This window comes from Leucothrix arctica (assembly GCF_003172895.1).
GTDB classification, from domain to species: domain Bacteria; phylum Pseudomonadota; class Gammaproteobacteria; order Thiotrichales; family Thiotrichaceae; genus Leucothrix; species Leucothrix arctica.
This window is the reverse complement of record NZ_QGKL01000024.1, coordinates 1-57,671: the sequence shown is the minus strand read 5'-3', so window position 1 is coordinate 57,671 and position 57,671 is coordinate 1. Positions and strand designations below refer to the sequence as shown.

The 57,671-nt window shown below is 44.8% G+C and carries 54 protein-coding genes and 1 riboswitch (1 of these 55 running past the window's edge); of the genes, 29 read left to right on the top strand and 25 right to left on the bottom strand.

Annotated features, from left to right (window positions below):
- Positions 1 to 327 carry the 5' portion of an omega-aminotransferase AptA gene (aptA, locus tag DKT75_RS08035; protein WP_109822906.1) on the bottom strand. The gene continues 1,020 nt to the left of window position 1, outside the view, so the window shows 327 of its 1,347 coding nt (coding positions 1-327); the start codon lies at positions 325 to 327; its stop codon lies off the left edge, out of view.
- A gap of 126 nt (positions 328 to 453) precedes the next feature.
- Here aptA and DKT75_RS08030 point away from each other — a divergent pair, with 126 nt between their 5' ends.
- The 11 genes from DKT75_RS08030 (at position 454) to DKT75_RS07980 (ending at position 15,394) form a co-directional block, all read left to right on the top strand.
- Entirely contained in the window at positions 454 to 1,383 is a 930-nt protein-coding gene (locus DKT75_RS08030) for a LysR family transcriptional regulator (RefSeq protein ID WP_109822905.1), read from the top strand.
- A gap of 102 nt (positions 1,384 to 1,485) precedes the next feature.
- A complete protein-coding gene (gene hydA / locus DKT75_RS08025; RefSeq protein ID WP_109822904.1) occupies positions 1,486 to 2,928 on the top strand; it encodes a dihydropyrimidinase in 1,443 nt (480 codons plus the stop codon).
- A gap of 54 nt (positions 2,929 to 2,982) precedes the next feature.
- Positions 2,983 to 4,347: an NAD(P)-dependent oxidoreductase gene (locus DKT75_RS08020; RefSeq protein ID WP_109822903.1), complete on the top strand. Its 1,365-nt coding sequence runs from the start codon at positions 2,983 to 2,985 to the stop codon at positions 4,345 to 4,347.
- A 12-nt stretch (positions 4,348 to 4,359) separates the two neighbouring features.
- Positions 4,360 to 5,667: an NAD-dependent dihydropyrimidine dehydrogenase subunit PreA gene (gene preA / locus DKT75_RS08015; protein ID WP_109822902.1), complete on the top strand. Its 1,308-nt coding sequence runs from the start codon at positions 4,360 to 4,362 to the stop codon at positions 5,665 to 5,667.
- The gene (locus DKT75_RS08010) at positions 5,651 to 6,307 is read left to right on the top strand and encodes a TetR/AcrR family transcriptional regulator (RefSeq protein ID WP_211665272.1); all 657 of its coding nucleotides are present in this window, start codon (positions 5,651 to 5,653) and stop codon (positions 6,305 to 6,307) included. The genes preA and DKT75_RS08010 overlap by 17 nt, the downstream gene beginning before the upstream one ends.
- Before the next feature lie 29 nt (positions 6,308 to 6,336).
- Entirely contained in the window at positions 6,337 to 7,581 is a 1,245-nt protein-coding gene (locus DKT75_RS08005) for a Zn-dependent hydrolase (RefSeq protein ID WP_109822901.1), read from the top strand.
- A gap of 102 nt (positions 7,582 to 7,683) precedes the next feature.
- Positions 7,684 to 9,135, top strand: a complete 1,452-nt coding sequence (locus DKT75_RS08000; RefSeq protein WP_109822900.1) for an NCS1 family nucleobase:cation symporter-1 — start codon at positions 7,684 to 7,686, stop codon at positions 9,133 to 9,135.
- Positions 9,136 to 9,464: 329 nt separating this feature from the next.
- Positions 9,465 to 9,983 carry a DUF2726 domain-containing protein gene (locus DKT75_RS07995; RefSeq protein WP_109822899.1) on the top strand — a complete coding sequence of 173 codons (519 nt, stop codon included), beginning with the start codon at positions 9,465 to 9,467 and terminating at the stop codon, positions 9,981 to 9,983.
- Between the two features lie 113 nt (positions 9,984 to 10,096).
- Complete coding sequence (locus DKT75_RS07990) at positions 10,097 to 12,595, top strand: glycoside hydrolase family 9 protein (RefSeq protein WP_109822898.1); 2,499 nt, start codon at positions 10,097 to 10,099, stop codon at positions 12,593 to 12,595.
- A 169-nt stretch (positions 12,596 to 12,764) separates the two neighbouring features.
- Positions 12,765 to 14,507, top strand: coding sequence for a sugar phosphorylase (locus DKT75_RS07985; protein ID WP_245923129.1), 1,743 nt, complete (start codon positions 12,765 to 12,767; stop codon positions 14,505 to 14,507).
- Positions 14,508 to 14,737: 230 nt separating this feature from the next.
- Positions 14,738 to 15,394, top strand: coding sequence for a hypothetical protein (locus DKT75_RS07980; protein ID WP_146201337.1), 657 nt, complete (start codon positions 14,738 to 14,740; stop codon positions 15,392 to 15,394).
- A gap of 22 nt (positions 15,395 to 15,416) precedes the next feature.
- On the opposite strand, the gene DKT75_RS07975 is transcribed toward DKT75_RS07980, so the two are convergent.
- The 3 genes from DKT75_RS07975 to DKT75_RS07965 all read right to left on the bottom strand — a co-directional run bounded on the left by DKT75_RS07975 (position 15,417) and on the right by DKT75_RS07965 (position 18,231).
- Positions 15,417 to 16,517, bottom strand: coding sequence for an alpha/beta fold hydrolase (locus tag DKT75_RS07975; RefSeq protein WP_158278813.1), 1,101 nt, complete (start codon positions 16,515 to 16,517; stop codon positions 15,417 to 15,419).
- Between the two features lie 359 nt (positions 16,518 to 16,876).
- Positions 16,877 to 17,581, bottom strand: coding sequence for a nucleotidyl transferase AbiEii/AbiGii toxin family protein (locus DKT75_RS07970; RefSeq protein WP_109822895.1), 705 nt, complete (start codon positions 17,579 to 17,581; stop codon positions 16,877 to 16,879).
- Positions 17,578 to 18,231: a hypothetical protein gene (locus tag DKT75_RS07965; RefSeq protein ID WP_109822894.1), complete on the bottom strand. Its 654-nt coding sequence runs from the start codon at positions 18,229 to 18,231 to the stop codon at positions 17,578 to 17,580. The genes DKT75_RS07970 and DKT75_RS07965 overlap by 4 nt, the downstream gene beginning before the upstream one ends.
- A 486-nt stretch (positions 18,232 to 18,717) precedes the next feature.
- On the opposite strand from DKT75_RS07965, the gene DKT75_RS07960 reads away from it, so the two are divergent.
- Positions 18,718 to 19,479, top strand: coding sequence for a helix-turn-helix domain-containing protein (locus tag DKT75_RS07960; RefSeq protein WP_109822893.1), 762 nt, complete (start codon positions 18,718 to 18,720; stop codon positions 19,477 to 19,479).
- Between the two features lie 313 nt (positions 19,480 to 19,792).
- Here DKT75_RS07960 and DKT75_RS07955 read toward each other — a convergent pair whose 3' ends face one another.
- From DKT75_RS07955 to DKT75_RS07940, 4 genes are all read right to left on the bottom strand, one after another.
- Positions 19,793 to 20,194 carry a type II toxin-antitoxin system HicB family antitoxin gene (locus tag DKT75_RS07955; RefSeq protein ID WP_109822892.1) on the bottom strand — a complete coding sequence of 134 codons (402 nt, stop codon included), beginning with the start codon at positions 20,192 to 20,194 and terminating at the stop codon, positions 19,793 to 19,795.
- Positions 20,195 to 20,271: 77 nt separating this feature from the next.
- Positions 20,272 to 20,451 (bottom strand): type II toxin-antitoxin system HicA family toxin, encoded by a 180-nt coding sequence (locus DKT75_RS07950; RefSeq protein ID WP_109822891.1) that lies wholly within the window; start codon positions 20,449 to 20,451, stop codon positions 20,272 to 20,274.
- Positions 20,452 to 20,987: 536 nt separating this feature from the next.
- Positions 20,988 to 22,202 carry a glycosyltransferase family protein gene (locus DKT75_RS07945; RefSeq protein WP_109822890.1) on the bottom strand — a complete coding sequence of 405 codons (1,215 nt, stop codon included), beginning with the start codon at positions 22,200 to 22,202 and terminating at the stop codon, positions 20,988 to 20,990.
- 25 nt (positions 22,203 to 22,227) lie between these two features.
- Positions 22,228 to 23,004, bottom strand: a complete 777-nt coding sequence (locus DKT75_RS07940; RefSeq protein ID WP_109822889.1) for an HAD-IIB family hydrolase — start codon at positions 23,002 to 23,004, stop codon at positions 22,228 to 22,230.
- Positions 23,005 to 23,406: 402 nt separating this feature from the next.
- Between DKT75_RS07940 and DKT75_RS07935 the strand changes: the two genes are divergently transcribed.
- From DKT75_RS07935 to DKT75_RS07895, 9 genes are all read left to right on the top strand, one after another.
- The gene (locus DKT75_RS07935; RefSeq protein ID WP_109822888.1) at positions 23,407 to 24,462 is read left to right on the top strand and encodes a LacI family DNA-binding transcriptional regulator; all 1,056 of its coding nucleotides are present in this window, start codon (positions 23,407 to 23,409) and stop codon (positions 24,460 to 24,462) included.
- 3 nt (positions 24,463 to 24,465) lie between these two features.
- Positions 24,466 to 25,815, top strand: a complete 1,350-nt coding sequence (locus tag DKT75_RS07930; RefSeq protein ID WP_109822887.1) for an ABC transporter substrate-binding protein — start codon at positions 24,466 to 24,468, stop codon at positions 25,813 to 25,815.
- Positions 25,816 to 25,926: 111 nt separating this feature from the next.
- On the top strand, positions 25,927 to 27,195 hold the full coding sequence (locus DKT75_RS07925) for a carbohydrate ABC transporter permease (protein WP_211665268.1): 1,269 nt from the start codon (positions 25,927 to 25,929) through the stop codon (positions 27,193 to 27,195).
- A complete protein-coding gene (locus DKT75_RS07920; protein ID WP_109822885.1) occupies positions 27,192 to 28,421 on the top strand; it encodes a carbohydrate ABC transporter permease in 1,230 nt (409 codons plus the stop codon). The genes DKT75_RS07925 and DKT75_RS07920 overlap by 4 nt, the downstream gene beginning before the upstream one ends.
- 8 nt (positions 28,422 to 28,429) lie before the next feature.
- Positions 28,430 to 29,716, top strand: coding sequence for an MGH1-like glycoside hydrolase domain-containing protein (locus DKT75_RS07915; RefSeq protein ID WP_109822884.1), 1,287 nt, complete (start codon positions 28,430 to 28,432; stop codon positions 29,714 to 29,716).
- The gene (locus DKT75_RS07910) at positions 29,703 to 30,770 is read left to right on the top strand and encodes an ABC transporter ATP-binding protein (protein ID WP_109822883.1); all 1,068 of its coding nucleotides are present in this window, start codon (positions 29,703 to 29,705) and stop codon (positions 30,768 to 30,770) included. The genes DKT75_RS07915 and DKT75_RS07910 overlap by 14 nt, the downstream gene beginning before the upstream one ends.
- A gap of 28 nt (positions 30,771 to 30,798) precedes the next feature.
- Positions 30,799 to 31,986 carry an AGE family epimerase/isomerase gene (locus DKT75_RS07905; RefSeq protein WP_211665265.1) on the top strand — a complete coding sequence of 396 codons (1,188 nt, stop codon included), beginning with the start codon at positions 30,799 to 30,801 and terminating at the stop codon, positions 31,984 to 31,986.
- Positions 31,987 to 32,203: 217 nt separating this feature from the next.
- Entirely contained in the window at positions 32,204 to 33,388 is a 1,185-nt protein-coding gene (locus tag DKT75_RS07900; protein ID WP_109822881.1) for an AGE family epimerase/isomerase, read from the top strand.
- 198 nt (positions 33,389 to 33,586) lie between these two features.
- Positions 33,587 to 34,459 (top strand): hypothetical protein, encoded by an 873-nt coding sequence (locus DKT75_RS07895; RefSeq protein WP_109822880.1) that lies wholly within the window; start codon positions 33,587 to 33,589, stop codon positions 34,457 to 34,459.
- Between the two features lie 10 nt (positions 34,460 to 34,469).
- Here DKT75_RS07895 and DKT75_RS07890 read toward each other — a convergent pair whose 3' ends face one another.
- On the bottom strand, positions 34,470 to 34,823 hold the full coding sequence (locus DKT75_RS07890) for a YkgJ family cysteine cluster protein (RefSeq protein ID WP_109822934.1): 354 nt from the start codon (positions 34,821 to 34,823) through the stop codon (positions 34,470 to 34,472).
- 144 nt (positions 34,824 to 34,967) lie between these two features.
- Here DKT75_RS07890 and DKT75_RS07885 point away from each other — a divergent pair, with 144 nt between their 5' ends.
- Both DKT75_RS07885 and DKT75_RS07880 read left to right on the top strand, forming a co-directional pair.
- Positions 34,968 to 35,345 carry a ribosomal maturation YjgA family protein gene (locus tag DKT75_RS07885; protein WP_109822879.1) on the top strand — a complete coding sequence of 126 codons (378 nt, stop codon included), beginning with the start codon at positions 34,968 to 34,970 and terminating at the stop codon, positions 35,343 to 35,345.
- A gap of 62 nt (positions 35,346 to 35,407) precedes the next feature.
- Positions 35,408 to 36,076, top strand: a complete 669-nt coding sequence (locus tag DKT75_RS07880; protein ID WP_109822878.1) for an META domain-containing protein — start codon at positions 35,408 to 35,410, stop codon at positions 36,074 to 36,076.
- 129 nt (positions 36,077 to 36,205) lie between these two features.
- Here the strand turns inward: DKT75_RS07880 and DKT75_RS07875 are convergent, their stop codons facing one another.
- Complete coding sequence (locus DKT75_RS07875) at positions 36,206 to 37,141, bottom strand: aminoglycoside phosphotransferase family protein (RefSeq protein ID WP_109822877.1); 936 nt, start codon at positions 37,139 to 37,141, stop codon at positions 36,206 to 36,208.
- Positions 37,142 to 37,298: 157 nt separating this feature from the next.
- Between DKT75_RS07875 and DKT75_RS07870 the strand changes: the two genes are divergently transcribed.
- Positions 37,299 to 38,621 carry a mannan-binding protein gene (locus DKT75_RS07870; RefSeq protein ID WP_109822876.1) on the top strand — a complete coding sequence of 441 codons (1,323 nt, stop codon included), beginning with the start codon at positions 37,299 to 37,301 and terminating at the stop codon, positions 38,619 to 38,621.
- A gap of 86 nt (positions 38,622 to 38,707) precedes the next feature.
- Here the strand turns inward: DKT75_RS07870 and DKT75_RS07865 are convergent, their stop codons facing one another.
- From DKT75_RS07865 to thiE, 9 genes are all read right to left on the bottom strand, one after another.
- A complete protein-coding gene (locus tag DKT75_RS07865; protein WP_109822875.1) occupies positions 38,708 to 39,118 on the bottom strand; it encodes a thioredoxin family protein in 411 nt (136 codons plus the stop codon).
- A gap of 13 nt (positions 39,119 to 39,131) precedes the next feature.
- Complete coding sequence (locus DKT75_RS07860) at positions 39,132 to 39,845, bottom strand: cytochrome c biogenesis CcdA family protein (RefSeq protein WP_109822874.1); 714 nt, start codon at positions 39,843 to 39,845, stop codon at positions 39,132 to 39,134.
- 171 nt (positions 39,846 to 40,016) lie between these two features.
- A complete protein-coding gene (gene gloB, locus DKT75_RS07855; protein ID WP_109822873.1) occupies positions 40,017 to 40,790 on the bottom strand; it encodes a hydroxyacylglutathione hydrolase in 774 nt (257 codons plus the stop codon).
- A gap of 10 nt (positions 40,791 to 40,800) precedes the next feature.
- Positions 40,801 to 41,241: a VOC family protein gene (locus DKT75_RS07850; RefSeq protein WP_109822872.1), complete on the bottom strand. Its 441-nt coding sequence runs from the start codon at positions 41,239 to 41,241 to the stop codon at positions 40,801 to 40,803.
- Positions 41,242 to 41,600: 359 nt separating this feature from the next.
- Positions 41,601 to 42,539, bottom strand: coding sequence for a glutaminase (locus tag DKT75_RS07845; RefSeq protein ID WP_211665263.1), 939 nt, complete (start codon positions 42,537 to 42,539; stop codon positions 41,601 to 41,603).
- 78 nt (positions 42,540 to 42,617) lie between these two features.
- Positions 42,618 to 43,142 (bottom strand): DUF8082 domain-containing protein, encoded by a 525-nt coding sequence (locus DKT75_RS07840; protein ID WP_109822871.1) that lies wholly within the window; start codon positions 43,140 to 43,142, stop codon positions 42,618 to 42,620.
- A 17-nt stretch (positions 43,143 to 43,159) separates the two neighbouring features.
- Positions 43,160 to 44,251: a cache domain-containing protein gene (locus tag DKT75_RS07835; protein ID WP_109822870.1), complete on the bottom strand. Its 1,092-nt coding sequence runs from the start codon at positions 44,249 to 44,251 to the stop codon at positions 43,160 to 43,162.
- Positions 44,252 to 44,521: 270 nt separating this feature from the next.
- On the bottom strand, positions 44,522 to 45,067 hold the full coding sequence (locus DKT75_RS07830; protein WP_109822869.1) for a hypothetical protein: 546 nt from the start codon (positions 45,065 to 45,067) through the stop codon (positions 44,522 to 44,524).
- A gap of 96 nt (positions 45,068 to 45,163) precedes the next feature.
- Positions 45,164 to 46,723 (bottom strand): thiamine phosphate synthase, encoded by a 1,560-nt coding sequence (gene thiE, locus DKT75_RS07825; protein WP_109822868.1) that lies wholly within the window; start codon positions 46,721 to 46,723, stop codon positions 45,164 to 45,166.
- Between the two features lie 137 nt (positions 46,724 to 46,860).
- On the opposite strand from thiE, the gene DKT75_RS07820 reads away from it, so the two are divergent.
- The 3 genes from DKT75_RS07820 (at position 46,861) to DKT75_RS07810 (ending at position 49,437) form a co-directional block, all read left to right on the top strand.
- A complete protein-coding gene (locus tag DKT75_RS07820; protein WP_109822867.1) occupies positions 46,861 to 47,283 on the top strand; it encodes a MarR family winged helix-turn-helix transcriptional regulator in 423 nt (140 codons plus the stop codon).
- 130 nt (positions 47,284 to 47,413) lie between these two features.
- On the top strand, positions 47,414 to 48,283 hold the full coding sequence (locus tag DKT75_RS07815) for an SDR family NAD(P)-dependent oxidoreductase (protein ID WP_109822866.1): 870 nt from the start codon (positions 47,414 to 47,416) through the stop codon (positions 48,281 to 48,283).
- Positions 48,280 to 49,437, top strand: coding sequence for an FAD-dependent monooxygenase (locus tag DKT75_RS07810; RefSeq protein ID WP_109822865.1), 1,158 nt, complete (start codon positions 48,280 to 48,282; stop codon positions 49,435 to 49,437). The genes DKT75_RS07815 and DKT75_RS07810 overlap by 4 nt, the downstream gene beginning before the upstream one ends.
- Positions 49,438 to 49,462: 25 nt before the next feature.
- Here the strand turns inward: DKT75_RS07810 and DKT75_RS07805 are convergent, their stop codons facing one another.
- The 5 genes from DKT75_RS07805 to thiC form a co-directional block, all read right to left on the bottom strand.
- Positions 49,463 to 50,827, bottom strand: coding sequence for a Fic family protein (locus tag DKT75_RS07805; protein ID WP_109822864.1), 1,365 nt, complete (start codon positions 50,825 to 50,827; stop codon positions 49,463 to 49,465).
- A 127-nt stretch (positions 50,828 to 50,954) separates the two neighbouring features.
- Positions 50,955 to 51,758, bottom strand: a complete 804-nt coding sequence (locus tag DKT75_RS07800; protein ID WP_109822863.1) for a thiazole synthase — start codon at positions 51,756 to 51,758, stop codon at positions 50,955 to 50,957.
- Position 51,759: 1 nt separating this feature from the next.
- Positions 51,760 to 51,966 carry a sulfur carrier protein ThiS gene (gene thiS, locus DKT75_RS07795; protein WP_109822862.1) on the bottom strand — a complete coding sequence of 69 codons (207 nt, stop codon included), beginning with the start codon at positions 51,964 to 51,966 and terminating at the stop codon, positions 51,760 to 51,762.
- Positions 51,960 to 53,021, bottom strand: coding sequence for an FAD-dependent oxidoreductase (locus DKT75_RS07790; protein ID WP_109822861.1), 1,062 nt, complete (start codon positions 53,019 to 53,021; stop codon positions 51,960 to 51,962). The genes thiS and DKT75_RS07790 overlap by 7 nt, the downstream gene beginning before the upstream one ends.
- Entirely contained in the window at positions 53,018 to 54,910 is a 1,893-nt protein-coding gene (thiC, locus tag DKT75_RS07785) for a phosphomethylpyrimidine synthase ThiC (protein WP_109822860.1), read from the bottom strand. Before thiC ends, DKT75_RS07790 begins: the two co-directional genes overlap by 4 nt.
- A 109-nt stretch (positions 54,911 to 55,019) precedes the next feature.
- Positions 55,020 to 55,118: riboswitch (TPP riboswitch) on the bottom strand.
- 187 nt (positions 55,119 to 55,305) lie between these two features.
- Here thiC and DKT75_RS07780 point away from each other — a divergent pair.
- Both DKT75_RS07780 and DKT75_RS07775 read left to right on the top strand, forming a co-directional pair.
- Positions 55,306 to 56,328 (top strand): AAA family ATPase, encoded by a 1,023-nt coding sequence (locus tag DKT75_RS07780; protein WP_109822859.1) that lies wholly within the window; start codon positions 55,306 to 55,308, stop codon positions 56,326 to 56,328.
- A complete protein-coding gene (locus DKT75_RS07775) occupies positions 56,282 to 57,223 on the top strand; it encodes a hypothetical protein (RefSeq protein WP_109822858.1) in 942 nt (313 codons plus the stop codon). The genes DKT75_RS07780 and DKT75_RS07775 overlap by 47 nt, the downstream gene beginning before the upstream one ends.
- On the opposite strand, the gene DKT75_RS07770 is transcribed toward DKT75_RS07775, so the two are convergent.
- Positions 57,130 to 57,671, bottom strand: a 542-nt coding sequence (locus DKT75_RS07770) for an IS3 family transposase (RefSeq protein ID WP_109822857.1), incomplete at its 5' end; no start/stop codon positions are given. The genes DKT75_RS07775 and DKT75_RS07770 overlap by 94 nt on opposite strands.

Here is a 57,671-nt window from a genome sequence, read left to right as displayed (position 1 = left end):
TGGCATAAACTCGGTAATACGATGCGCCAGCTCAAATGCTTGAGGGTGACCAAACTGAAAAGAAGGGGCGTAATCCAAACTTGTTAACTGTTTAGCAACTGCCTCTGCGATTTCAGGACGAGAATGCCCTGCGCCACACGTCCATAACCCTGACAAACCATCAAACACTTTTCTGCCACCAGCGTCGGTGAAATATTTGCCCTCTGCCGACACAATCATACGCGGGTTCTTTTTGAACTCACGATTACTTGTATAAGGCATCCAGTAGCTATCTAACTGCTCCTGCGAAAGATTACAACTCGCTAAAACTTCACTTTTACTTTGCATGTTCACCTCGGATTGATCAGCTGGGGGGCCATAAAGATTGAGTGTCATTATGCGTAATAATTTAGATTGTTAAATACGAACGTATTAAACTTAATGTAAGTATTTAATTAACTATTGGTTTCAGCTATGGCAAACAAACATTCTTCGACGAACCTGTTACCTCAAAAAATTGGGGACGCACATATACGTTTGCTAAGAATTTACAAAGCCGTCATCGAATCAGGCGGGTTTGCATCAGCGGAAGTTGAGTTAAACATTAGCCGACCTGCGATTAGTATTGCGATCAGTGAATTAGAAAGCCTGCTCAATATGCGACTGTGTCATCGTGGACGCTCAGGGTTTTCTGTGACCGACGAAGGAGAGGCGGTTTATCAGTCATCACTACAACTGCTTAATAGCTTAGAAACCTTCAAGTCACAGATCAATGCCATCAACAGAGAGCTCAAAGGTGAATTGAATATTGGTATTACTGATAATTTGGCAACCATGCCTGAAATGCGGATTACTAGAACCTTAGCCGCGCTAAAAGACCGCGGCCCAGACGTCGTTATCAATATCCGTATGATGACACCGAAAGATATCGAATCAGCAGTACTAGATGGCCAATTACATATCGGTGCTGTTCCTGACTTGCGAACCCTTTCTGGTTTGAATTATGTACCGCTCTACAAAGAAACATCGTTATTGTATTGCAGCCATGATCACCCATTAGCCAAGGCTGATCACGCCAAACTTAGCCAAGCCCAATTGGCAGAATTCGATGCTGTTTTACCGGCCTATCCACAAACGAGTGAAATTAAGCAGCAGCAGCGAAAACTAAAGCCCGCCGCCACGTCAACTGACAGAGAAGGCATCGCTTTTTTAATCCTGAGTGGCCGCTATTTGGGCTTCTTACCTACCCACTATGCCGAACAATGGGTGAATCAAGGTGTACTCATCGCAATACAGCCAAAAAAATTAAATTTCATCACTCATTATTCGGCTGTAACCCGCAAAGGCACTCGCACCAACTACATTTTAGACACCTTTTTGGAGGAGCTAAGTCGTAGCCAATAGATAATAATTCCTTGACAAACATTAATATCGGGCGCTATTTTAATTACCAACTGACCAAGTGGTCAGGAAGTTTTTAATAATGTTTCTACATAGGGAGTATGTATGTCACTGCTAATTAAGAATGGTACCGTGATCAATGCTGAAGAGACTCGACAAGCAGATGTGTACTGCGAAAACGGGCTAATTAAAGCCATCGGTCACGACCTTGACGTCCCTGAAAATACTGAAATTATAGATGCCGCTGGCCAATACATTATGCCCGGCGGAATCGACCCTCACACTCACATGCAACTCCCTTTCATGGGCACGGTTGCCACTGACGACTTTTACACTGGTACTGCCGCTGGCCTAGCCGGTGGTACAACCATGATCATCGACTTCGTTATACCCGCTCCGGGTGAAAACTTACTAGACGCTTATAACAAGTGGATGGAGTGGGCCCAGAAAGCCGCTGGCGATTACAGCTTTCACGTTGCAATTACCTGGTGGGATGAAACGGTAAGTGCCGACATGGAAACACTCGTAAGAGACCATGGCGTGAACAGTTTTAAACACTTCATGGCCTACAAAAACGCGATCATGGCGGATGACGAAATACTGATTAACAGCTTCTCTCGCTCACTTGAGCTAGGTGCAATCCCAACGGTACATGCAGAGAACGGCGAGTTAGTATTTAACCTGCAACAAGAAATGATGGATCGTGGTATCACTGGCCCAGAAGGACATGCGCTATCCCGTCCACCACAGGTTGAAGGTGAAGCGGTCAATCGCGCACTACGTATTGCCGAAGTGTTAAAAGTCCCTATCTACGTCGTTCACAACTCATGCAAAGAAGCACTCGACGAAATCACTCGTGCTCGTAGCCAAGGACAGCGCGTTTTTGGTGAAGTACTTGCAAGTCACTTACTAGTTGATGAAACGGTTTATCAGAACGAAGACTGGGAGACAGCTGCCGCTCACGTGATGAGCCCACCGTTCCGTTCTTCAGAGCACCAAGATGCACTTTGGAAAGGCCTACAGTCAGGTAACTTACATACTACCGCGACCGACCATTGCTGTTTCTGTGCAGAACAAAAAGCAGCGGGTAAAGATGACTTCCGCTTGATTCCAAATGGTACAGCAGGTGTTGAGAACCGTATGGAAGCACTATGGACTCACGGTGTTAACAAAGGTCGTTTGACCATGAATGAGTTTGTAAAGGTAACGTCTACTAACGCTGCTCAAATCTTCAATATCTACCCTCGCAAGGGCAGTGTTTCTAAAGGTGCTGATGCTGATATCGTGATCTGGGATCCTAAAGCGAAGAAAACAATTTCTGCTAAAACACACCACCAAAATGTCGACTTCAATGTCCTTGAAGGCATGGAAGTCACAGGCATTCCATCACACACCATTAGTGCCGGAAAAGTCGTGTATGCAAACGGCGAACTAAAAGCCGTCAAAGGTGCAGGAAAGTACGTCAACCGCCCTCCTTTTGCAGACTATTTTGAAGCACAACGATTACAAACCGAAAGCACCAAGCCGGTGGCCGTTAAACGAAAATAACTTAATCGATATCGACGAAACGTTTTTCAAATTAAGTTATTCATGAGGTAAACAATGACACAGTCTTCAGCCAACGCGTTTTTAAATTTAGCCGAGACAACCACTGGAAAGTTAGACGCTAAAAAAATTCGCGACAACTTTACAGAGATGGCAGAACCACTCAACCAAAACCAAGCAATTATAGAAGCTGACCGCTGCTATTTTTGTTACGACGCACCTTGTATGACAGCCTGTCCAACCGGCATCAACATCCCAGAATTTATTAGACGTATCGGCTCAGGCAACACGAACGGTGCTGCTGAGAAAATATTAGAAGAAAACATCATGGGCGCAATGTGTTCACGCGTTTGTCCGACTGAAGAATTATGCGAACAAGTCTGCGTGCGAAATGACCACGAAGAGATGCCAGTAAAGATTGGTTTGTTACAGCGCTTCGCCACCGAAAAAACGATTAATGAAAACATTCAATACTTCGTTCCTGAGAAAAACTCAGGCAAACAAGTCGCTATTGTCGGCGCAGGCCCTGCCGGATTATCTTGTGCACATGGCTTGGCTAGACAAGGTCATCGCGTCACTATTTTTGAAAAACGCGCAAAAGCGGGTGGTTTGAATGAGTACGGTATCGCGACTTATAAAGCACTGGGCGACATCGCTCAAAAAGAAGTCGACTACATTTTAGAGATTGGAAACATAGAGATTAAGTACGGTCAGTCGATGGGGGATGACTTTACGTTAGCGTCTTTAGAGTCTGATTATGACGCAGTATTTATGGGTGTTGGTTTGGGTGATGTAAACCCACTACGACTTGAAAACGAGTCAGTAAAAGGCGTGAGTGACGCGGTACGTTATATCGAAACACTACGACAGCTTGACGATGCGTCTGAAATGCCCGTTGCAGATAGTGTCATCGTTATTGGTGGTGGTATGACTGCGGTAGATATCGCGGTGCAATCGAAGAAACTTGGCGCTGCTGATGTGACGATTGTTTACCGTCGTGACCAATCTCAAATGGGCGCCAGTCTACATGAGCAAGAATATGCACAAATTAATGGCGTGAAAATCCTTTACTCGCTAAGCCCAGAGTCTTTACTTGTTGAAGACGGCAATGTGAGCGGAATGCGCTTCAGAGAAACACAAACGAATAGTGATGGTGTACTGACACAGCTGGATACTTACAAAGAATTACCCGCAAGTATCGTGTTCAAAGCGATTGGTCAGAAGCTACTGATTAATGATTTAGATGGAAGTGAAATCGCCATGAAAAAGGGGCGAATTTTGGTTGATGAAAAAGGCAAAACCTCTGCTGCAACAATCTGGGCAGGTGGTGACTGTGTTGCAGGTGGAAACGACTTGACCGTCTCCGCAGTGCAAGACGGCAAGGTCGCTGCGCAATCAATCAACGCTTACTTTCAATCTTAACAGGACATCGCTATGGCTAATCTACAATCAAACTTTCTAGGTATCTCTTCACCAAACCCATTTTGGCTGGCTTCTGCGCCACCAACGGACAAACTCTACAACGTAAACCGCGCCTTTGAAGCAGGCTGGGGTGGCGTTGTTTGGAAAACAGTTGGCGAAGATCCAAACGTAATCAACGTCAACGGCCCACGTTATGCCGGTATGCGAAGCAACGACGGTCGTGTGGTTGGTTTTAATAATATCGAGCTAATCAGTGACCGCCCGTTACAAGTTAACTTAGATGAAATGCGTCAATGCAAACTCGATTGGCCAGATCGCGCCATCATCGCATCGGTTATGTTTCCGCTTAACGAAGAAACTTGGGCAAAGCACATCCCCATGATTGAAGCGACCGGCATTGACGGTTTCGAGATCAACTTTGGTTGCCCTCACGGCATGTCAGAACGTGGCATGGGCGCAGCAATGGGCCAAGTCCCAGAGTACGTTCAACAAGCTACTGAGTGGTGCAAAAAGTACGCAACCAAACCGGTCATTGTAAAGCTTACACCCAACATCACAAACGTACTTCACCCTGCTCAAGCAGCGGTTGACGGTGGCGCTGATGCTGTGTCTTTGATCAATACTATCAACTCTATTATGCGAGTTGATTACGACAACCTAACAATGTTTCCAACGACAGGCGCACAAGGTAGTCACGGCGGATATTGTGGTGAAGCGGTTAAGCCGGTTGCGCTAAACATGGTTGCAGAAATAGCACGTACACCAGGCACAAGCCAAATGCCTATCTCCGGTATTGGTGGCGTCACTGACTGGAAAGATGCGGTTGATTTCTTAGCATTGGGTGCGTCAAACGTTCAAGTCTGTACCGCAGCCATGCTGTACGGTTTCCACATCGTAGATGACTTAATTGATGGCCTTAGCCGCTTCCTCGATGAGAAAGGCATGACGTCGGTTGATGAGTTAGTCGGCGTTGCCGTTCCGTCAGTCACTGATTGGCAAAACCTAAACTTAAACCACGTGGATAAAGCCGTCATCGATCAAGATGCGTGTATTCAATGTGGTCGGTGTCACATCGCTTGCGAAGACACCTCGCACCAAGCCATCACAAACATGGTGGATGGTTTCCGTAAATTTGAAGTGATAGAGGAAGAGTGTGTCGGTTGTAATTTGTGTGTAACGTTATGCCCCGTTGAAAATTGTATTACGATGGTGTCTCAAGCACCTGGCGAGGTCGACTTACGAACTAATAAAGTTATTAGTAGTGAACATGCTGATTGGACAACGCACCCTAATAATCCAATGAGTGTTGCCAAAGGATAGAACTATTACCACTAAAAAAACCAATGCTGAAATCCGTACGGAAAATGAAGCGAAGATTTTAGATGCCGCTGAGCGGATGTTTTCTGAATACGGTTATGGGGGCGCCAGCATGCAGCTAATTGCTGATATTGCTGAGTTGCCTAAATCAAACATCATGTACTACTTCAAATCGAAGAAGAACCTGTACCAATTGATACTCGAAAATATGTTGAATGCGTGGCTAAAAGCCGCTGACGAGTTTGAAAGTAGTGATGACCCTAAGCAGGCTATTAGCGCTTATGTTCGTGCAAAGATGCAGTTCGCACGAGATAGACCTTATGGCTCGACTGTCTGGGCAAAAGAAATCATGAGTGGTGCGCCCTTGTTGGAGCCATCACTCTCTGAAAGCTTTAACCAGTGGACGTTTGAACGTGTTGCCGTTTTAGAAAAGTGGAAAAGAGACGGAAAAATAACCATCAGCGACCCCAATGCATTTTTGTATTTGATCTGGGCGAGCACGCAGCATTATGCGGATTTTAAGTCTCAGCTGATGATTTTGAATAATAACAAAGAATTTACAGACGCTGAGTTTGAAGCAAAAACACAAGCGTTAAACCAGATGATTTTGAGTAGTGCGGGGTTGACGAGTACACCGCCTTAGCAAATAACATAATGACAGGGAGCAGTTTTATGACCGACCTAACCGCAGTAACTATCAATGGTGACAGGCTCTGGAATAGCCTAATGGAAGTAGCCAAAATCGGAGCTACTGAAAAAGGAGGTTGTTGCAGACTCGCACTCACTGACTTGGACAAAGAAGCTCGCGACCTATTTGTTAGTTGGTGCAAAGAAGCTGGCTGTACTATTAAGATAGATAAAATGGGTAATGTTTTTGCTCGACGTGCAGGTAAAAATAACGACTTGCCACCTGTTATGACAGGAAGCCACATCGACACCCAACCAACGGGTGGACGCTTCGATGGTGTTTACGGCGTACTGTCTGGTTTAGAAGTTATCCGCTCCCTCAATGATCAAAATATTGAAACAGAACACCCGATTGAAGCAGCTATTTGGACCAACGAAGAAGGCTCACGGTTTGCCCCTGCGATGGTTGCCTCTGGCGTGTTTGCCGGTGTGTTTGATTTAGAGTATGGCCTCAGCCGCGCTGATGAAGACGGCAAAACAATGGGCGAAGAGCTTGAACGTATTGGCTATGCAGGTGACGAGCCAGTCGGTGGTCGAGACATTCATGCATTCTTTGAAGTTCATATCGAACAAGGCCCTATTCTTGAAGAAGAAGAGTTACCCATTGGTGTCGTTACACACGGACAAGGTCAGCGTTGGTACGAACTAACGCTCAAAGGTGTCGAGTCTCATGCTGGCCCAACCCCAATGGATCGTCGTAAAGATGCCTTGTTAGGTGCTGCCCGTATTATTAATGCGGTAAACAAAGTCGGGATAAATAACGCGCCACTGGCTTGCTCTACCGTTGGCATGATCAACTCATACCCAAATTCACGCAACGTGATTCCTGGTGAAGTATTTCTGACTATCGATATGCGCCACCCTGAAGATGACATGCTAAGTAAAATGGACGCTGAGCTACGCGCCAGTATCGACGCCATTACCGAAGAAATCGGCTTAACACAGTCACTTGAACAGATTTTTTATTATGCGCCCGTTCCTTTTGACGAGGGCTGTATTAACGCTGTGCGTAGCGCCGCTAATTTATGTGGTTACCCTAATCGCGACATCGTTGCTGGCGCAGGTCATGACGCATGCTACATGTCACAAGTCGCGCCTGCATCAATGGTTTTTGTGCCGTGCATTGACGGTATCAGCCATAACGAAGTTGAAGATGCTAAACCTGAGTGGATTACTGCAGGTTGTAATGTACTCATCAATGCAATGTTAGAAAAAGCCAACCAAACGTAATACATGCAACAACGCTCGTGCAGGAATGGAGAAGAAGTCAGTACTTATAAACGATAAAAATACGTCCAACTTGAGACCACCTAAACACTGGAGAAGTAGCAAATGGAAAGCAAAACTGTCATGCAGGGAGAGTTCGTTGAACTCGAAGCTGGCGCAGACGTCACTGCAAGCAAATGGTATAACGAGGATATTGCTCCAACTAAGATCGCCCAACGCACATGGGGAAAATGGAACATCGCCGCACTTTGGGTGGGTATGTCTATTTGCGTGCCAACATATACCTTAGGTGGCGTACTGACCGCCTATTTTGGTCTATCTGTTTCAGAAGCGTTATGGACTATTTTTCTTGCCAACGTCATTGTTTTAATCCCGCTAATTTTAAACGCTTTTGTGGGTACTAAGTACGGCATCCCTTTCCCTGTTGTCCTACGCTCATCGTTTGGTATCGTTGGTTCCAACGTGCCCTGTTTGATTCGAGCCGTGGTCGCCTGTGGTTGGTTTGGTATTCAGACACTGTTTGGTGGTCTCGCGATTCACCTATTACTCTCCGCTATTTTCCCCGCTTGGGCGAGTCTCGGTGGCACCGGTGAAGTACTCGGTTTCTTTATCTTTTGGTCGATGAATATTCTTGTGGTACTGCGTGGTGCTGAGTCTATTAAATGGTTAGAAACACTGTCTGCACCACTACTTCTAGCTGTTACGGTTGGTTTGGTTGTTTGGGCTTACCCTCAAGCATCACTGACTGAGCTTTTAGCTGAACCTGCTAACCGCCCTGCTGACGCACCATTTATGGGTTTCTTCCTTAGTGGTTTGACGGCAATGGTTGGCTTCTGGGCAACGTTATCGTTGAATATCCCTGACTTTAGTCGTTATGCTAAATCACAAAAAAGTCAGATTTGGGGTCAGATTGTTGGCTTACCATTGACCATGTTTTTGTTTGCTGCGCTAGGTGTCATTTTGACCGCTGCTTCACAGCAACTAGTCGGCGAGACGATCTCTGATCCGATTTCACTGATCGGTAAAATTGAGAGTCCGTTTTGGGTTATCACAGCAATGGTATTAATTATCATCGCTACGCTATCCACTAATACGGCAGCGAATATTGTTTCACCAACGAATGACTTTCAAAATATTGCACCTAAGAAAATCAACCATACGAAGGCTGTGTTACTGACAGGTTTAGTCGGTATTGTGATGATGTCTTGGGAGTTGCTACGAAAGCTGGGCGTTATCGCATCAGACGTGAGTGTTGAGAGCATGTACTCAAACTGGCTACTAGGTTACTCAAGTCTGTTGGGGCCTATCGCTGGTATCATGATTGTTGATTACTTTATTATTCGTAAGCAGACCTTAGACCTACCTGCGCTATACCACGGCAAAGGCGTTTACACGGCTTGGAACTGGGCTGGCTTTGCCGCATTTTTGATTCCTGTTGCACTGACTATCTTTGCGCAAGTGAGCGGCCAGTTAAGCTGGTTCTATAGTTATGGTTGGTTCACAGGCTCAATATTGGGCGGCATCATTTACTTCATCGCGGGTAAAATAAAGTCATAAGACCAGCGTCGCTAGTTAGATGATTAGATAGATAAAAGAACCATGCTTGGGGTAGTACCTAAGCATGGTTCTTTAGCATTAAAGACCTACTTATCGCATTCTCGGCAGGTATTGATTACAGCGACTAGAACTGTACAGCTATCATTTAAGCCAACAACACTGATAATCCTATACTCAAAATATCACTGACGAGCTGCTTACTCAGAGATAAAATCACCAATAATCAGCCCGAAGATAAAGTATCAACAAACGACTGAATATCAGTGATAGTTTTCCTCAGTCAAAACATCAATAATCCCCTCCCCGACGACCACTCAGCCTTTGTGAAAATGATGACTAAATTCCTACCCATTCTAATTATTCTTTTTCTAACTGGCTGCTCTCCATCTCAAAACAGCACCAGCCAAACAAACCTGCTGACGCCTTTGCAACCACCAACACCCGAGCGCTACCAACAAGAACTTGCGGTGGTGAAACGCGGCAGTTTTAAAAAGAAGCGACTGTTAAATAGGTCAGAAGAAGACGTTTATTGGAAGTTAGTCAATTACTGCAAAGAGCGAAATATGAAGGTATTTGCTCAGGTCAGCCTTGGCGAAATACTCAGTGCAGACTCGGAAAACTACCGCTACATAAACTCTAAACGTGTCGATTTTTGCATAACGAATAGCAACCTCATGCCCGTTGCCGTGGTTGAATACCAAGGCTCAGGTCACACCAACAGCACCTCAGAAGAGCGCGATGCCATCAAACGTGAAGCCACTGAAATAGCTAAAATGTTTTATATCGAGATACACGTTGGCTCAGAAAACAATATTAATGACATTTTGAATAGTCACTTCAATAGTTAATGGTTGATTAGAAAACCAAAACCTATTCATCTAGCTTCAACTTTGACCGTGATACCTTGGCTTTAAAAATTAGCAATCTAGTTAAAAATAAAGAACTAAGCGGTCATATATTCATGAGTTACCTTACTACGCAACTTTCCTCACGCGTGCGCTTGTCTGCGCTGTTTGTTACGCTTTCTATGGTAGTGCTACTGCCTTTTAAAGCGCATGCAGAAGGCATAAAACCAGTCATTGTGGTCAACCAAGCGGGCTACCATCCTGACTGGCCAAAGCGTGCAATGATCATGAATAAAGCAGGCAGAGAACCCATCGCATTGATCAATGCAGAAAATGGCGAACTGGTGCAAATGCTATCGGCACAAGACTCAGTGACCGGGCCAGAAGACAGCACCGTGCAAGTCCTAGACCTCTCTGCCGTTAAAGATACCGGCCGCTTTTATTTGGAAGGCGATGACCTTCGCTCTGCAACCTTCAGTATTGACAAAAACACCTATAAAGAAGCCACTCGCCTACTGCTACGGAGTTTTTATTTACAGCGCTGTGGTCATGAGTTGCGAGATGCTGAGACAGGTTTATCCCATCTTGCGTGTCACTTAGATGACGGCGTTTATCCTCGTGACGATGAGGCCAATAAAGACGGCCAACACCGAGATGCAACAGGCGGTTGGCATGATGCGGGCGACTACGGCAAGTACATCGCACCCGCTGCGGTAACGGTCAACCGACTCATGAGCCTTTATTTAATGGCACCTGAGCGATACCCAGATGGTGCTCTGTCCATTCCTGAGTCAGGCAATGGGCAGTCAGATTTGCTGGATGAATTAACGGTTGAACTGGACTGGATGCTCAAGATGCAGCGCTCCGACGGTGCGGTTTATCGCAAAGTTTCAGGGACTAAATGGACGAGTGCAATTGCACCCGAAGATGACTCGCAAACACGTTATGTTTACGGTATTTCATCCCCCGAAACAGGCAAGTTTATTTCAAGCATGGCCATGGCCGCTCGTGTGTTTAAAAGTAGTGACGCAGCACGCGCTAAACGCTACTTAACTGCTGCTGAGAAAAGCTGGAGTTGGTTAAAGTTCCAATCAGAGCAAACGGTGGACTGGAAAAAGGAAGATGACTCGGGTTCAGGCTCGTACCTCAGTTCGGATACCGATCAAGAAGTGCAACTGGACACCGATCACGATGACCGTCTAACCGCTGTAATAGAGTTATTCTTAACCACAAATCAACAAACGTATTTGGAATATATTAAAACGTTTGAGCCGGAACAAACATTCTCATTATATGAGTGGAAGGATGCATCCTCCTTATCGCTGCTGCACTTGATGGAACAGGATACAACGCCTGAGTTAAAAGATATTCGTGAGGACATTCAAAAGAAACTCATCGCTCGTGCCGACATGCTCCTCGAAAAAGTAACCGCCTCCTCGCTCAATTTGGCGAATGATAAATTTATCTGGGGCTCTAACAAAATGACCGCTGAAGAAGGGATTACCCTTGCCCATGCTTGGCGTTTGAGTGGTGATAAAAAGTACCTAAATGCTGCTATCGATCAATTGGATTTCATCATGGGGCGCAACCCGTTCAACTTATCCTTTGTCACGGGAGTTGGTGAGAACGCTGTCAAAAACCCAGTTCACTTGTTTGGCCGTGCCATAAAACGCACCCTGCCGGGACTCATGGTCGGCGGGCCAAATAATGCCGCGCAAGATAACATCGCACCTAAAAACAAAGGCATGATGAGCTACGTCGACAATGAACGTGCTTACTCAGTCAATGAATATGCGATTGATTACAACTCGGCATTGATAGGCTTACTTGAAGTGCTCGCCATCTATCAGCAGCAAATTGATGAGTCTGATGAAATTGGTAACTACTCAACAGTCGATACCGCCAATAATGACGTAGCAAAAAAAGTGTTATTTATTGGCAATAGTTTTACCTACTACAACAATAGCCTGCACTACCACGTCGAACAGCTCCGTCGTAATACCATGAGCACTAAAGCCTTCGCGGACTACAACTTTCGTGCAGCGACCATCGCTGGCGGCTACTGGTTTGAGCAGCAAGCTAGTTTAGACAGCCTGACCCATAAAAAAGGTTGGAGTGTCGTCGTCATGCAGGGACACAGTCGCGAGGCGATTGATGAGAGTAAACAGCTGACGTTTAAGTCGGCCTTGTCTGAGTCGTTGGAGTTACTGCATGAACGCGGGATTAAACCTATGTTATTCATGACTTGGGCTTACAAACACCGCCCTGAAATGATTAAACAACTAGAGCCACGGTATATTGAACTCGCTCATGAACTAGAGACAACACTGGTCCCCGTCGGGAGCGCATTTGCGCGTGCACTTGAACGTCGTCCTGACTTAACGCTACATGCGAAAGACGGTATTCACCCTAGCCGAGCGGGGACTTATTTAGCTGCTAGCGTGTTTTATGCGATGCTTTATAAAGAGTCTCCTGTCGGTCTTAAATACACCATGGGCTTAGACCTAAAAGATGCGACATTCTTACAAGAGGTTGCTCATAGCACTGTTGCAGAAGTCGCCACACTGCAAAGTGACTATGCACGCAGCAAAAGTTTGGCGATGAAGGACCAATAACTTGTCTTCCTCACGCTGAAACACTAGCTATAGAAGAAAAGAATAGAAAACCACAACATCTTGTACAATAAATATCGTACAAAACATTCCGAAATCGTTTTCGTAAGCCTTAAAAGCAGTTAATATCCCCTTATAAATGGTTTTAACATGAAAATGCAGGGGTACTTAAGTGGCAGATCTAACACCGGCACTAAAAAAGAAGATCAATAAACGTCTTAACATGCTTTACACCAAAGAGCAGTCCAAAGAGTTGGTCGAAAAGCTTCAAGAACGCCTCAACCACTACCAAGAAGCACTGGCTAAAACCAACTTCAAGCCAAAGTGGGACGAGCAAGACGTGGTACTCATCAGTTACGGTGACACCATCACGAGTAAAGAGGAAGACGCCTCACTGCGTTGCCTAAAAGACTTCGCTGACTCTTGGCTTAAAGATGCATTTAACATTATTCATCTACTGCCTATTTTCCCTTACACATCAGATGATGGCTTTTCGGTCGCTGACTACCGCACTATTCGCTCAGACTTGGGTGACTGGAAAGATGTCAACGCACTGGGTAATAACTTCGAACTGATGTTCGATTTCGTACTAAACCATTGCTCGCGTGTCAGCCTCTACTTTGCTGACTTCCGTAGTGACCGTGACCCATACCGTGACTTCTTTATTTACGAAGACCCTAAAGCAGACTGGTCTAAAGTTGTTCGTCCTCGAAGTAGTCCACTACTCACTGAAATCCCGACACACGATGGCTTACGTCATGTTTGGACGACGTTTAGTGCTGACCAAGTTGATCTGAACTACCGTAACCCTAACGTATTACTTGAGATGATCGACATCTTGTTCTTCTACCTAACACAAGGCTCACGCATCACACGTTTAGATGCAATTGCCTTCTTATGGAAAGAAGTGGGTACAAATTGCCTGCATTTACCGCAGACACATGAAGTCGTTAAACTGATGCGTGACCTTGTTGAGCATGCTTGTCCGGGCGCGATTTTGCTGACAGAAACCAACGTACCGCACGAAGAAAACATCAGTTACTTTGGTGACGGTGACGAAGCTCAAATGGTTTACCAGTTCAGCTTGCCACCGCTGCTACTTCACGCGATTCATAGCGGCACGACCGAGTACCTATATGACTGGCTAAAGAACTTGTCACCACCACCAGCAGGCTGTACTTACTTCAACTTTACCGCTTCTCATGACGGTATTGGTGTTCGTCCGTTAGAAGGTTTACTGCCTGATGAAGAGCTAAAACAGCTACTAGATGACATGCGTGCAGGTGGGGCTTATGTCTCTACACGTCGTAACACAGATGGGGTCGATGTCCCTTACGAGATTAACGTAACGTACTACGATGCCTTTAGAAACCCTGGTCATCAATCTGCGCCTTGGCAGGTATCTCGCTTCTTACTATCGCAGACTGTTGCATTGTCATTACGTGGTATTCCAGGTGTGTACTTACACTCATTATTAGGAACACCTAACGATCATAAGCGTGTTGAAGTCACTGGGATGACTCGTGCGATTAACCGTCATCAGTGGGATATTGACGAGTTGTCAGCACTGCTAGAAGTGAATGAAAGTAGCACGTCTATTCTGTTAAATGAGTACACTCGACGCATCAAAGTTCGTCGTGAACAACCTGCATTCCACCCTGATGCTGAGCAGATGGTATTGGATTTGGATGATCAGTTACTTGGCATCATGCGTGTCTCTGAGAGCGGCCAAAAGATCGTGGCGCTATACAACTTCACTAAGACTTTCCGCTTAGTAAACAACGTTGTGCTACGTGCGTTGTTAGGTAGTGAAATGAATGACTGGATTGACTTGCTGAGTGATCAGCCGATTGCGCAAGAGAATGGCGTACTGAAGTTGAAACCTTATGCGTGTCATTGGTTGACGGTTAAATAATCCGATACCTATCGATAAAAAAGGCCGAGTGTTTACTTGGCCTTTTTTATGCCTGTTGTTTGTAGTATTAAAAACAATTTAATCAATATGTAATATAAACTGCGACTAAAAAATACTGAAAACTCCGATAATCTGAAAAAAATAGCTGATAGTGAATACTTTTGATATACATCATCCTCGATTAGCAGTGTCTTTAATAAAAACTAATAAATAAATCTAAGGCTTATACATTGAATTTTATCAAAAACACATCTCTTACTCTGATTTTATTATCGATTAGCTCTAGTGCATTATCTGCGGTCTATAAGTGCAATATATCTGGAGTAACATCATACCAATCAGTTGCTTGTGACACTCCAAGTTCCAGCAAGACAATGAGCATTATCTCTAATCTACCCTCTAAAACTCAAGCTGTTAAGAATTGTGAGAATGCATTCAACAAATGTTTAACGGGGGTATCACCCTCTCTCTATAAAGAAGGTAAAGATTACTGTGCAGCTCGTTTAAATTTATGTGTTGCTAAATCAGAGAACAAATCTACTGAAACAATACAACTGCATATCAAAAATGTTAACTTATTAGCTAAAATGTACAATGGAAATGCTTCAAATATCGCAGCTCAAGACAGCGCTGAGAAGCTCCAAAACAAGTTGGATGCTATTGACTCTAACTACAATGCAAGGGTAAGAAGTAAAGCTACGAAATATTATAAAGCATGTTTTGAAAGAAGAAGCTCTTCTATTAAAAATGCCCACAGAGCATCCAATAGCCTTAAAAGAACCTGCTCGAATGATATGCCAGCCAGCTGCAATTTCGGATTAAGAAAGCTTGCTAAAAGTCAGTGCAGCGCCGAAAGAACGTCCTACTTAAATAAATGGTTAAAATAATAAACCAAACATCTATACATACTCACCTTAACAACCCCACTCCCCTCGCCACCTGCCGCACGGTATCATTAAACTTTTCAGGCTCTTCAAACAGAGGGGCATGAGCAGAGTTTTCAAACCAGATGAATTCCTTAGAGGGCGCGTCAAGCATCTCGAAATACGCCAAACCAAGTCTAGGTGAAATCACTCGATCACCTCGTCCAAACATCATCACGATAGGCGCGTCTAGTGTCGTATAACGTGATTCAGCATCGTAGTGCTTTTGCTCTTCCCACAAGGCATTACCTGACAGTCTTACGCCTTTCACAAATGCACCCAAGTCGAGCCATGAAAACTCATCCGTCATTATCATTTGTGACGCAAGCTTAAAGTCACTTGAGCCATCTTTAAATGATCCGCCATAACGCCCAACATGCTGCCGTTGAGTAATAAATTGTTGCAGGGTATATGGTGGACGACCAAGTGCTTCAAGGGTCGCTATCGCCTCTTCATCCCCTGCCTTCTTCGCTTGAGATAATGCCCACTCAAAACCCTCTGCATCACTTTCTTGCTGGTTGGTGGTTTGGCTAATGGATATGTAAGTGGCTACTTTATCAGGATGCTGTGCGGTGTATTCTAATGCGGGAATAGTCCCCCACGAGTGCCCCACTAATAACACTTTTTCCTGATCAAACTCTACGAGCAAGGTATCAACCAACTCCCGAAGATCTTCTGTCATTCGCTCAATCGTGAATGTCGCAGGATCAAGGTCAGGGCTATAACTATGCACTGCACCACGTTGATCCCAATAGACCACTACAAAGTCATTTTCTAAGTCTGCATTGTAACGACGTAAGAACGGCGTTTCTGAGGCACCGGGACCACCGTGGACAAAGACCAGTAACGGCGCAGTTCTATCTCGTCCGCGTAACAATACATACTGCTCAACGCCACCGATAACCATTCGTCGTTCCTCAGCAATTGAGTTTTCAACAGGCTTACCTACTTCATCTACGAATGGTGCTGTGAAGGTATCTACTATCAAATAGGCAAAGACGCCTACCGATGCAACAAGGGTTAGACCACCCATTAGCAACCAGCGAAGCACACGAAAGCGGGACTTTTTTACGGGCGTATTACTCATTTTCATATCCATTATTTTAGCTAGATAAACTCGGGGATTACGACGCTGACTGTAGTACTCTTTTACTAATGTACCGACCTCAGGGTCTCGCTTCTTCAGGAGCTATAATTAACGGAATATGTTGCTGGTTCGACCTTAATCATGATTTAGGTCGTGTTTTTATGCGTTTGGAACAGCTTTCTGTAGGAGTATTGCCAGAGGCTTGTGTGGTTAAAGGGATATCCCTTACGTTACTGAAGCACATAAGGGATAGAATCCTGTATTCCTAAAACGGTCAGGAGCTAGCTATAGCGGCGATGTAGCAAAATACTGTGGTGGGTTACGTACCTTTATGCAGATAGACCCATAAATTTAAAAGCCTAGCAGGAGGATAACGCTTCTAGACGTTCAAATATAAGGTCTGCACGATCACGGTCTCCTCTAGACTGACTATAGACAGCATTTTCAAAATTGCTGTCTTTTAGCAAGGTTTCAAGGTTACTGGCAATATAGGCTCGTACTTCACTTTCTGCCTGTTCTACTTCCTCTAAAAGATCTTCACTACCATCAACTAATGTAAGAATATCTTCAATATCGCGGCTAGACAGCGCATCACCATTTCCTCTACCGTGATACGCTTCTAACTTAGTTGCTAAGAAGTAGACAGGAGTCACTAGCCTGATTTTCATCTCTTTTGTCAGATGATATAGGGTGGCTGTTTGTGTAGCAGCTGTATACCAACGGTTAGTAAAGCCTAGTACATTTTCATCATCTGGCATGAAATCAACACGTAAATCTCCCAACATCATAGCGCAGATCGGTGTTGCCTCAGTAAACCCTGGCTCTGGTATCGTGAATCCCTTTTCCATGAGGTCTTGCTGCAGTTTATGAAATCCAGCATAGCCGATAGTATTAACAATGAGATCAACATCATCGGTGTAGCGTACACCTTCTTTGGTGAAATCATCAGTCAGTAGAAGACCTGTGGTACAACCGCCGACAAAAGTCATCTGCTGACATAGTTCAGGACCCAATGCGCCCGCGACCGCTTCCAGCATTCCTTGCAATTCGGATAAAATAGTCATCGTTGTTCTACACCTAATTCTTTACTGAGTATTTCAATAGCCAAATTAGCTTCCCGAGGATGACCAACACGTATGGCATCAACTAATGCTAGCAGGGCATACATTTTTGGGTCTTGCCGAACAGCAAATGTTGCAGATTTGAATAATGGCTGAATTGCTTGGCCTTTAGTATTTCCCCGTGCATCCGGCCAAACTAGTGAAAACTCACCAGCACTCATGAGTTTCTCCCTTAACACAGGGGCAGCAAATGCAGTTGCAATGCCACGCGTTATTTCCCCGGGTTTTGCTGGAAAAACATATTTTAGGCCATAGACGATAAAATCAAATAACGCCCGTATGTTTACGCGTGGAATGTCAGAATGTCGGTCTCTTCTTAGTAATCCAACGTCATAACACCGATTTATTGACAAGTTAATCTGAGATTTGCTTATGTGAGTTTCCTCCTCCAAAGCTCGAGCAGTGTAACGTGTCGTAATATATCCCCTATCTCTATATAGATTCATTTCGGGCAGGTTCAGCGGGTTATTAGAGTCATCCCAATCGCCCCAATCATGAGGCCAATTTCTTCTTTCTCGGTATTGATCGATACTGTTCTCTTGTTCGTGCAAGGAAACCAGCTTCAGGAGTACCCCGATGTCTTGACATTTCATATTTTCACCTCAACACTTGTCCCGAGTCCCGGGACTTAGGACAAGTATTGAGAAAAATCTGTTTTAATGCAAGCATTTTAAATGCCATTTATCTCTATTATAAAGCGGATAAAGAGAAAAATATTGGAACTTTACTCACATCAGTCTTATTGCGGTTTTTCTACTAAGCCGATTCGTAGATAGCTAGGCGTATATTAATTAATATGTCACGATTTAATGGACTTGAAACACACCACTGTACTCTATGTCATGGAATAGAATACAGTCTATAAATAGCCTCTAAGTGTTTTTAGAATACCCTCTAAAATCCAGCGATACGACCTTAGTTAGACTTGTTTCAGGCAACAACAATTCCTCTAATTAGGCTGTACCCTAAATAGGACTCTATTGGGGGTCGTGCTATCTATCCAATACTCTCAACAGTTGCGTAAAATATCTACTTATTTTATACTTAATTTATTAAGTGATAATTAACTGGTGAGTGACATGTTTGAATTAATCTGCGAAAGAATGGCTTATGCAGTCCTTGTGATCAATAGTCGAACCAAAAAAAGCAAAAAGCAAATAGCTGAAGAACTTGAAATAACACCTTCTGCTCTAACACAGCTCACCAATGGTAGAACTAAAGCCCCTTCAGAAAAGACATTAAAACTACTAAAAGAAAAATTTGGACTTAATCCCAAATGGGTTCTAAATGGTGATCAGAACCATGAAGCCTTCATGAGTGATGAGGATTTCTCCAACTTAAGAGAAGATATACGAGTCGTAAAATTAGATCCCGAAGAAAAAAACATCATCCTTACTCTTGATAGCTTTGCTAGAACTCTAGACTACATTTACAGCACAAAATCTTCATCGATAACACTTCCACTAATTCAAAAATCAAAAAATTGGCTTGGGCAAGGTGGCAAAATAAGACCATTGCTAGCATCTCCAATCTACTTAGATAACTATTCAAAAGAAGGAGTTACTGGGAGAGTATACGATAACGTATTATTCTACTTAGAAGGGACTCCTCCAAAGTCTTATATCATTGCCCAAAAGGCGGATATATACCTAGGCGAAGAAAGCTGGCTTAAAAGAAATAGAGTAACCTTCAAGTGTTTACATGTGTTCGACTCTGGATGGGGAAGCATCAAGCTGGGAGGTAAACACTCCTATTACTACTTAGACTTGTCTCATAAAGAGTACATTTCCATAATGTCGAAAGAACCCCCGAAGGAACACATTAAATCTCTATTTAGCTAAAGCTTCTTATTACATGATCAGAACTTTAGGTTCATAAATATAGAGGCTGATCAAAAGTAACGCTGCGCAGCATTCCTCGGTATCGTTTCTTTGACTACTTAATCTGATCCTAGTAGGTGTTTTTCAGGGCCAATACGTTTTTTGAAACGTCTACAATAACCCTATTGATTGATGCGTTGAATACTGAAACAACAATGTATTTGGAGTCTTTTTTAGACCCCGAATCAAGTCTAAATAGAGTTATTTAAAAACCACACACAGAAAAAACCAGCAATATGCTGGTTTTTTTGTTACTAAAGGAAGAAGTTGTAGTTTAACCGGTTGATATATTGATCACCGCAGATTCAGCTAGATAAGCAGACCTGCTCTTAGCCTTACCGTCACTGACTAAACCATCAATTTGCTTGATTAGCAACGCTGGCAAAGAAACGTTTACTTTTTCAGATTTTCCGAGGTAAGGAGTTACATCAATATCAACATAAGCCCAAATACCATTGTCATAGTCAGGGTCTGATATATGTAGATCAACGGTGGAGGCCGGTGGTGCCAAATTGCCATCTTCAGCTAATAATTCTAAGTGGCAATCAATAGCCTCACGCAAATTATTTATAGCCTCATCTACTGTTGAACCTGCAGAAAAGCAACCAGGTATATCAGGTGCAGCTATACCAAAATCGCTATCTATATCTTTATGTAAAACTACTGGGTATCGCATCTTAATCCTTTATTTTAAACAAGTCCTTGGAGGGGATGCCTCCCCTCCAGCTCATTTCTATAGTATCTACAGGACTATTATAGTCCCGCTTGTCTCATTATGCTTTTAACCGTTCCTCTCGGTAAATCTGTCTTGGGATGAGGAACGGTCACTAATCCTGGTCTATCTGGATGTTTAAATTGATGATGGCTTCCTTTAGTTCTTACCAGCACCCACCCTTCTGTTTCTATACTTTTTATAACGTCTTTGCTTTTCAACTACTTCCCCTCTTTTATTGCTTCGCCAATTACGAACCTCTATATATATTAATAATGGGGTCTATAATAACCCTAGGGTTATATAATGTCAACAAAAATAACCCTGGGGTTATGTTTTATTTTCTCCAAACTCATTAGATTTACTTGTACTGGGTGGTTGAGTGGGGATGTCGTCCCGCTAAATATGGTGATCAGAAGAAACTTGTACCGAGTTTGGATTCTGTAATGAGGTGGTCTGGGTAAGCGTTACATAACACCGATTATGCGAAGTTGTTATATCGAGTTTAGATCCTGCACTTCGGCCCTGACGTTCCGATACTTTCGCGTTCCACAGTCACAGACCGCCAGCGCCTGTTAAACGTCGGCGGTGGAGGTTTGTCGTTCCGCTTTTCACTTACTGCGCTTCTCCCGGTTGGATACTCCAGTGTTGCTCCGCCTTGTGAGACTTAGACGGCTCTTTTAGATAACAAAAGCACCCCAAACACAAAAGAGCCGCTAAAAAGCGGCTCTTCCATTAAACCCAAACGCTTATCTAACTACGCATTATCCAACTCAACCGCAGCCAAAATACGCTCTGGCACATCAGGCTCAGCACTAATCACACGCATCCAGTTAGGTATAAACGGTGTTTCACGTGGGCTTTCCAAGTACTTTTCACCGGCATCCAAAATACTGCCTGAGAAGAATTCAATGATATTTTCTTCCGCATGAATATCCACATTCAAACAGTTCATGTGTGCATCTGCGTCGTAACGCTCCAGCATATCCAACGCTTCACGCAGGTAAACCGCTTTCAGTGCACGGAAAAACGCGCCATCCATAATCGTGCCTTCCGTACCTAACTTACGGAACACCGCTTTAGCGATCTCGTAACTCATTCGAGACAAGCCATCTTGACGGTCAGCTTCACCCATTTCTTGGTGCTTATGGTCGTAGTTATCCGCAATATCTACCTGACAAATGCGGCGTGTCGTGGTGTTACGGTAAGCCTCAGACAAGATACCGACTTCCAGACCCCAGTCACTTGGTATACGAATCATGTTTAACAAGTCAGTGCTAAACGAAAACTCACCTGACAACGGATAACGAAATGCGTCCATATAATCAAGATAGTCAGTATTACCCAACACCTTCTTTAGCGAGGTAATCAAAGGCTGTACGAACAAACGAGTCACTCGACCACTCAACTGGCCTTTATCATTTACACGTGTGTAGTAGCCCTTACAAAACTCAAAGTCCAACGCAGGGTTAACAATGGGGTAGAACAAACGCGCAGGAATATCACGGGTATACGTCAGAATATCGCAGTCATGCAACGCAACCGCTTTACTGTTATTGGCAGCCAAAATATAACCCAAGCAATACCAAACGTTACGGCCCTTTCCTGCTTCTTTTGGCCCTAAACCACGCGCTTCCAAATCATCGGCAATCGCTCGAAGGTTAGGCCCGTCATTCCAAAGGATTTTTGTTTTTTGCGGCAAGCATGAGAAAAATTCTTTCGCATAGTGGAATTGCTCTTCCGTTGCCTGATCCAGTCCAATAACAATCTCATTGATATAGTCGGCATGCTTTAATTCGTCCAAAATACCCTGTAATGCAGGGCCTTCTAGCTCCGAAAACAGTGACGGTAAAATCAGTGTCATCGGGTTACGCTTAGAGTGTTTACGCAGTTGATCTTCGATATTTTCTAAAGAATAGCCGGGTAGTTTATGTAATGTTGTAATTGAACCCGTCTGTTTAAAATCAGACATAAATCTCTTCCTCTTAGTGTAATACTTACGTATTTATAATTTGTTGTATCGCTTCGTTCCAGCCGCTTGGGCCGGCTAACGTTGTGCGGATAACCTGCTGACCTTCTCGATGAGGGAGGTCAATAACAACACCATCTGGGTTGTAAACAATTACGGCGATATCCGCTGCTGCCAACATGTTTTTATCATTGGGCCCATCACCCAGCGCTATAACGATAGGGCGCTGGTTGTCGACCGTGTAGGTTTTCACGAGGTACTCCATGGCTTGCGCTTTATCCGCTTGCCACATGACGTGCCAATAACGACCACCTCGGTTAAGCGTTAAACCTTCCGCTGCTAGGTTTTCACGAAAGCGCTCTAAGCGATCGTCAGTGTCTAGCCATCTAATCGGCTCGCTACCTTCTCGTGCACCGGCACGAATAGCGGCGTCTAATGGTAGACCCGTATCTTTAGCAAGCTGCTCGGGTGTCCAGTCATGAAAGCCTTTAAATTGATACCCGTACTGAGTTCGCAACCCTTCTAGCACCTCACAAATCCGCTCATAGTCGCCACCAAAAGTGTGAACCGTGTCGGTATCGGGGTTTGCTATTAGGCTGCCGTTTTCAGCAATTCGAGGGTAACTCTGATGGAGTCCTGAGGCTATATGCTCAATTTCTTGAAGAGTTTTGCTTGAGTTCAAAATGACGGGTACGTCAAGCGACTCAAGTAAATTAAGGGCGGGTTGTGCAGGTGCATGGCTGTAACTATGATGATCTAATAACGTACCATCTAAATCGGTAAAAACTATATAGTTTTTCCGCATGGGTTAAGTTCTCCAGTTATGATTAATAATTTATTCATTATTAAGCCCTTCTATCATTGCAAATCAGTCGTTTAACTACCGTGAATAAGTAGTCACTAATGACGCAATCATCAATCAAGATAGCACATTAAAACTAAAGTTTACCTTACGAAAAATCAACGACTAGTTTATAAATCGTAGCCCTAAATAGGTTTACGGCTGATGCCCTACATGCATGATACGTTCTTTTATTAGCCACATAAAATAGATAATGCGTAATAAAACCCAATAAAATACTTAAAACCAATAACCAAACAATTGCTTTGGTAAAATGTTTATGATTTACTGAAACCGCTTTCTGAGCGTTTTAAATGAGCCAGAAAAGCGGTTTCGCAAGACTAAAAGGAGGATAAACGACTCATCATGACAGCTATTAACTTAAAACAGTTGGCTTTGCACTTGGGCTTAACACCTAGCACAGTGTCTCGCGCTTTAAACAATTACAGCGACATTAGTGCTGACACTCGCCGTCGTGTACAAGAAGCGGCGAAAGAGCTGAACTACCGACCTTCTCGTATAGCGCAACAACTGGCTCGCGGACAAATTCGTGTCGATACTATTGCCTATGTTGTACCACCTGGCATACATCGTTTTTCTGACCCATTCTTTGCCGCCTTTATTGCGGGCGTTGGCGACACACTAGCAACGGCTGAGCGCGACTTATTGATTACGACCCCTCCTTGTCAAATATCTGAACTCGAAGTGTATCGACGTTTAGTGCGTGAAAACAAAGCAAACGCTTTTATCGTGACACGTACTCGCCCTCAAGATGAACGCATCAAATTCTTAAAAGAAAAAAACATCCCTTTTGTTTGTCACGGTCGCACTACGCGCTCTAAAGATTTCAGCTGGTATGACGTGGATATGTTGAGTGGGGCGAAGTTAGTGGCTAACCGCTTTATTGAGCAAGGCCACAAGCGTCTTGCGTTGATCACACCACCAACCATGTTTAACTTCTCTCGCTTATTGGAACAAGGCTTTCGCCAGACAATAAACAAAGCGGGCGATGAAATTACGATGCAATGTGCAGAAGGCACCATGAGCGAATCGAGCGGATTCGACATCACGTACAACTGGCTAAACGCGGCAGAAGCTAACCCCGACGCTATTTTTTGTGGCAGCGACGCGATGGCTGTTGGCGCAATGCAGGCCATTCAACAACATGGGCTTCTAGTGGGAACAGATATAGCCATTATTGGTTATGGTGATTTCCCTCTCGCGTCTTTCGTCACCCCTGCTATTACGACCTTACGCCAGCCTATTAGCAGTGCGGGAGAACAAGTCACTCGCATGTTACTGCGTAACTTAGCTGACCCCGACAAAGCACCAGAGCACATTTTACAACCGTTACAACTTATCGAACGCGACTCTGATCGTAGAGTCGACCGCAATAATCTCTTGGAACTGAGGAGGAAATAAGAGATGAAGACATTCCCGTTAAAGAAAATTACCTTGGCATTAGCGACATCGCTGTTACTGAGCGGTGCTGCATCTGCAGACACGCTGCGATTCTGGACGACAGAAGAGCAACCGGAACGTTTAGCCAAGCAACAAGCTATGGTTGATGATTTTAAAGCAAAGAGTGGCATCGAAGTAAAAATCATCCCTGTCACTGAGAAAGATCTTGGCACACGTGCAACCGCTGCGTTGGCTGCCAATGACCTTCCGGATATCATTTATCACCCGCTTCAGTACGCACTACCATGGGTTGAAGCCGGTATTTTAGACGCAGAAACAAACAGTGAAGTTATCGAGTCATTAGGTATTGATACCTTTGCGCCGGGCGCATTGAATATGGCTAAATTGCCAGAAGGCTATGCTGCTGTCCCTGTTGATGGTTGGACTCAGTTAGTGCTTTACCGCAAAGACTTATTTAAAGCAAAAGGCCTCGCTGCGCCAACCAGTTATGACGCGATCACTAAAGCGATTGCAGCATTGCACAACCCACCTTCTCTTTACGGTTTTGTTGCACCGACTAAGATTGATGAAGGTTTCATGAGTCAGGTACTGGAGCACGTATTCCTTGCGAATGGTGTTACGCCTGTTAACGATAAAGGCTTCTCACCGTTAGATGTGAAAACAACGACTGAAGTATTAGATTTCTATAAAACACTGGTAAAAGCGTCACCTCCAGGTGACTTGTACTGGAAGCAGTCTCGTGAAATGTACTTCGCGGGTAAAGCGGCAATGATCATCTGGTCTCCGTTCATCCTTGATGAGCTAGCAGGTCTACGTGACTCAGCGCCACCAACGATTAATGATGATCCACAGTCTACAGACCTAGCAAGTAAGACTGGTGTTGTGACGCGTTTCCAAGGTCCAAGTAACCCTGACGGCGCAGCATGGGCTGACATTCGTTACTTCGGTATTACTAACGATGCAGATACTGAAGCCGCTATCAAATTCGTTGAGTTCTCGATGAATGAAGGTTACACAAACACCTTGTCTATCGCGCCTGAAGGTAAGTTCCCAGTGCGTCGTGGAACGACAGAAGCGCCAACTAAGTTCCTAGAAGCTTGGGCAAAACTGCCTGTGGGTGTTGACCGTAAAAAGCCTTTGTCTGAGTTATATGACAAAGAGACTATTGCGTCGATCACGGTCGGTCTAGAAACGGCTGATCGCTGGGGTGTAAAAGAAGGCCAACTCTCGGTTTCTTCTAAGATTGTTAACTCACAAATCATCAATCGTTTGGTACGTGAGTATGTTGATGGTGCGCGTGACGCTGCTGCAACCGTTAAAGCAATGAATGATGAGTTAAGTAAGATCGACTAATCGCGTTTTTCGACGAGTCATCTGACTATTTAATACTTCACAAAGCCTCCCCTTTTTGACTGTGCTTTGTGGAGTATTAATCCCTTTAAACCCTTACTTCGAGCAAAAAGCATGAGTACTACAGCCGGACCAATGGCGCGGCGCGAGGCCAAACTCGCCTACAGTATGCTGTTGCCAACTATATTTGTGGTATTAGCAATTGTATTATTACCACTCGCCGCAACCTTCTGGATTAGTGTTAAACCCGTCACTTTAAACGACTTACGTGCACCAGAAGCAACGGCCAAAGCACGGCTCCGTGGTAGCTTAGAAGCAGCGGGCGATAGTGCTATTTTAGAGTTTCGTTTGCGTAACACCTCGCAACAAAAACCGGTTAGCGACATCACCTTCAAAGCAACCATGCCGACGGGCATCACCATCACAGAAGTTGATCCTCGCTGTCAGTACGCTGCGCCTGATCTAAGTTGTGACTTTGACGACTTTCCCGCTAAGTTTAGTGAGCGATTAAAAATACCGGTCACCGCAGATGCTTCGTATATTAAAAATCCCGTGCCCCTCAAAAGCATTACACCGTTAATGAGTGGCACATCTGATAACGTGTTAACTAACTTTAGTTTCACCACGTCAAACTTCACCAAAATATTTGATTCCGAAAGCTTTTGGCATGTGCTTTGGGTCACGATGGTTTATACCTTTGCAGGGACTATCGGCGCACTCATCATGGGTTTATTTGCCGCACAGCTACTGCAACGGGAGTTTAAAGGCCGAACCGTCGTTCGAGGCTTATTTCTCTTCCCTTACGTTGCGCCTGTTATCGCCATGGCGTTTACATGGTTAGTACTATTTGACCCCTACTCAGGCGTGGTCAACGCACTGCTCAAACAAATGGGCGTGGTCAGTGAGTCGATAAACTTCTTCGGCATACGTGATACACCGATTGACTTGTTTGGTATGGAGTTCCAATTTCCCGTGGCACTGTCGATGGTTATCGCCTTTGAGATTTGGCGTTACTTTCCGCTCGCGTTTATGTTCATTATGGCGAGGATGCAATCCATCCCCACTGATATGTACGAAGCCGCGGAAATGGATGGCGCATCACCGCTGCAACAATTCTGGAGTCTGTCACTGCCGCAGCTTGCAGGCATTTTGGCGGTATTGTTCTTATTGCGTTTCATTTGGACGTTTAACAAGTTCGACGACATCTTTCTCCTCACCGGCGGAAACGCAGGCACACGTACCCTCACCGTAGACGTTTACGAGCAAGCTTTTGCGCTCAGTAACTTAGGTGCAGGCTCAGCCGTTGCTGTGGTTATTTTTGTACTGCTACTCATCATGTCACTGCTTTACTTCCGCAGTATCCCGAAGGAGGAAGGATTATGATTAAGTACCTAACACCCTTTTATGTGATGCTAACAGGCGGCATTTGGGCTGTACTCAGCGGTATTTCCATCACCGTTATCATCGCGCTGTTAAGTGGTTTACCGATTCGCCCGACACTGTCTGTGTTCTTTATCACTGGCATCATTGGTGCGATCTGGATAGCGATTGCCTCACGCACTGGACGTGATACACGACATAAGCAAATCAGTTTTGTGATTCATGCAGTAACACTATTACTGCTGTCGCTATTCCAACCCTTTAATGCACCGTTAAGTGATGGAATATTGTGGCAATTACTCGGTATTGCAGGGTTTTCATGGATACAAAGTACCGTCATGTACAACATTTTAGCGACGTTAGACAAAGACAGTATTAACCGACGAAACCTTGAGCTCTCCTTCATCAGTTCAATGCGTCACTTCGGCTTTCTGTTCTTTGGTGTCATGATCTTGCTACCGCTCTACGTATTGATTATGTCGAGCTTGAAGAGCCAGCAAGAGTTGCTAATGAATCCGCTGAATTTGATGCCTGACTTTGGTCAGTCACTGCCAGACTTGTTCCGCTCTTACATTGAGCTTTTCACCAAGTTTAACTTCGACACTTACCTGTTAAATGCCACTATCGTATCGGTCACAACAGTCATTATTACGCTGCTATTTGCAGTGCCGGGTGCTTATGCCGTGTCGCGTTTAAACTTCCCCGGTCGTGTGCTGTTATCACGCTCCATTCTAATGATCTACCTTGTACCTGCGATCGTTTTAGTTATTCCGCTCTATGCTGTTTTTTCACAGCTTGGTTTGCGCAATAGTTTGACGGGGCTGTTGCTAGTTTATCCTGCAACCACACTGCCTGTCGCACTCTATATGCTACAAGGTTACTTCCGTGGTTTACCCCGTGAGCTAGAAGAAGCAGGCATGATGGATGGCTGTTCCCGTATTCGTGTGATCTTAACCATTACCCTTCCGCTGAGCTTACCCGCTCTCGCCTCGGTCTCCCTCTATGTCTTCATGATTGCTTGGAATGAGTTCCTCTTTGCCTTCATGTTCTTGGACGATCCGGATATGTTTACCTTGTCGCGAGGCGTGGTATCGCTCAACTCTTCAGAAGTACCTAGGCAGCATTTAATGGCTGGTGCAGTGATTGCGACCGCCCCTATTCTAGTGATCTTCTTATGGGCTGAACGCTTCCTTGTGCAGGGTCTTACGGCCGGCAGTGTGAAAGGATAACAACACTTATGACTCATTCACTCTACCAAGACGCCATTGATATTTTAAAGACCAATGACCGTGGGACTTATTCCTTACCAACACAGGGTTTGTACCCGGTGCAATTTAACTGGGACTCAGCCTTTGCGGCACTCGGTTATCGCTTTATAAACCCTGTGCGTGCGTGGCAAGAAGTTCAACAACTGGCTTCTTCGCAGTGGCCTGACGGCATGATTCCTCACATTATGTTTAGAGGCCATCACGATGGTTATTTTCCTGGTCCTAGCATTTGGAAAACCGGTCAATTCACGCCGACTTCGGGCATTACCCAACCGCCTGTTTTAGCATCAGTAATCCGACGTTTAGATGACACTCACCCGCTCGATGACAGCATAGAAATGCATGATATGTTGCGTCGTTTAGTTCGCTGGCACGAGTGGTTTATAGTGGCGCGCCAAGAGCCACAAACGGAAGCGATTGCCATCATTCACCCGTGGGAATCTGGCCGTGACAACATGTCTGACTGGGACAGTGGCATGGCACGTGTCGAGATAGCCGACTTACCACCTTACACACGTCGTGACTTAGACCATGTTGATGCAAGCCAACGCCCAACGAAAGAACAGTACGACCGCTACCTAACTATTATAAAATATGGTCGCGATCATCAATGGCGACAAGACCACCTCGGTCAGCACTCACCGTTTCGGATGGTGGACCCCGGCATGACGGCGTTTTTATTACGCTCCAGCCGTGACCTTTTGGCATTACTTCAAAAGCACCAACCCGATAACCAAGCAGCACTAAGCACCGTGCAACAGCACATAGAAAGCTTAGATCGCGGCTGGAAAAACTTGTGGAATGACAAGGTTAACGCTTACACCTGCTACGACCCCGTCGAGCAAAAACACATTAACAGCGTATCATCAGCAAGCTTCTTATCATGTTTTGCAGGTGTTTATGAAGAAGGCCGACATGAGAAATTGATGGGTGAATTTGATCGCATATCAAACAAGGTCAAGTTCATGGTGCCAAGCTTTGACCCTGACCATGCAGACTTTGATGCAAAGCGATATTGGCGCGGCCCAGTCTGGCACGTGATCAATGACAGCATCGGTAGAGGTTTTGCTGAGCACGGTGAAACTGAGCGAGCGGAGCGCATCCGGGCTGACTCGGAAGCACTCATCACACAGAGTAAATTTTTCGAATATTTCGACCCTATTACTGGCGAAGGCCTCGGCGGTAAAGACTTCACATGGACAGCGTCTGTCTATCTCGATTGGGTAATGCAAGGAGCCGACCATGGCACAGATTGAACTTAAAAATATCCACAAAAGCTTCGGTGACGTCAACGTTATCAAAGGTGTGGACTTCGTAATTAATGACAAAGAATTCGTTGTGTTTGTCGGGCCATCTGGTTGCGGCAAGTCAACCATGCTACGGCTGATTGCAGGTCTTGAAGAAACCAGTGATGGGCAAGTGTTTATCGACGGTGAAGATGTGACTGCACTGTCTGCCTCTGAGCGTGGCTTGTCGATGGTGTTTCAGTCTTATGCACTTTACCCGCACAAAACCGTTGGCGAAAACATGGGCTTCCCACTGAAAGTTGCAGGGAAAAGCCGTGCAGAGATCAAGGAGCGTGTCGCTGAAGCATCTGACGTACTAAAGCTAGATAGTCTGCTAGATCGCAAACCGAAAGACCTATCAGGTGGTCAACGCCAGCGTGTCGCCATCGGTCGCTGCATCGTGCGTAACCCAAAAGCATTTTTATTTGATGAGCCACTGTCAAACCTAGATGCCGCATTACGTGTTGATATGCGTGTGCAAATAGCGCGCCTACAACACAAGCTGCAAGCAACCATGATCTATGTGACGCATGACCAAGTGGAAGCAATGACATTGGCCGATCGCATCGTGGTATTTTCTTCGGGAACCATTGAGCAAGTGGGCAAACCACTCGAACTCTACCGCAACCCATCCAACCTGTTTGTGGCGACATTTATCGGCTCACCACGGATGAATATCGTGAGCTGTAAGCCCTCTTCCGATGATAGTGTTGAGCTAGGTGACAAGTCAGTTATTCGTACAACTCGCGGTTGCAGCAAACCAGAAACAGCAACGCAACTAGGGGTTCGCCCTGAGCATATCGACATTGTTGAAAATGGACACATATCGGGCGTGATCGGTATTGCAGAATTGCTCGGTAGTGATAGCTTTGTACACGTTGATGTTGAAAACGTGGGTACATTAGTCGTTCGTGCAGACCCAGAACGTGAATACAAGACCGGTGAAAACGTGCAGCTCCAGTGCCGTGAGAGCATGGTTTACTGGTTTGATGAAGCGGGCAATACCATTACCGACACCGCTTAAACCCACTTTAACTTGCAAGGTACGCACCATGGCACAGATAGACTTCAAGTCAGCCTATACCTTGGAACAACATATCCAGCGAACATTGGCTTTTTATAAGCCCAATGTATTTGATGCTGCGGGTGGTTTCTTCCAAAATTTTCGTGATGATGGCAGTGTTTATGATGCGGAAACCCGTCATTTAGTCAGTAGCAGTCGCTTTGTATTTAACTATGCAATGGCCGCACGTTACTCTGCTGATGATAGTTACTTGCCTTGGGTCGAACATGGTTTAGATTACCTTGAAACTGCGCATCGCCAACCCAATGGCGAGCGCGGTTACTCATGGGTGTTAGATGAGACTGGCGTGGTCGATGCTACTAACCATTGTTATGGTTTGGCCTTTGTTATGGTTGCTGGCTCAACCGCTTTGCTTGCTGGTGTGGAAGCAGGCCGTCAGTCTTTGGAAGCGGCATGGACGCTCATGGAAAAGCACTTCTGGGATGCAGAAGCAGGCCTTTACTGTGACGAAGCCAATGCTGACTTTAGTGTTATTGACCCTTACCGTGGGCAAAACGCCAATATGCATAGCTGCGAAGCAATGTTATGGGCGTATGAAGCGACTGGTGATGTGCGCTATTTAGACCGTGCCGAGTTATTAGCAAACAACATCACCCAAGTCCAAGCTGCTAAAAGTGGCGGCTTAGTTTGGGAGCACTATGATGAAAATTGGGACATTGATTGGGACTACAACAAGGAAGATCCAAAAAATCTATTCCGCCCTTGGGGTTTCCAACCCGGCCACCAAACAGAGTGGGCAAAGTTATTATTAATATTGCACCGTCACCGCCCCAATGACTGGTCTATTCCGACCGCTAAGAAATTGTTTGATCGTGCGCTAGATATCTCATGGGATATTGAGAATGGCGGTATTTGTTATGGCTTTGACCTAGAGGGTAATGTCTGTGATGGTGACAAGTACTTCTGGGTGCAAGCGGAGAGTTTCGCCGCAGCGGCACTATTAGCACATGCAACGGGAAAGAGTGTTTACAGCGACTGGTATCAGAAAATTTGGCAGTACAGTTGGAACCATATGATTGATCATGAGTACGGTGCTTGGTATCGAATACTGACACGAAGCAACCAAAAAATGGACAATCTCAAGTCACCTGTTGGGAAGACGGATTATCATACAATGGGTGCGTGTTATGAAGTATTAAGATCTAATTTCCTTTAAACCCTTTTAAATTAATCGTGAGTATTTAATACTAAGTAATATATCTGTTAAATAGCAGGTTATTAAATAATCATTATTAGTGATGCGCAAAAGGTACGAGCAATAAATATTAGAAGGCTCTACAGAAATCGTTTGTTTTTGTGCCAAGTAAGCGGTCAATTATCGCTGCTAAACAAACGTGCCAGCACTTAAAACTTTAATCGGTAAGGCAGGTAATATGAAGTTCCCCGACTTCCAATCAGTCAACACTTTAGAGCAACACATACAAAAAACATTGGCGTTTTATAAGCCTAATGTTTTTGATGAAAATGGCGGCTTCTTTCAGAACTTCCGTGATAATGGCTCCATTTATGACCCTCATACGCGTCATTTAGTCGGTAGCGCGCGCTTTGTATTTAACTTCTCAATGGCCGCAAGACACTTCAAAGATAGCAGTTATCAGACTTGGATTAGGCATGGCTTAGCCCACCTAGAAACAGCACATCGACAAACGAGTGAGTCAGGTTACGCCTGGGTGCTAGGCAAAGATGGTGTGGAAGATGACTCTAATCATTGCTATGGCTTAGCCTTCGTTATGACCGCTGGCGCGACTGCATTATTAGCCGGTGTTGCAGAAGGACGAAAAACAATCGATTCTGCATGGGCTATTATGGAAAAGCACTGCTGGGACGAAGAGGCAGGACTCTACCGTGATGAAGCCAATGCTGATTTTAGCGTCATAGACCCCTATCGTGGTCAAAACTCCAATCTGCATAGTTGTGAAGCGATGTTGTGGGCGTACGAAGCCACAGGCGAAGTTCGCTTCTTAGACCGCGCCGAGGTAATAGCCACTAATCTAACCTATACGCTCGCTGATAAATGGGGCAACTTAGTGTGGGAACACTACAACGAAAACTGGGAAATAGACTGGGAATACAATAAAAATGACCCAAAAAATCTATTTCGTCCTTGGGGATTTCAAACAGGCCACCAAGCTGAGTGGGCAAAGTTGTTATTGATTTTGCATCGCCATCGAAAAAATGATTGGTCGGTACTGACCGCTAAAACACTCTTTGATTCTGCTGTGGATATTGCTTGGGATGATGACAATGGCGGCTTATGTTATGGCTTTGATCTCGACGGTAACATCTGTGATGGTGATAAATATTGCTGGGTACAGGCAGAAGGTATTGCCGCAGCGGCACTCCTTGCTAAAACGACTAAAGAAACTATTTACAAAGACTGGTATCAGAAAATCTGGGAGTACAGCTGGGAGCATTTAGTCGACCATAAGTATGGCGCTTGGTATCAATCATTGACGCAAGATAATCAGAAAATTAACGACAAAAAATCGCCTATTGCCAAGACTGACTACCATACAATGGGTGCGTGTTATGAGGTATTACGATCTGGCTGGCTTTGATCGTTTTTTAATCTGGCATTAATCGTTGATGGTTATACTGACTAACTGATTGTTGCGATGAACATTTATGGGGGAGTTGAGCCACTCACACTGAAGCTGCATCCAAAGGTGTCAATAATTGCGTAAAGTAAGTACCTTGAGATATACAAGGCGCAACATCATTACTAAGTCTTTTGTCGCCAAAAACCAGAGAAGCCAATGAAACCAACACAATGGATAAAGCGTAGACTAATCCTGCACGTACCACTTTTAGTCTGTGGTCTACTTGCTTTTATCACGCTACTTTTGCCTGATTCCTTATCCCCTGTTGTATTACTTTTTCTAATTTTTGCTTACTTTTTTTCATGTTTCTTTTGGCGTAAATACTTAAATAAGTATGGCAAACTAAAGAGTGCTGATACTGGGTTATTCAACTTAATTTTATGGGGCATTATTGGCACTATTGGGATTTATATGGCTCTAAACCCTAGCTCGCCTCAGTTAGTGCTTTATGAAACCTCTAAGCCATTAGTTTACGACACCATTGATCACCTTTATGAGGCTAAAACGCCTCGTAAAAGCGAGAGTAATCGAGATGTAACTAGATATGAAACCTATAAACATTCGATTGAAAAAGGTGCGGTAAATGGGGCACTGACGAAGACATTGAATGCGCTTAACGACTCGTTATTTGCCTGTGCTTTCCTTAAACAGCAAGGTCTCAGTGACAGCTGCTCAGGAGCGATTAGCACCACTAAGCGTGTTGAGCTAGATAATAAGCCGTTAACTGTCGAGTTATTTATTGGGGACTTGGAAGCAGAGAGCTGCATGGAGACGACTTGCCGAGTTTGGTTGATTCAAACGAGACAGGCGGAAATTACTCGATATAACGATGCTTACATAGAAAATAAAGCCGCAGATGGCGTTGCAATGAGTACTGAAGCGACCCTTATTGATCACTGGCAAAACATTGTGACACCTATTATTATTTCGAATACGTCTACAAAGGGCTGGCGTCATATCACGTTAACTGACCAATCAGGTGCTGTCAGTACCTGGAAAGAACCTAAGTTGTCAGCACCGACGCCATAAGATCAATAATTTAAACGAGCACTTGTCGAGTATTGGCAATGTAAAAATGGACTTGTTTCTCAATATCAGGATCGATCATGGAGTCTGGGCGACAACCATTTGGGCAAGGCAGTGTTGGCGTTGTCCCAAATAATCGACAGATTAGCGGGCGCTCTCCATAAACTGTACAGCCATTTGGGCCTAAATGTACGCAGTTAAGTTCTTCAAATGCTGCATCATGCTCAGCATCTGTTTTCACTGGTAGACGCGACATTTCTTCCGAAGAAGTCGTCACTGGACCGCAGCAATCGTGACAACCTGGCGTGCATTTGAATGATGGAATGTCTTCGCGCAGTCGTGCGATGGTGTCTCTGTTTTCGTACATTTTAAGCACCTCATCATTCATAAAATTTCAAACGGACCTTTGATGGTCAGTATCTATCAGGCGCAATTCTAACACCGTATTCACTGCAAAATTCAAACATTGAATAACCACAGAATCTGCACATCTGTCCGTCATACTCTTAACATGACTAAATCATTTTATCTTTGGTGCGCATTGGCACTGTTCATTACAGAAGTAATTATCGCCATCTATGTTCCAAGCACCTCGTTTATTCGACATGCTTTTGGAGATTTTTTAGTGGTGCTTCTGATTTACTGTTTTGCAAAAGGTATCGTCGATATTGCACCGACAAAGCTTGTGATCGCAGTGCTGATATTTTCTTTTACCATTGAGTTCGCGCAGTATTTTCATGTAATTGATCTACTAGGCATCGAAAACAAAGTACTGCGAATTGCGATTGGAAACAGCTTTAGTTGGAATGACTTATTGATGTATACCTTGGGTTGCTGGCTTATCTACACACTAGAGCGGCGATATGCAAAAAAGAGTAAACAGTCGTAAACTTATACAAAAAATAACAGTCCATAATCGTTAGACTTAATGACTACACTGGAGTGAAAATAATGATGACTACACATAAGCGACTCCTGCCACTGCTACTCTCTGGTATGTTTGTAACAGCTTGCGCGGGAACAAACATGGACACAAAACCTAATAACAGTGCGACGCCTATCGCTAAACCAATTACCAATACAGCCTCACTAACGGCTATGACTTGGCAGTTAGTTAGCCATCAAACATCTGGTCAAGCCGCATCAAACCTGCTTCAAACGGGTGATGCTGCTAACCGATACCAAGCATCTATCAAAGCTAATCGCATCAGCATTACAGGCGGTTGTAACGCGATGTCAGGCTTGTTGACGGTAGGTGTGCCAAATACATTCTCTATTGGCCCTATGATGGCGACAAAACGTGCTTGCGCGGGTACTTTGATGCAGTCAGATGCGGAAGTTAGTCGCTTGCTAAGTCGCGTCACTCAATACTCACTGAACGGTCAAACCTTGACGCTAAGCACGGCCAGCGGCGACAAGTTAAATTTCAAAGGCATGGAAACCGCTGAAACGAAGCATGGCGGTGAAGGTGTCCGTAAATTTATTGAGTTAAACAGCACAGCAAAAGGCATTGAATGGCGTGAAGCGAAGTATGATTCCAACTGGATTCGCATTAAAGATAACGCACGCGGCAGTCAAACTTTCCGGGTATTGAAGGTTTCACACCAAAGGTGGGTATGAATTACATCGTGCGTTTGTATGAATACAAAGACCCTAAAACACAAAAATCTGTTTGGGTAGAAGATATGGTCACAACGAGCGGCATGCTTTAACTATTTAACAAATGCGAAAAGCGCTGCACAGATAGATTCAGTGCAGCGCTTGAAGATAAGCCACTTCTTTTGCTAACGCCTCGCCATAACCGTCTGACAACTCGGGATTTACATCGTTTAAATGCGCCTGACGATAAAGGTAATAACACGCTAAACGCCAGTGCCAACTTGCTGTATCCCTTTTATAACGCTCGATAACCGCTGCATTGTCATACGACTTAAAGAAATCCTGCCTCTCATCGTCACTCAATGGCTCATCACGACAAAACGACATCATTCCTGGCGATAGAAAGTTGGTAATATCTTCTACCGCATCACCCACACCGGGACACTGCCAATCAATGAGTCGCAAGCCCATTTCACTCTGAATGAAATTCCCACCCCAACAATCACCGTGGACAAAGCTTTTCTCCACGACCTGCTCTCTACTTGGTGAGTTAGGTCGTAACTGTTTCAAACGACTAATCTCAGGAGCATTAACCTGCAGTAGTATCGCGTCGCCATGCAAACAGGCCTCATATGCACTCAATGGCAATGGTCGTAACCAATCCGGTGGTGGCGTGACAGTCGAGTTGTGAAGTCGTGATAACAGCTGGGCAACCGCAATCGTATCGCTCTGCCAAACGCTCCCTGCTAAGTACTCATAAACCAATGTTGCGCTGGTTTCACATCTATTAACCGTTTGCTTTTCCCAACTATCTAGCAACTGCGGCGCTAACTCTGACTGAGACAAGTAATCCAAGGCACGCACTTCTATTGCGGGTAAGTTGGGGTATAACGGGTTTGTCGCTTGTGTCGATGTGTCATACATTTTAACAGTGACACGCACCTCACCCTGCGTGAGCAAATACACCTGATTAGTCATGCCGCCACATAAACGAGTGAACAAAACAGTTTGTTGAGGGTCTAGTAACTGAAGACGCGATAAACGCTCAAGCAGATAAGGGCTTACCTTTTGTAGCTTCGTTTTCACGTCGTTTTGTAGGCTAATATTCAATTTAAAAAGGGATCGAATGTGTTTTGAGAAAGGAGATTGTATCACTCAATCGCCACTTACCTATATTTGCCAACATTAGGCAGTCATAGTGTGATAATTTCTAAATACTTGATTTTAAGGAGGCTATTTCATAATGAAAAAAACAAACACTCGTGCTAGCAGCATGGGAAAATCAGCATTATTTGCATCACTCGTGATTGCAGGTGTATCTACCGCTAGTACGGTTCAAGCAAAAACAATTAACGTTGAAGCTGGACCACTTTTTAGTAAGTTCTTTGCAGACATTCGCTGTAAAAGGGCCGCTCAAAAAGTCAGAGGACAATGGACTGGTCGCTACACACTAAAGCCGGGCTCATTAGATGGTCATTGCCAAATCGTTGTGCCAGACCCAGTTGTAAAAATCATTGCGCCACCAAAGCCAGCACCTAGACAGGGCCAACTGATCAAGGTAAATGCGCAGCAACTATGGAATCAGCAACACGCTAACCAACGTTGCCCACAAATCGCTAAAGAAAAAGGCGGCCGCTGGACGGGTAAGTGGAGCGCTAAAACCGCTCAAGTTCCGTCTTTCTGTCAAATCGAAATTAAACCACGTAAGGCAGTTCAACCTGTCAGACCGACCTATAAAACAATTAAGGTTCAAGCTGGAAAGATCTGGAATCAACCACATGCGAATAAGCGTTGCCTTCAGTTAGCACAACAAAACAAAGGGACTTGGACTAAGCGTTGGTCGTCAGTGGGTGAAAGATCTACCTGTGAGATCAAAGTACTCGTTAAGCCTGTAGTAAAGCCAATACCACCAAGAGTCGTCGCGATTAAACCTGTCGTAAAACCGTCACGTCAAGATCGCAATACTGTTCGTGAAGTGTCAGCAGGTGGTATTTGGGATGCTACTCAAGCAAACCGTAAGTGCCCTTTAATTGCCCAGCAGACTAATGGAACATGGACAGGTAAATGGCGTAAAGTAGGTGCTAACAATGCAGCAGTTTGTGAAGTTAGATACCAACCGCTTCGCAAAGTGCAAGCTGCTCAGGCAGCACCAGCGCCAGTTCATCACGTACCGAGTAAAAGCACGCGTGAAGTTGACTCTGGTTATATCTGGGATGCTAATCAGGCGAACAGTAAGTGCCCGTTATATGCAGCACAAAACAACGGTACTTGGACGGGTAAATGGCGCAAGGTCAGCACCAACAACCGTGCAGTATGTGAAGTTGAGTTTGGTACAGCACAGCAACTTCCCGTTGTGACAGCGGCGCCAACGACTTATGTCAACTTTACAGCTCCTGCTCCAGTACCTACGCGTAACACACGTGAAGTAGACTCTGGTTATATTTGGGATGCTAATCAAGCAAACACTAAGTGCCCATTGTATGCAGCACAAAACAACGGTACTTGGACGGGTAAATGGCGCAAGGTCAGCACCGATAACCGTGCTGTGTGTGAAGTCCGTTTTTAAACAATTAAGTTAGTTTTACGCAATAAAAAAAGCGCGCTGACCAGTCACTGGTAGCGCGCTTTTTTACGTCTGAAATAACGGGCTAACTACGACTCTTTAGCGATGCCTTTATCCATTAACGCTTTTATTTCATTGACACTAGTGCCCGATACAATGCGCCCTAACTCTTTGTCACCACGCAACACGAGTAACGTTGAGCGACGTGGAATATTGCGATCTGTAGTAACCGCGTGCGAATTATAAACATCCCATTCCACACGAATAAATACTAAGTTCTTATCATACTCTGGGTTACTTTCACGCAGCTGATCTCTTACACGCTCTTGACGCTTACAGGTGCTACACCAAGAAGCTGCATAATCAACAAAGACTGTCTTACCTTCTGCCAACTTTTCCTTGATCAAACCCGGCGTGTAAATCAGCTCTGTTCCTGCAAATAATAGGCTTGGCGCTAACGTAAGTCCTGCCACTAAACCAATAAATGTACGACGTTTCATAACTATTCCTCAATTAATACGTAGTCGAAAGATCTTGAAACCAGTCTGGTAGCACGTCGACTAAACATGCTTCAATCAGATGATGAAATTTAAAGAAAATCATAATTCCCACGACTAGGAAGGTGATACCCATAATCGGTTTAGCTCGCTCCGCAAGACCGCGCAACTGTTGCTGACGACGGCGAATCGCTTCTCCTGTGCCGTAGCCCAGTAGCAAAATAATGCTAGAAACACCTAGTGCAAAACTGGTCATGATTGCAAACACCCACAACAAACTTTCACCTTGGCTGGCAAGGGAAATGGCACCGCCTAAGGTTGGGCCAACACATGGAGACCACACCGCGCCTAGTAGTATACCGCCAAAAAACTGGCTTCTCATACTCGACACTTTAAGTTGATTCATTTGCTGATCTGCTGAGCCACTAAAGCTCGCGGTAGCGGTTGCAAATCGTTCGTTGAGTTGTGGAATGAGTAGCACTAGGCCAAACACCATCATCAGCACTGCACCAATTTGCGAGAGTCTATCTTCGGTTAAACCAATGCTGTGACCAACGGTTGCGACGGTCATACCTAAGATAACAAATGAGAGACTCATACCTACGGCAATAGCGAGTGGACCATGACGCCCTGCTTGCATCGCTGATGCTAAAACAATCGGCAATACTGGCAGTACACACGGATTAATCAGTGTTAACACCCCTGCCAAGTAGCCAAAAAAGAGTTCCATAATACGCGCCTATAATTTTCTTATTAGAATCTATACGCTGGGGTAAATAATCTAGATGCAGTCAAATTTTAAACAAAAAAACCGCCATTATTTGACGGTAAAAAAAGCTCTCCTAAAGACACTCATTGGGTATGAAATCTAAGTCGTCTTTTATGGAGAGCTGGGTACTCTTTACACGTCTCGTAATCGGCGCACTTCAACAAACACCTCTTCATCCGTCGCGCTTTCCATCTCAAGATGTTTACGCATTGCTTTGCTGTTTGGACGCAAGAAAGGGTTGGTGGCTAACTCGGTTGCTAAGGTAAATGGCACAGTCGGAATATCGGCTGCACGTAAACGGTCAACCTCAACCATACGCGCTTGCAGTGCTGCATTTGTTGGGTCTACTGTAATGGCAAACTGTGCATTTTCTTGCGTGTACTCATGACTGCAATAAATGACGGTATCTTCTGGCAACGCCATCAACTTTTGCAGGCTCTGCCACACCATTTCAGCAGTGCCTTCAAAGGCTTTTCCGCAACCCATCGCAAACAAGGTATCTCCGACAAAGACAGCGCCTTGTTCTTCAAAGTAATACGACACCAAGTCCATGGTATGACCCGGCACATAGATGACACGTACTTTTTGTCCTGCAAAAGTAAATGTATCACCATCTCTGACACGCTGATCTATCGCAGGAATATGCCCTTTCCCAATATAGTCAGGGCCAATGACAGTGGCGTTGTTATTTTCTTTTAGCTCAACCAAACCAGTGACATGGTCACGGTGGTGATGAGTGACAAGGATATGCGTCAGGTTCCAACCTTTTTCATCCAGTGTCGCTTGGTAGGTCTTCGCTACACCCGCATCAATACAGGCTGTTTCACCGGTCTCAGGGCTGTGAAGTAGTACACCATAGTTGTCGTCCCACTCGTAAGGGAACTGATAGATTTCTAGCTGGCTCATTTCCAATACCTCACCAAGAACCAATATTTTCCATCGAAATCCAAGGCTCAGCAGGTGGCAGTGCATCACCGACTTGCAGTAGCTCTATTGAAATATTATCAGGTGATTTTAGGAAGGCCATGTGACCACCGCGTGGTGGATAGTTGATAGTAACGCCCGCATCGACTAGCTTCTGGCAAGTCTCATAGATGTTATCAACTTCATAAGCAAGGTGACCAAAGTTACGCGCAAAGCCGTAATCTTCTGTATCCCAGTTGTAGGTCAGCTCTAACTCTTTGGATTTGTCTGTTTTTGCCGCTTCAACATCTGCAGGTGCAGCAAGATAGATTAGGCTATAACGGTCTTGTTCATCATCAACTCGACGCGTTTCGATCATACCTAGCTTGTTACAAAAAAAGTCTAATGACGCTTCAAGATCAGAAACGCGGATCATAGTGTGTAGGTAACGCATGGGGATATGTCTCCTCTAAGATTACCTAACAGTGTAGCCTGTTAAGAAATGCGAGAACAACAATCCAACCAATAAAAAAGGGGCTGCACAAATGAATGTACAGACCCCAGATTTTTACAGCAATACAACGACTTTTTTCTTCTTATTATTATTTTACTTCTTATTATTGCCGTTGAAGCCCCTAGTAGGCAGGTCCTATTCTACGGTTATCTACTGAACCATTTCTTAACCAGCCCTTTTATTTATCTTTATTTGGATTAATGGTACGAGACTAGCAAGGTGTGATTCAGTCTCGGCATATTGTCCATGTAAATGTCCGGATTACCGTGAATAATTAACATACATTTGTTAAAACAACACTACTTAGCGAATACTGACCAACCAGTTTTCTCAGCCAACTGTTCTAAGGCGAGTGTGCCTAGATGGCTGTTACCCACCACATCTAAACCGGGAGACCAAACAGCTATGGACGCCTTTCCTGGAGCAACTGCCAAGATTCCACCACCAACACCACTCTTTCCGGGAAGCCCTACACGAAAGGCAAACTCTCCCGAACCGTCGTAGTGCCCGCATAACAACATGAGTGAGTTAATCCGTCGGGCACGCTGTGGGCCAACCACTTTTGAGTTGATTAATTGGCTTGTACCATCGGATACTAAGAATGCACCTGCCTTAGCTAACTGGTGACACGTCATGGCTAGTGAGCAGTGATGAAAATAAACGCCCAGCACCTTATCAACCGGGTTTTTAAAGTGCCCAAATGAGGCCATGAAGTGAGCGAGCGACGCATTCCTATCGCCGGTAAGCTGCTCTGATCGAGCTACTTTTTCATCGATATATACGCTGTCATCATCCGAAAGAAAACGCATGAATTGAAGGATTTCTGCCAAGGTTTCTTTTGGCTCGTGGCCCATCATAATAGCGTCGGCAATCGCAATTGCACCCGCATTTATAAAAGGATTACGGGGGCGGCCATGCTCAACTTCAAGTTGTACGATGGAGTTAAACGGATCGCCGGATGGCTCACGACCAACACGTTTCCAAACCGCATCGCCCATTTTGCCAAGCGCCATAGTGAGCGTAAACATTTTGGAGATACTTTGAATAGAGAACGGCGTTGTTGCGTCACCTGCGTTATAGCTCGTGCCATCTTCCATGACGACCGAGATGCCAAAATGAGCAGGGTCTACACAAGCGAGTTGAGGAATGTAGGTCGCAACTTTGCCACGATCGGGTCGTGACAACATTTCAGCTGCAATATCATCTACAATTTGTTGCATGTCCAAGCCGGTATGCATCGCCCTATTCCTCGTTAATTATTAACGAAGAATATAAACATTTTTTATTTTGATTAGCAAACAATCAAAGGGGCAGACTTATTCTGGCCAGATATCGGCAAGTTCAAGGTTACGGTTAAACTCACTCACATCCGCATCTGTTTCCATCTGACGACGCAGGCTGGTCACAAGGAAAGGTAGATCTTTACTTTCTTTCAGAGAGTCTTCAAACAGTACTTCGCCAATTGGACCAATCACTGCAACATAAGCACCCTTAATTTTATCGAGCAACTCTTGTGGTGCGTCGACTTTAAAGTACGAACGCTTCAAAAACAGATCACCCATTCCTTCTCTCAAGAATGTCATGATGCTGTCGGTGTCGGGTAGCGACTCATCGATAGGCGCATTTTGTCCGTTGTGGTAACCCACTTTTGCCTGTATGACTTGTTTTAACTCTGTCAGCGCTTCAATGCCCGTCTTGCGGTTGTAAGCTAGAGAGCTTATCTCTCCACTTCTGACGTACATACGTGCCAAGCGATTGTTACTAACAATAAACAGAGCACCTGACTGTTTAGTTTTCACGAGTTTGTCTATTTCTGCGACAGTTTCAGAGAAATCAAGCATTCAATACTCCTCAATAATTATTTATCATTTAGTTTACTAATCGCTATGCGGATACTTTTCCCCATACGGTCAATCGCACGAGCCAAGTCCCCCACTTCATCACTACGTGTTAGGCCCAAGTTAACTTTGTCGAAAAGGCCTTTACTGTAGTCATCTGCCAATACTGTTAGCTTTCTAATAGCCGACGATAGCTCTCGGCTAAAAAACATGGCAAGTAGCGCTATAGCAAGAATGGTTAACGCAATGACCAACCACGCGCTGCGCCTGGCATCGGTTACAGATTGGAAAACTTCATCGTAATCCTGCTGAATCACTAGACGCCAACCGAAACCAGCCTCCACAGAATAAGATACAATTTTTTTGCCACTCTGGTCAAAGGTATACAATTGCTTGGGGCTGGATTTAGCAAGTATCGGATAGTCGGACATGTCTTGTAAGCCACTTCTCTGATCAACTGAAAACTCACCAGATGCGATTAGCTTGTCTTCATCTGACGTTAAGAAGGCAAAACCCGTCTTCCCTAACTTAGTATTGGCCACGGTCTGAGAAATATCTTCCAGCTTACTCGCCATACATAATGAGTTTTCTTGCTTGTCGCCAGCACTTTCAATCGGTACGCACAGTACATAAACAGGCAAGTTAATAGTACGACTCATCACCACCGATTGGCCGATTGGGTCACCAGCGGCAAGTGACTTAAAGTAGCCACGATCACCACGAAAGTGAGCTTTGCTACCATCTGGATTTAAAATACTTTTGTCATCACTGCGAGCAGTCATGAAACCGTCACCCGATAAGGCATATATAAGAAATGCCCAATCATAACTTTGCTGCATATTTTGAAGAATTGGTTTTTGACGAGACTCTTGCATCGATTGAATATCGACATTCAAACTGTTCTGTGACAGTAGGCGACGATTCATTTCAGCCCAACGAGTAATATCGCCGGCGATGGATGTTGCTTCTAGTCGTAGTTCGTTCTCGACACTCGCTAAACGATCGCTTTGAGCGTTATCTATGAGGAAAAACAAACCCGCTAGTGGCACTAGCGCGATCAACAAATTACCCAGCAATATCTTATGAAATATATTGAGAACGAATCCTTTCATATCAGACAATTAGCCTCCTAACGGCAGTAACCAGAGGATGTTATCTGAATGAACAAGTTAAGGCAATCACCTGCGTTTAGCTTTGATTTTGGTCAACGAAAGCACAACTAAGACCAAGCCTATCAATATGCTTTAACAAGCTTTTTAGCTGACTATTACCCCCCTACCCCCCCCTAGTGTCACTTTATCTTGAAAGGTTTAGTATTAATATTAAACACCTATGTGACGACCAGAGTTGTCAGTTTAATCCCCAACTTATCTAAGGCAGAATCAGTAGCCACGAAACAGAGAAAAGAAGCTGCTCAATTGACCTGAGCGGTCTTTTGAATAAAAAGCCCAAACGCAAAAAATCGAAGCTGGGACCATTGCAATACCGAGCAGGATACTGGCGGTTAACGAAGACAGTGCGGAGTCTAGGTCATGGTCTAGTAGTATAAGAATAACCACGAGCGGGATCATTAATAGAAAAACGGCCACAAACTGGGCGATTAAAGTACGCCAGAAGTAGCCCCAAATGCCCAGCGCTTTTCCGGCACTTTCGACGGGGGTTCCCAAACCTTGAACCCGTAGTCGCTTGATAAAGGAGACAACAATGATCGCCCCAATCACATTTATAACGGTGCCCACTGCCTCATTCAGAAAAATGAAGTCTTCAGGACTGGTGACATACATTATAACTAACGTCAGCACCGAGAAAGCCGCTAATAAAATGATCGCAATCACCATAGGTTTGTCAAAACCACGAACATAAGGCTCACCCTTATCGCTGGGTTTATGCAAATTGGCTTCGGGTGGCGCGTATAGATTATCAGTCATTGTTAATCCTAAAGTGGTTAATTTTATAACGATTAATATACCACAGACTTAGCACCGCATTTAAATGTAAAAATGGCGAGTACTATGAGGTACGAGTCACTCTTTTTCCCACACCTCGATCAATTTCTTAGTCGCAGCACGGTAGTCCTCAGCCTTAGTAATCGCCGTAATCATAGCCACCGAACCAATACCAGACGACTTCAACGCTTTAGCTCTCTCAAGATTAATCCCGCCAATCGCGACTAACGGATACTCACCTTTCAACAAATCCACCCAGCGCTTAACCGCGGCCACACCCTGCGGCACCCACGGCATATCTTTACTCGTCGTCGCATAAATTGGCCCCAACGCAATGTAACTTGGGTTAATCCAACTCGCGCGCGCAACCTCGGTATAACTGTGCGTAGACACGCCTAAACGACAGCCCGCCTCAGCAATCGCATGAATATCTGCGTCATACAAATCTTCCTGCCCAAGATGAATACCGTACGCGCCATGCTTTATCGCCAATTCCCAGTGGTCATTAATGAATAAACGAATATCTCGACCTCGGCACACCTCAACTGCAGCTTCGATTTGCGTGTCTAACTCTTCAAACGTTGGCGGTGTATCAGTATCTGTTTTTAAGCGTAGTTGAATGGTTTGAATACCTTCATTTATCAACTTCTCGACCCACTCAACGGAGTCCACAACCGGATAAATCCCCAAACGTAACGTATCACAGCGCGCTAATACTGGACGTTTTGCATCCGGTGCTTCAGGTGTCATGAGCGGAAAGTCTTGGTAATCAACGCTCCAGTCATGTGGGCTCATATCCCCTAAACGTGCTTGATACGCGCCACCGATTGATTCAGCTTGGCGAATACCTCGGCTCACAGCTGTTTTCGCCAATACGATAGCGTCTGCGATTGCGTAACCTTGCGCACTTGCACAGGTAATTGCCGTCGCAAACAAGCAGCCCGTACCGCGCACATTTTCACGGTCTGGCCAGCGCTTTCCAATCAACCAAAAGTTAAGTTTTTCACTGCTAAAGTAGTCGCTCGATTGCTCACTTTCAACGTCAAAGTGCCCACCTTTAAGTAAGATTGATCTTGCACCCGACGCTAGCAAGCAATGCGTTGCACGTTCAATATCTCGTGTCGTATCGACTGACATTTGCGTTAGCTGCGCAAGCTCGTCGAGGTTCGGAGTAATGACGTCAGCTAATGGGAAAAGCTTAGACATTAATGCTATTTCACTGTCTGCTGTTAACAGTCGTTCACCAGAGCTAGCAACAATGACAGGGTCAATAATGATGCGAGGTGCATGACCTTCTTTGCGAAGCAGTTCAATACCTTCACGCACAGCATTGATCACGTACTCATCACCCAGCATGCCGATTTTTATTGCCGCAAGTGGCCGTGCATCAACATTGCTTAATGCTTTTTGGACGCTAACTAACTGGGCTTTGACGTGTGCTGCGTTTAGTACACCCAAGTCACTGACGCCCGTATTGTGCTGCGCGGTCACAGCTGACGTCACACTGTAGGCATGAAGCCCCAGCGCATGGACGACACGTAAGTCTGATTGCAGGCCTGCACCGCTTGGGTCAGTGCCACCAATAAGCAAAATAGACTCTGTGGTTTGAATTTTTGACACTGATATAACGTTATTCATAACTATTAGCACGACTGAAAGTAAGACTTACACATTGTAGGGCACTTTAAATTTTGGTTGCAGCACTTTAATCACTGAACAAGACGAATGTAAATAACAGCCTTGACTTTATATGTCATGGAACATAAGTTATATGCATGACACAAAGCCCATCCCCTAAAAGTACGATTATTGATATCTTGCATGTAGCTAACTGGCTGCAAGGCAGGATTGCAGACATTCTTGCGCCTCATAATGTGAGCCTACAGCAAGTCAAAGTCTTAGCTATTATCTTTGAGCAAACAGGCCAGTTCGCAACTGTCGGCACTATCCGCGAAAAAATGCAGGATCCCATGTCTAATGTTTCTCGCTTGCTGAACAAACTGGTGGAAAAAGGCTTAGTGAGCAAAGAACATGGCACTGACGACCAACGCGTTGTCCATATTCATATTTTACCCGCTGGGGTTGAGGTGATGAGTAACAGTCGACAGGCTATCGATGAAGGCCTCGATGTCTTATGCCATCTAAGCAGTGACGAACTCAGTTCACTCAGCTCCTTATTGTCAAAAATCAAAGAATAACAATACGCCCTAAATCTTTCACACCTGACTAACAGGAGGCTTCCAGCTTCATTAAAACGCTGACAGAAATTTCTTATACCTCAATATAAGTCATGACATATAAAGTCACAACACACAAAAGGAAACACTAATGAAAAACACAACCAAAAAACCAAGAACGGCGGCAATAACTGCTTCATATTCAGGCTTAGGGTTCGAGCTTTCACGCCTTCTCCTTGCCAACGGTTATCACCTTATTTGTATAGATAGAAACGAAGTGAAAAGCGCCGAAACACGCCAAAAGCTATTATCCGAATACCCACAGGCAGCTATCAGTTCTGTCATCACAAACATGGCATCTCCCACATCAATAACCCAAGCTTCAGAGAAAATATTGAAGATGATAGATGAACTTCATTTATTATTTCATGTTGCTGGGGCAGCCACCGCCCAAAAGCAACTCTCAGATAGGGGAAATGAGCTGCATTTTGAGGTCAACACTCTCGGCCCTATTGCATTGACCAAAGCGCTCCGTCCGGTACTTTCCGCCAGTAGCAATGCGGTTGTTGTCGCTGTTGGTTCAAGCGCTATGAAAATGACGAAAGTATTGAACGTTGCAAGCTTAGCAAACCCAAGCACATTCAGGAAAATGAGCGGCCCTTATGCACAGTCTAAGTTAGCTATCACAACGGCCTTTGTCGCAATGAGTGAGTCTTATAAAGCAGACAATATTCTATTACGTATCGTTGACCCCGGCCCTAGTAAGACAGCCATGTCTGCAAGTGATGCTATGCCATGGTTTGTACGCCTCATTCGACGTTGGTTTCCCTTACCTCACATAGGCGCACAAAAAATATTTTCAGCAGGCCAGTCAAAGAAGTATGGAACAGAAACAGGTATTTACATCGAACGTGATGCAATAGCCAAGTTACCCTCTGCCGCAATCGACCGAGCTACTCAATCAGCTTTAATGACATTAATTGAAGAGTGTGAGCAAGCTTCCAGCAAGGCAGCACCATGAAGGTAGCTATCATTGGAGGTGGTGTTGCGGGTTTGTGCTGTGGAATAGCACTTCGGCAACGCGGCATCGATGTGGACATTTTTGAACGTGCGGCATCACCAAAAACGATCGGTGCAGGGGTTGTTCTTTGGCCAAATGCAACACTCATATTAAGTCAGCTTGGATTATTACAAAGTATCAAAGGACACGCTGGCTCACCAAAAGAGATGAGGAGAGTCTCGTCTTCTGGCGACGTACTTGGAAGCCTCGATATTGGAATCATTGATAAACAAATAGGGAGCCCTAGCTTATCTATATCACGAAGTGCATTGATTAACGTGTTGCTTGGCGCATTCAAAAAAGCTGGCGGGCACTTTCACTGTAATCACCCCGTTATCGACATTTTGTCTAACCCGGATATGCCTAAAGCAAGTATCAGATTCAAATCAGGGTTACTTATCACACCAGAAGTCATTATCGGTGCTGAAGGCCGTATGAACTCACCTTCACGACACTATGTGTTAGGTAACAACAAACCCGTTTTTCAAAAATTCATCAACTGGGTTGGCATACTTGAGAACCATTCATTCGACATGGATGAAAATGTTGTTTTGGATTACTGGGGTGTCGGCGCTCGCTTTGGTGTCGTACCTTTGTCACCTAGCAGTGCTTATTGGGCTGCGGGTATAACGGTCGAGACCATCAGTAAAAAACAACCAAAGCACTATCACGATGAAATAGAGTCCGTATTCAAGCATTGGCCACACCCAATCTTACCTCTCATAAATGCCACACCACTTCATAAAATCAATAAGATTTACGTGCATGATCATGATCCGATAAAAACCTGGCACAAAGATAATGTGATACTCGTTGGGGATGCTGCACACGCGCCACTTCCAACATCAGGTCAGGGAGCGTGTCAGGCCATTGAGGACGCTTGGCATATCGCAGAAGCACTTAGTGGTGATTCTAGTGACCTGCAAACTACTTTCAAAAGGTTTACTGAGGCCAGACAAGAAAAAACCGCAAACATAACCTTGTCAGGACGTCAGTTTGCACAAACCGTCTTTAATGATGACCCTGAGTTTTGCCGTATTCGTGATGAAACGAGTAAATCCACAGACTTTGATAGCCTTGCAAAGGCAATGGCGACAGGATGGTCAACGGCTTAAATAGCAAACACTCAACCCAGAATTATTACAATTTCAAACGTTCACGTAAATCAGCAGGCGCAAGGTATAACACTCCTTTGCCCTTCTTGCTTTTGGTTGCAATCAGCAGGTCTTCATCAACCAACTTGTTCAAGTGAGACCTTGCGGTATTTCCATTAATATCAAAATCGAGACTGACTTGCTTGGCAGTAAAAATTTTACCAGGGTGTTTCACAGCGTCTTTCAGTATTTCTAACTGTCTTGGCTTTAATATCTTGGAAACTGGGCTGCTTTCGATCCACTCCATAAACTCGTAGTAGTCGCGCTTTTTTGACTCAATGTGATCATGTAACGAATCAACCGCTTTGATCACCACATCCACTTGGTTATAGAGAAAGTACGTCAGATCAAAATCATCCGTTTCTGTATAAACGTAAGCCTTATCGTAGTCACTTCGCTTTTCTTGGATGAGTTTACTAATCGAAACATACTCGAAGAGCCAATAACCTGAGCGCAGCATAAACCAGTAAAACAGCGCTCTAGCTGTTCGACCGTTTCCATCGCCGAATGGATGAATATAACCAATCATAAAATGCAAAATGATGGCTTTTACTAAAGGGTGAATGAATTGATTATCTCTTAGCCCATCAGACTCTTCATTAGCGAAAGCACATGACGCAGTTAGCCTTTCTTGAATCGATGTATGACAAGGGGGTGCATGAGCAACTTCATTGTACAAATCCGTTACCGTTATATTATTGTCCTGCCTTAACTCACCAGAGACGGCATCATTATCAATTGCTTTATACGTGGCTACTTCATGCAACTCTAAAATAAGCTCAATAGATAACGGTTCGTCTTTACGCTCAACCGCCTTTTTCATCAAAAGGTAATTGTTAAAAATCATTTGCTCCGACTTGTCTGAAGGCTGACGCTGTGTTACCAGCATTTCCTTAGCCACTTTTCGAGTCGTTGACGCGCCTTCTAACTGAGAGGACGTAATCGCCTCTTCCATCATCAAGCTTTTGACAAGGTAGCGTCCTTTTTCTCCGGAAGACATAAAGGAGGACTCACTAAGAGAGTGACCACCACCTGTTTTTTTATCAATGTAATGTAATTTAGCGAGTAAAGAGTCAGGAATGCAGTAACTAAAAAAGCTAGCATCATCTTTCGCTTTTAACTCAACAAGGTTTTTTCGAGTAGCCATCCTAGAATACTTAGTCGCAAGCCATGCCTCTTCGGCATTAGCACCTTTAGGAATACGCCAAATAAATTGGTCCCAATGTAGGTATGCACCGTCTGAGTTTGTAGCCCTATAATCAACCATTAGCTTAGGTAGTTTCGTAAGAAACTCAGTACCTAACGCCTCAGTTAAGGCATTCATATTCTTTGGTTTTCTTATTCTAGCCATGAATCGCCACCCAACAAAACGTAAAAAACTGATTTTAAGTTTACATTAAAAATCAGAACTAAAACTTAATTTTTTTAAATTTACGTTTTCTTAACGAGATTACACTTCAAACCACAAGTTTAAGCACTCACTTCTGATGCCAAAACGGCGTCCCAATCGTCGGTGTACTCGCCGAAGCCGCCTCCCTGGCCTCAATCATGCCACTGCGCCACGCACTTCTTCCCGCCTTAATCGCATTCGCAAATGCTTCTGCCATTTCCACAGGATTATGCGCTTGCGCCACTGCTGTATTTAGCAGTACCGCGTCATAGCCTAACTCCATCGCCTGACACGCATCCGACGGCTTACCCAAACCCGCATCAACCAACAACGTCATTTCAGGCAAACGCTCACGAATAGTCGTCAAAGCATGAGGGTTTAACAAGCCTAAACCTGTACCAATCGGAGAACCCCAAGGCATCAACACTTCACAACCGACATCACGTAGCTTCTGGCAAAGCACCAAGTCGTCAGTACAGTATGGGAATACTTTAAACCCATCTTTCACCAACGTTTCAGCTGCTTCTAGTGTCGCAAATGGGTCAGGTTGCAAGTTGTAATCATCACCAATCACTTCCAGCTTTATCCAATCCGTTTGGAACAGCTCGCGTGACATCTGCGATAGCGTCACCGCTTCTTTAGCGGTATGACAGCCTGCGGTGTTAGGTAGCAATTCGCAGCCACTACTTTTGATCAAATCCCAGTACTGGTTTCCACCTTGTTGACCAGGCGACTGGCGACGTAATGACACCGTCACAACGTCCGCAGCGGAGGCTTTTATCGACTGCTGCATGATTTCTGGCGACGGGTAAAGTGCCGTTCCAATGAAGAAACGACTGCTCAATGTTTTACCGTAAACCGTCCAAGTATCAGTGGTGCTTGAGTCACTCATATCAACCTCCTACTATCGGTTGGAGAATATCTATTTCATCATCCGCTTGCACGTCAGTGTCTGCCCAGCGATCACGCGGGACAAAGGTTTGGTTGACTGCAATCACCAATAAGTCGTCAGGACTAAAGCCCCATTCTTGCATCGCTTGCTCTAACACAAGTGGCTGCGGCAAGGTTTTACGCTCGCCATTTACGCTAATATCTAACACAGTGACTGAATCACCTCATCAACCAAGGCCGGCGCAAATAGATAACCGTGTCGGAACAAACCATTGATACGAATCAACTGCTCTTCACGGACTATGCGCGGCAAATTATCATTAAACGCTGGACGTAAGCCAGCTTGTAAAAACTGAATTCGAGCTTCAGAAAAACCCGTATTTAAACTGTATAACGCAGACAGTAACTCCAACGCCGAACGTACCGTCACTGGCGAGTCATCATCACTTTCTAACGTCGTTGCCCCTATAACATAGTGGTGATTGGGGCGAGGTGCAATATATAGCGGGTATCGTGGGTGCGTCAATCGAATAGCCCGCGTCAAATTAACCTCTGGGGCATGAACACGCACGACTTCACCACGCACAGAGCGCAACTCCGACTGGTCTTCACGCGCATCATTCCCTCGGCAATCAAACACATAATCAAACTGTTCGTCGCAAGCTTTTAAATAGCCTCGAGTCGCCTCACCCGTTGACGATAATTCGCCACACTCCATGCCTTCATGCCACGTGACTTCTTGGGTGCTGTCTAACCAAGTGTCTAACGCTTTATAAAATGAGTCGTTATCAATCACGCCTTCTTCAGGGAAATACATCGCTTGGCGAAAGGCATGAGATAACTCCGGCTCTTGCTGCTGTAGCTCTGACTGAGACCAATACTGCATCGCTTCTGGAGGTGTATCGGCTTGGGCTTTTTGTTGGAAACGCTGCCAGTCAGGTAAGTCAGCTGGGTGCGCAACCACGAGCGTACCCTGCTGATTAAACTCAACCTTATGGCCTGTCGCAGCTTCCAATTGTGGCAACCATTTCTGCCATAAACGCCAAGACACCACGCCCAACTCGCGCGTGGTTGACTCGGTCGTCACCGCTTCAGTAAAAGGCGCAACCATTGCCGCAGCAATACGCCCAGTACCCATAAACGAGCGCGACTGCCTATCACACAAAGTGACGGCAATCGGCTGGTCAGTGTCGCGGCAATGCTGCACCAAACGCCAAGCTAGCAAGCGACCTGCTAGCCCAGCACCGACAATCGCTACTTTCACGCGGCGTCTGTTGGAGCGCGATAAATCTCACTCCCCTGCTTTAGAAATTCGATAGACTTTTCTTCCATAGCTTTTTGTACCTGAACACCCTTTTCGACTTGCGCAGCACCTGTTCCAAACTCATCTCTGATCTCTTGAGTGATCTTCATAGAGCAAAACTTAGGGCCACACATTGAACAAAAATGAGCAACTTTAGCAGACTCTTTCGGTAACGTCTCATCATGATAAGCACGCGCCGTATCTGGGTCTAAACCAATGTTGAACTGATCCTCCCAACGGAACTCAAAACGCGCTTTTGACATCGCATTATCACGCATTTGTGAAACAGGGTGCCCCTTCGCCAAATCAGCGGCATGCGCTGAGATTTTGTAGGTAATAATTCCCGTCTTAACATCGTCACGGTTTGGTAAGCCCAAGTGCTCTTTTGGTGTTACATAACAAAGCATCGCAGTGCCGTACCAACCGATTTGAGCCGCACCAATACCTGACGTAATGTGATCATAACCCGGGGCAATATCCGTCACCAATGGCCCTAATGTATAAAAGGGTGCATCGTGGCAATGCTTAATTTGCTCTTCCATGTTCTCTTTGATCTTGTGCATTGGCACGTGACCTGGGCCTTCGATCATGACTTGAACATCGTGCTTCCACGCGATTTTAGTCAGTTCACCCAGCGTTTTTAACTCAGAAAACTGTGCTTCATCATTCGCATCGGCAATACAGCCCGGACGCAAACCATCACCCAGTGAGAACGTCACATCGTACTTTTTCATGATCTCGCAAATTTCTTCAAAATGCGTGTAAAGGAAGTTTTCTTTGTGATGCGCCAAGCACCATTTCGCCATGATCGAACCACCGCGTGACACGATACCCGTCAAACGATCCGCTGTCATCGGCACGTAACGCAGCAACACACCTGCGTGCAATGTGAAGTAACTCACACCCTGCTCTGCTTGCTCGATCAACGTATCGCGGAACAATTCCCACGTTAAGTCTTCAGCAATGCCGTTTACTTTTTCCAACGCTTGGTAGACAGGCACAGTCCCAATCGGCACTGGCGAGTTACGCAAAATCCATTCACGTGTTTCGTGAATATTCTTACCCGTTGATAAATCCATCACCGTGTCACCGCCCCAACGCGTTGACCACACCATCTTCTCAACTTCTTCTTCGATAGACGATGTCAGTACTGAGTTACCAATGTTAGCGTTGATTTTTACCAAGAAGTTACGACCAATAATCATTGGCTCAAGCTCTGGGTGGTTGATGCTTGCAGGAATAACCGCGCGACCTTCTGCCACTTCTACGCGCACAAACTCAGCCGTGATTTCTGCTGGCATTCCCATCGAATTGCGCTCGGCAATTTCTGTTTGAGACAGCTCTGCCACGCCCATGTTTTCACGAATCGCGATGTATTCCATTTCTGGTGTGATGATGCCTTGGCGGGCGTAATGCATTTGTGACACGTTAGCGTCGCCCTTTGCCACTAGTGGTAGGGGTTTGTTTTCAAAGGTAGGAATGTCGTCTACCTCTGCGATGCGCTCACGGGTGAAATGTGAACTAAAGCCGTCTAGCTGGACTGTGTCTGCACGTGCGTCGATCCATGCTTGGCGCTGTGTGCGATCCAAACCTGCGTGTAGGTTAATCTCGGCAGTTGCGTCGGTGTACGGGCCTGAAGTGTCGTAAATACGTAGCGGTTCGTTGATCTCATACTCAGCAGTGTCGCCTTTGCCGCGCAATAGCGTTGGGCTTAGGGTGACTTCCCGCATCGGTACGCGGCATGAGCCAGACGGACTTTCGACGTAAATCTTGCGAGAACCGGTTAAAGGCGTGCGTGTAATTTCGGTGACTACTGCGGACTGCTGTAGTTCCATTGGGTTTACTGACATGTATTTTGCTCCAACAACATGAGTGAAATGGGGGATTTCATTGTCGGAGGTGAGAATATGCGCGTTAGTACGCCACGAATGGATGTGTGGCGAAATAATGCGGAAGGTATATTTCACCAACCTTGTTTCCTACGACGGTACGAACCGTATCAGGTACAACGGGTATGATCTCAGCCACATTTTATATGTGGCACCCCGACAAGTGGTGAAAACAATAGCAAAAATATTATTTTACAGCTAGCATCTTTTATAGTTTAGGCAACATACTAATCCCACATTAAACGTTTTTTTAAAATTAAGTCTTTAAAAAAGAATACAAAAAGCGAATATACACGTCTCAATTCTGGCGATTAGTTCTAAAAAATGTTAAAAATAACATTAAGAGGATAAGAACTATGGCACGCAGCGATTTATTAATTTCACTTGTTAGCGCAGGGGTTTCAGGTAACCAGGCTAAAGTGCGCTCGGCAACCGAAGCTCTGATCGCCGAAGAAAGGGCGAAGAATCACAGCCACGTTGTTAAAAGACTTGAAAAAGCACTAGCTACGGTTCCCGTCTCTCCTCCTGCTTTAACTACATCAAAAAATGTTTCTGGCGATAACAAAGAAGCCATATTAGAAGTGGAAGCTAGAATTAGCCTCAATAGCCTTGTATTGCCTTTGCCAGTCAGAGAAAACGGGCGGCAACTAGTTGAAGAGCATATTAGAGCTGACGTTCTAAGAGCTCATGGATATGAGCCGCGTCACCGCGTATTATTATCTGGACCTCCTGGTAACGGAAAAACATCATTTGCCGAAGGTGTCGCTGAAGCACTAGGCTTGCCTTTCTTTGTCGTACGATACGATGCCCTAATTGGCAGTTATTTGGGTGAAACTAACACTCGATTGAGAAAGTTATTTGACTACGTCCGTACTAGACCCTGTGTTTTATTCTTTGATGAGTTCGATGCTATTGGTAAAGAACGAGGTGACTCTCATGAAACTGGCGAAATTAAACGTGTGGTTTCATTCTTACTAATGCAATTAGACCAATTACCTAGTTATGTAGTTGTAATCGCAGCAACCAATCATGCAGAGCTTTTAGACAAGGCTGTATGGCGACGATTTCAGGTACGCGTTGGCTTACCGATGCCATCCGCAACTCAAAGGAAAGAGTTTTTCGCCAATGTAGTTGAAAAATGGCCAGACAAGCCCAATACTTCTCTAAATACTATTTCTAAAAAGCTTGGCAATGTGAGCTTTTCTGAAGTTATTGACTTTTGTCAAAATGTTAGAAGAAGGCAAATTTTGGGATTGGGTGAGGTTACAGTAGACAGTGCCCTCAAAACGGAATTAGACCTTTGGACAACTCGAGTGACACCAAGGGCCATTAATGACAAGCGATCTGAACAAACCACTTCTTCGAGTTCATCCAAGTAGACAAGCGGCAAGAACGGTAGGCTCTCCTAGAAACCCGCCTCCACCTGTATCATTCTCTATCCCAGAACAAGCAGAAAAATTTGGCCCGAAATTTACCCGCCTTACTGAAATACTTCAACGAGATAGTGGCGGGATAGAGCTACATGCAGACCCATCGTCAATAGCCCCTGAGCGATTGCTAGTTTTTGAGCTCAATGGTGAAGTTCAAAATTTTGCCAATGCAATTCGTCAAGTAGAGGGATTACAGCTTGTTGATGAAGAAGAGTTAGTTCCTGATGACCTAGCTGATCATCCTAGAGCATATTTATTAATACCTGATGATCAGGCATTGGGACAAATACACCGTTTATGGGAGCATTGGTTGTCGGGTAGCCCAATGCAGACTGGATTTACACCTTGGAGAGATGTATTTAAAACATTGAGAGATCTAAGACCTTGGGGTCCTCAAGACCGCATATCAAAGATAGATCAAGGCATCTTAACTCGTGAAATCGATGGGTTAGAAGCTCATGATACAATCAAGCTCGAAATCGAACTAATATACAGACCTGACACAAGTCTCAGCAGGAATTATCAAGCCCGAGTAGAAGAGGAAATTACTAATCAAGGTGGCAATGTACTTTCTGCGGCGAGGATTGATGAAATTGCTTATCATGCAGTTTTAGCAGAAGTATCAGTACAAACCGCTACTCAAATATTAAACCACGAAGGTATTTCTTCGCTTGACCCTATCCAGCATATTAGGCCTCAGAGCACTTCACTGAAAAGTAACTTAGGTGATGAATCACCATCTTGTTGTGGTCAACTAAAACTGGCCACCTCTTTAGAGGTTAATCCAAATTTTTCTTCTGCCATTATTGGCGATAGCCCGCCATTGTTAGCATGTGGGCGGTAACGATTATAATACTGATTAATGTATTGAGTAATCGCCTGAGCACCTTCGTTAAATGAAACGTAACCTGATTTTGGCATCCACTCGGTTTTAAAGCTTCTAAAGAACCGTTCTACGGGTGAATTATCCCAACAGTTTCCTCGTCGGCTAAGGCTTTGCCTCATGCCAAAATGCCACAGGCATTGACGGTACGCCTTACTGGTGTAGTGGCAGCCTTGGTCACTATGAAATAGAATACGTTTAGGTTTCCTTCTGCTTTCATAGGCCATTCTTAATGCCTTTTTTGTCAGTTCGCTATCTGGGCTTTTACTGGTAGCAAAGCCAACGATACGCCTTGCATATAAATCAATGACCACTGCAAGATACAACCAAGTTGAACCCGACCAAATATAAGTGACATCACCCGCCCAAACTTGATTTGGCTTGCTCGGCTGAAACTGCCGATTAAGCA

What these genes read in the sequence shown, in the direction of transcription:
- thiC (WP_109822860.1), bottom strand. Translation starts at nt 54,910, where the DNA reads ATGTCAGTAAACCCAATGGAACTACAGCAGTCCGCAGTAGTCACCGAA.
- DKT75_RS07970 (WP_109822895.1), bottom strand. Translation starts at nt 17,581, where the DNA reads ATGACTATTTTATCCGAATTGCAAGGAATGCTGGAAGCGGTCGCGGGC.
- DKT75_RS08030 (WP_109822905.1), top strand. Translation starts at nt 454, where the DNA reads ATGGCAAACAAACATTCTTCGACGAACCTGTTACCTCAAAAAATTGGG.
- DKT75_RS07880 (WP_109822878.1), top strand. Translation starts at nt 35,408, where the DNA reads ATGATGACTACACATAAGCGACTCCTGCCACTGCTACTCTCTGGTATG.
- DKT75_RS07860 (WP_109822874.1), bottom strand. Translation starts at nt 39,845, where the DNA reads ATGGAACTCTTTTTTGGCTACTTGGCAGGGGTGTTAACACTGATTAAT.
- DKT75_RS07925 (WP_211665268.1), top strand. Translation starts at nt 25,927, where the DNA reads ATGAGTACTACAGCCGGACCAATGGCGCGGCGCGAGGCCAAACTCGCC.
- DKT75_RS07995 (WP_109822899.1), top strand. Translation starts at nt 9,465, where the DNA reads ATGATGACTAAATTCCTACCCATTCTAATTATTCTTTTTCTAACTGGC.
- DKT75_RS07890 (WP_109822934.1), bottom strand. Translation starts at nt 34,823, where the DNA reads ATGTACGAAAACAGAGACACCATCGCACGACTGCGCGAAGACATTCCA.
- DKT75_RS07830 (WP_109822869.1), bottom strand. Translation starts at nt 45,067, where the DNA reads ATGACTGATAATCTATACGCGCCACCCGAAGCCAATTTGCATAAACCC.
- DKT75_RS07955 (WP_109822892.1), bottom strand. Translation starts at nt 20,194, where the DNA reads ATGCGATACCCAGTAGTTTTACATAAAGATATAGATAGCGATTTTGGT.
- DKT75_RS07915 (WP_109822884.1), top strand. Translation starts at nt 28,430, where the DNA reads ATGACTCATTCACTCTACCAAGACGCCATTGATATTTTAAAGACCAAT.
- DKT75_RS07850 (WP_109822872.1), bottom strand. Translation starts at nt 41,241, where the DNA reads ATGCGTTACCTACACACTATGATCCGCGTTTCTGATCTTGAAGCGTCA.
- DKT75_RS07805 (WP_109822864.1), bottom strand. Translation starts at nt 50,827, where the DNA reads ATGGCTAGAATAAGAAAACCAAAGAATATGAATGCCTTAACTGAGGCG.
- DKT75_RS07840 (WP_109822871.1), bottom strand. Translation starts at nt 43,142, where the DNA reads ATGCTTGATTTCTCTGAAACTGTCGCAGAAATAGACAAACTCGTGAAA.
- DKT75_RS07905 (WP_211665265.1), top strand. Translation starts at nt 30,799, where the DNA reads ATGGCACAGATAGACTTCAAGTCAGCCTATACCTTGGAACAACATATC.
- hydA (WP_109822904.1), top strand. Translation starts at nt 1,486, where the DNA reads ATGTCACTGCTAATTAAGAATGGTACCGTGATCAATGCTGAAGAGACT.
- DKT75_RS07885 (WP_109822879.1), top strand. Translation starts at nt 34,968, where the DNA reads ATGACTAAATCATTTTATCTTTGGTGCGCATTGGCACTGTTCATTACA.
- DKT75_RS07990 (WP_109822898.1), top strand. Translation starts at nt 10,097, where the DNA reads ATGAGTTACCTTACTACGCAACTTTCCTCACGCGTGCGCTTGTCTGCG.
- DKT75_RS07800 (WP_109822863.1), bottom strand. Translation starts at nt 51,758, where the DNA reads ATGAGTGACTCAAGCACCACTGATACTTGGACGGTTTACGGTAAAACA.
- DKT75_RS07845 (WP_211665263.1), bottom strand. Translation starts at nt 42,539, where the DNA reads ATGCATACCGGCTTGGACATGCAACAAATTGTAGATGATATTGCAGCT.
- DKT75_RS07960 (WP_109822893.1), top strand. Translation starts at nt 18,718, where the DNA reads ATGTTTGAATTAATCTGCGAAAGAATGGCTTATGCAGTCCTTGTGATC.
- DKT75_RS07810 (WP_109822865.1), top strand. Translation starts at nt 48,280, where the DNA reads ATGAAGGTAGCTATCATTGGAGGTGGTGTTGCGGGTTTGTGCTGTGGA.
- thiE (WP_109822868.1), bottom strand. Translation starts at nt 46,723, where the DNA reads ATGAATAACGTTATATCAGTGTCAAAAATTCAAACCACAGAGTCTATT.
- DKT75_RS07900 (WP_109822881.1), top strand. Translation starts at nt 32,204, where the DNA reads ATGAAGTTCCCCGACTTCCAATCAGTCAACACTTTAGAGCAACACATA.
- DKT75_RS07910 (WP_109822883.1), top strand. Translation starts at nt 29,703, where the DNA reads ATGGCACAGATTGAACTTAAAAATATCCACAAAAGCTTCGGTGACGTC.
- DKT75_RS07935 (WP_109822888.1), top strand. Translation starts at nt 23,407, where the DNA reads ATGACAGCTATTAACTTAAAACAGTTGGCTTTGCACTTGGGCTTAACA.
- DKT75_RS08000 (WP_109822900.1), top strand. Translation starts at nt 7,684, where the DNA reads ATGGAAAGCAAAACTGTCATGCAGGGAGAGTTCGTTGAACTCGAAGCT.
- DKT75_RS07775 (WP_109822858.1), top strand. Translation starts at nt 56,282, where the DNA reads ATGACAAGCGATCTGAACAAACCACTTCTTCGAGTTCATCCAAGTAGA.
- DKT75_RS07920 (WP_109822885.1), top strand. Translation starts at nt 27,192, where the DNA reads ATGATTAAGTACCTAACACCCTTTTATGTGATGCTAACAGGCGGCATT.
- DKT75_RS07820 (WP_109822867.1), top strand. Translation starts at nt 46,861, where the DNA reads ATGACACAAAGCCCATCCCCTAAAAGTACGATTATTGATATCTTGCAT.
- gloB (WP_109822873.1), bottom strand. Translation starts at nt 40,790, where the DNA reads ATGAGCCAGCTAGAAATCTATCAGTTCCCTTACGAGTGGGACGACAAC.
- DKT75_RS07865 (WP_109822875.1), bottom strand. Translation starts at nt 39,118, where the DNA reads ATGAAACGTCGTACATTTATTGGTTTAGTGGCAGGACTTACGTTAGCG.
- DKT75_RS07930 (WP_109822887.1), top strand. Translation starts at nt 24,466, where the DNA reads ATGAAGACATTCCCGTTAAAGAAAATTACCTTGGCATTAGCGACATCG.
- DKT75_RS07835 (WP_109822870.1), bottom strand. Translation starts at nt 44,251, where the DNA reads ATGAAAGGATTCGTTCTCAATATATTTCATAAGATATTGCTGGGTAAT.
- DKT75_RS08005 (WP_109822901.1), top strand. Translation starts at nt 6,337, where the DNA reads ATGACCGACCTAACCGCAGTAACTATCAATGGTGACAGGCTCTGGAAT.
- preA (WP_109822902.1), top strand. Translation starts at nt 4,360, where the DNA reads ATGGCTAATCTACAATCAAACTTTCTAGGTATCTCTTCACCAAACCCA.
- DKT75_RS07940 (WP_109822889.1), bottom strand. Translation starts at nt 23,004, where the DNA reads ATGCGGAAAAACTATATAGTTTTTACCGATTTAGATGGTACGTTATTA.
- DKT75_RS07965 (WP_109822894.1), bottom strand. Translation starts at nt 18,231, where the DNA reads ATGAAATGTCAAGACATCGGGGTACTCCTGAAGCTGGTTTCCTTGCAC.
- DKT75_RS07780 (WP_109822859.1), top strand. Translation starts at nt 55,306, where the DNA reads ATGGCACGCAGCGATTTATTAATTTCACTTGTTAGCGCAGGGGTTTCA.
- DKT75_RS07895 (WP_109822880.1), top strand. Translation starts at nt 33,587, where the DNA reads ATGAAACCAACACAATGGATAAAGCGTAGACTAATCCTGCACGTACCA.
- DKT75_RS07945 (WP_109822890.1), bottom strand. Translation starts at nt 22,202, where the DNA reads ATGTCTGATTTTAAACAGACGGGTTCAATTACAACATTACATAAACTA.
- DKT75_RS08020 (WP_109822903.1), top strand. Translation starts at nt 2,983, where the DNA reads ATGACACAGTCTTCAGCCAACGCGTTTTTAAATTTAGCCGAGACAACC.
- DKT75_RS07975 (WP_158278813.1), bottom strand. Translation starts at nt 16,517, where the DNA reads ATGAGTAATACGCCCGTAAAAAAGTCCCGCTTTCGTGTGCTTCGCTGG.
- DKT75_RS07870 (WP_109822876.1), top strand. Translation starts at nt 37,299, where the DNA reads ATGAAAAAAACAAACACTCGTGCTAGCAGCATGGGAAAATCAGCATTA.
- DKT75_RS07815 (WP_109822866.1), top strand. Translation starts at nt 47,414, where the DNA reads ATGAAAAACACAACCAAAAAACCAAGAACGGCGGCAATAACTGCTTCA.